Raw genomic sequence first — 57,671 nt, 5'->3', positions numbered from 1 at the left:
CTGCAAAGGGGTCACCCATGAGGTGCGCTGCAAGCGCGAAGTCCTGGTTTCGGCGGGGCCGATCGGTTCGCCACACCTGCTGCAGCGCTCGGGTATCGGTCCGGCCGCGGTGCTGGACCAGGCCGGGGTCGAGGTTCGCCACGAACTGCCGGGGGTCGGCGAGAACCTGCAGGATCATGCGGAGATCTACATCCAGTTCGGCTGCAAGGAACCGGTGACGCTGAACAACAAGATGGACCCGCTGAGCAAACTGTTGATCGGCTTGCGCTGGTTGCTGTTCAAGGACGGGCTGGGCGCGACCAACCATTTCGAGGCCGGCGGTTTCATCCGCTCCGAGCAGGGGCTGCGCTGGCCCGACATCCAGTTCCACTTCCTGCCCGCGGCGATGCGCTATGACGGCAACAAGCCGATCAAGGGGCACGGTTTCATGGTCCTCACCGGGCCCAACAAGCCCAAGAGCCGTGGTCATGTACGGATTCGTTCGGCCGACCCCTATACCCACCCGCAGATTCAGTTCAACTACCTGCAGCGCGAAGAGGACCGCGAGGGCTTTCGCCGTTGCGTACGGCTGACCCGGGAGATCATCGGGCAGCCGGCGATGGACCGTTTCCGCGATGGCGAGATTGCCCCAGGGCCGAAGGTCAACAGCGATGCCGAGATTGACGCCTTCGTCCGCGCCAACCTGGAGAGCACCTACCACCCTTGCGGCACCTGCCGCATGGGCGAGGACGAGATGGCGGTGGTCGATTCGCAACTGCGGGTAAGGGGCCTCGAAGGCTTGCGCGTCATTGACTCCTCGGTATTTCCAACCGAGCCCAATGGCAACCTCAACGCACCGACGATCATGCTTGCCGAGCGTGCCAGCGACCTGGTGCGTGGACGCAAGATGCTGCCCCCGTCCGAGGCCGAGGTGGGCCTGGCCAAGGACTGGGAAACCCGTCAGCGGAGCAAACCGCCCGTGCGTAATGTCGCGGTGTGAGGCACTGGCTGCTGTCGCTCCAGGCTTCCTGGACAGCCCGGAGGTGGTCCAGGAAGCATGAGCATCCGGATGCGCGAACGCGCTCGGCGCTCGCCGAGTCGTTGCCCTGGGACCTGCGCTGTCAAAAAACTGTGGTGCAGGGTCAAGCAGGGAAGAGGCCTTGTCCCCAGCATAAGGGGCAGGCCTGCGCCGACCGCTACACTGCGGTGCGGCCTTCGGACCTCTAACAAGAACAGGACAACGCGCAATGAATGCCTACCTGACCGCCTCCGCCCATGCCCAGGACGACCCCACAGACTTCTGGCGCCAGCAGGCCCGGTTGCTCGACTGGATGCGCTTTCCCCAGCAGATCTTCGAGCAGCAAAGCCGCGAACACTACCAATGGTTTGCCGATGGGCAATTGAATACCTGCCACCTGGCGCTGGACCGGCATGTCGAGGCCGGGAACGGCGAGCGGCTGGCGCTGATCTACGATTCCCCGGTCACCGGGCAGCAACGGCGCTTCACCTATCGGCAATTGCTCGAGCAGGTGGCTCGCTGCGCCGGCATGCTCCGGGCCCTGGGCGTGGAGCAGGGCGACCGGGTGATTCTCTATATGCCGATGATCCCGGAGGCGGTGATCGGCATGCTCGCCTGCGCCCGGCTGGGGGCGGTGCATTCGGTGGTCTTCGGCGGCTTTTCCGCGGCTGAACTGGCCTTGCGCATCGACGATGCCCAACCCAAGGTGCTGCTGACCGCCAGTTGCGGCATCGAGTACGAACGCGTGGTGGCCTACAAACCGCTGGTGGACAAGGCCCTGGAGTCGGTGGCACAGCCGCCGGCCCATGTGGTGGTCGTGGCCAGGCCGCAAGCCGCCGCCGAGTTGCGTGCCGGGCGCGATGCCGACTGGCAGACGCTGATGGCCTGCGCCGAAGCCGTGCCGGCTGTGGCCTTGGCGTCCGGCGATCCGCTGTATGTGCTGCACACCTCGGGCACCACCGGTAAACCCAAAGGTGTGGTCCGCGACAACGGCGGGCATGCCGTGGCCCTCAACTACAGCATGCAGGCGGTCTACGATGCCCAGCCCGGGGAAGTGTTCTGGGCGGCGTCGGACATCGGTTGGGTGGTGGGGCATTCCTATATCGTCTACGGGCCACTGATTCGCGGCTGCACCACCTTGCTCTATGAGGGCAAGCCGGTGCGCACCCCCGATGCCGGGGCGTTCTGGCGGGTGATCGCCGAGCACCGGGTCAACGTGTTCTTCACCGCGCCGACCGCCTTTCGCGCGATCAAGCGCGAGGACCCCCACGGCGCATTGCGCGAGGGCCACGACCTGTCCTGCCTGAAGGCGGTGTATGTGGCGGGGGAGCGGCTGGACCCTGCCACCTACGATTGGCTGGATCAGTCCCTGGCGTGCCCGGTGATCGATCACTGGTGGCAGACCGAGACCGGCTGGCCGATCGTCAGCACCCCGCACGATGCTTGTCACTGTCCAATCAAGCCGGGGTCCGCCGGTTTACCGGTGCCTGGCTACAACCTGGCGATTGTCGACGACCAGGGTGATCCGCTGCCCTGCGGCGAGCCGGGCAATATCGTCCTGCGCCTGCCATTGCCGCCTGGCGTCCTCACTACCTTGTGGCGCGACCGCCAGCGCTTTGTCGACAGCTACCTGAGCACGTTTCCCGGCTATTACCTGAGCGGTGATGGCGGTTACGTCGACGCCGAGGGGTATGTGTTCGTCATGGGGCGTATCGACGATGTGATCAACGTGGCCGGCCATCGCCTGTCCAGCGGCAGCCTGGAAGAGGCCCTGGGCGAGCACTCGGCGGTGGCCGAATGCGCGGTGGTGGCCCTGGACGATGTGCTCAAGGGTGAAGTGCCGGTGGGTTTTGTGGTCCTCAAGCAGGATGCGCAAATTGACCCTGGGCAGTTGGAGCGGGAGCTGATCGAGCGGGTGCGCGAGCGCGTCGGGGCGTTGGCATCGTTGCGCCAGGTGTTGGTGCTCAAGCGTTTGCCCAAGACCCGTTCCGGGAAGATCCTGCGCAAGACCATTCGAGGCCTGGCCCGCGGTCCGTCGGTGCCGGTGCCGGCAACCATCGAGGATCCGCAGGTGCTGGATGAGCTGCGCGAGCTGTTTGCCCAGCGAGGTTTTTATCCGGACTCGCAGGAATAGGTCGTTACCCCGGAATAAAAACCCGCCTGGCGGCGGGTTTTTTATCGGCCGAACCTTCAGAGCAGAAGCAGTACCCGTGCCATTGCGGCGAGAAACAGTTCGACCTGATCTTCGCTGAAACACAGCGGTGGACGGATCTTCAGGGTGCTATTGGCAGCGCCGGCAACCCCGATCAGCATGCCTTCGTCGCGCAGCAGATTGACCATGTGCCGTGCAGTTTGCGGGTCCATCTCCGCGCTCATGGGCGCCAGCACATCGACGCCGAGGAACAGCCCCGCACCGCGCACCGCGCCGAGCCGTTGATGGTCGGCGGCCAGGCTTTCCAGCCCTTGCTTGAGTAGCAGGCCGACCTTCAGCGCGTTGGCCTGCAACTGTTCTTCTTCGATCACCTGCAACACCGCCAGGCCCACGGCGGCCGACACCGGGTTGCCGCCAAAGGTATTGAAGTAGCTGGCATTGCGGCCAAAACGCTGGAGGATTGACGGGCGCACGGCCAGGCCCGCCAAGGGGTGGCCATTGCCCATTGGCTTGCCCATGGTCACCAGGTCCGGCACCAGGCCGTGGCGCTCGAAGCCCCACATGTGCGTACCGGTGCGGGCAAACCCCGGTTGCACCTCGTCGGCGATGAACAGGCCTCCGGCGTCGCGGATGGCGTTGACCGCTTCGGCGAGAAAACCCGGCGGGTCGGCGAATACGCCGTCGCTGGTGAACAGGGTGTCCACCAGCAACGCTGCCGGCCGTATGCCATGGCGCAGCATGTCGGCGATCGCGGCGCGCACTTCGGCGGCGAATACCTGGCCGACGCGTTCCGGGTGCTGCGGGTCATGCAACGGGGCGTTGACCACCCGGCAGTCCTTGGACAGGGGCACGTAGTCACCTACGGACGGCGACAGCTCGGCGATGGCTAGGGTCATGCCGTGGTAGGCGTAGCGCGTGACGATCACCCCGGTGCCGCCGCTGTAGTCCCGGGCAATGCGCAACGCCAGGTCGTTGGCCTCGCTGCCGGTGCAGGTGAACATCATCTGGCTCAGTTCGCCGGGCAAGGTGGCCAAGAGTTTCTCGGCGTAATCGAGCACCCCCTCATGCAGGTAGCGGGTGTGGGTGTTGAGCTCTGCGGCCTGGCTGGACAGGGCCTGCACCACCCGTGGATGGCAGTGGCCGATCGACGCGACGTTGTTGTACAGGTCCAGGTAGCGGCGTCCGTTGCTGTCGTACAGCCAGGCGCCACTGCCCTTCACCAGATGCAGGGGTTGCTCGTAGAACAATTGATAGGCCGGCCCCAGCAGGCGCTGGCGACGTTCGATCAGCTGCCGCTCGGCCTCGTTGAGGGCAGCAGCGTGCTCGGCTTGGAAGGCGTTGACTTTCAACATGGCGAAGCTCCTCAGCTGTCTTGGCGTTCGTCGTCCATGACGATGCTGCCGATGATGTTGTATTTGCGTCGATCGAACTGCCGGAAGTACAAGGCAATGGCTGCACCCAGCGCGAAGCTGGCAGCGACGATCCACGGGATCAGCTTGAACAGCAGCGATTGCGCGGCGGTGCCGGCGGCGAAGTTCAGGTTGGCGAACAGCAGGTAGACCACATAGAGCATGCCGAGGCCGCCCAGCATCGGCGCCAGGAAGGTCTTGAACCAGTGGCGCTGCTTGATATGGCGGGTGCCGATGTGGAAATAGCAGACCACGGCAAAGGCGCACAGCGCTTGGACGATCAGGATGCCCATGGTGCCGAGGATCGCCAGCAGTGCGTACAAGTCGGCGTAGGGGTCCTTGCCGGCGAACAGGAAGGCCAGGACGATGGCGCTGGCAATCAGCGTCTGTACGCTGGAGGCCACGTGCGGTGAGCCGTGACGTTCGTGGGTGCGGCCCACGGTACGGCCGAGGAACTCGAACAGGTTCTCCCGGCCCAGGGCGTAGATATAGCGCGACGCACAGTTGTGGAACGCCATGCCGCAGGCGAACGAGCCGGTCACCACCAACAGTTTGAACAGGCTCACCGCCCATTCACCGATGTACAGGCGCGTGGGGCCGTAGAACACTTCGGCGGCCTGGGCCGGATCCTGGGCCAGGCGGATCGCTTCGATCGGGCCGGAGCCGGCGATGGCCATCCACGACACGAACACATAGAACACGCCGATGCCGATCACCGCCAGCAAGGTGGCCAGGGGAATGATTTTCTTCGGGTTGCGCGACTCTTCGCCGTACATCGCCGAGGACTCGAACCCGACCCAGGACCAGAAGGCGAAGAACAGGCCGATGCCGGCATTGGCGCCGATCACGCCCTGCGCCGGGCTGAAGGCCTTGAGCGGATTGATCGACTCGGGCACCAGCCCCTGCGGGCCGCCACCGTGCCAGAGCACGGCGAATGCCATCATCGCCAGCATCAGGATTTCGAGGACCAGGCAGACACCGAGAACCTTGGCGGTCAGGGAAATATCGAAGTAGCTGAGGATGCCATTGGCCGCCAACATGGCCAGGGCGAAGACGATCCAGTGCACCTGGATCCCCGTGGTGCTGGTCAGCAGGTCGACGCAGAAGAAGGCGAAGATGCCCACCAGCGCCGCCTCGAAGACGATGTAGGTGAGGGTCACGGCAATGCCCGCCGCCATGCCCACCACGCGCCCGAGGCCATGGGAGATAAAACCGTAGAACGCGCCAGTGGAGGTGATGTACTTGGCCATTTGCGCGTAGCCGATGGCGAACAGCGCGAGAATGATGGTCGCCACCAGATAGCCGGCGGGGGCGTACTGGCCGTTGCCACTGCCGATGGCGATCGGCACGTTGCCGAGCATGGCGGTGATCGGCGCTGCCGTCGCGACCGTCATGAACAACACGCCCATCAGGCCCACGGCGTTCTTGCGCAACCGCTGGACTTCATGGGGCCGGGCCGGGGCAGTGCCCTGCAAGGGCAGCTTGTCGGTGTAGATTTCGCTCATGGGGCGCGCTCCAATAACTGAGATGAGAGCTTCAGGCCAGAGCCTGGAGAGATTCGGGGAGGATCTGCCCGCCGTCGACAATCAGGCTTTGTCCGGTGACGTAGCCAGCTTCGCGGGAGGCGAAGAACAGCGCGGCGTTGGCGATATCATCGACACTGCCCAGGCGCCGCAGCGGGACCGATGCGGCCATGCTGTTCAGGTAGTCCTCGCCCATGTCATGCAGGCCTTCGGTGAGGATGTTGCCCGGCAGCACGGCATTGATGGTGATGCCGTCGCGCGCCAGTTCGATCGCCGCGGTGCGCATGAAGCCCAGTTGCGCGGCCTTGCTCGCGCCGTAATGGGCCCAGCCGGGGAAACCGGTCACCGGCCCGGTGATCGATGAGGTCAGGATCACCCGTCCGTATTCGGCCTGGCGCAGGTAGGGCAGGGCCGCCTGGACGCAGAGGAAGCTGCCTTTGGCGTTGGTGGCGAGCACGCCATCCCAGTCGGCTTCGCTCATCTGTTCCAGGCTCACCGAAGGGAACACGCCGGCGTTGCAGCACAGCACATCCAGGCCGCCCTGGGTGCCGGCGACGTCTGCCAGCAATTGCCGCACCGAAGCGCCCCGGGCCACATCGGCGACGAAGCCATTGACCTGCAAACCCTCATCGCGCATGCGCTGCGCCACTTCTTCGACTTTGTGCCGATGGCGGGCGCTGATCGCCACCTGCGCGCCCTGACGGGCAAATCCGTAGGCGATCCCCAGGCCGATGCCGCTGGTGGCCCCGGTGACCAGAACGCTTTTGCCTTGCAGTGAAGTCAGCATCTTCGAGCCCCTTTCCAGTGATGTTGCCTGGATGTTGCGACCCCAAGGGGCCGGGGCACTTGACCGTGCAGCACAAGTTCTACCCTGAACTATCAAATCGACCAGGGCGCAGGGGCGCCTTGTGCTCTGGGGTCAAGATTTCGCCGTGCCGGGTCAAGCGACGGTCTACGCCAGCCTCGCATTCTGTGCGGGCCTACCGACCCTGGAGCGTGCTGATGATGACTGCCTCGAACCAAGCCTCCTGCCTGGATGCCATTGCCCCCCTGGCCAGTTTGGCCACCTTGTCCTATGCGCCGTCGTTGCGCGGTGAACTGAGTTTGCTGAGCCATTCGGAGAACGCCACCTATCTGCTGCACAACGCTCAGCGACGCTCGGTGATGCGCGTGCATCGCGAGGCGTATCACTCGTATCAGGAGATCGCCAGCGAGCTGCTTTGGCTGGCGGCGCTGCGCGAGGAAGGGCTACAGGTGCCGTGTGCGATTGCCGGCCTGGATGGCGAGTTGATCCAGCAGGTGCACCTGTCCGGGCTGGGCAGTCGCTATGTGGTGCTGTTCGATTGGATAGACGGCCGCGAGCCGGATCAGCACAGCCTCAATACCTCGTTTTGCCGCTTGGGTGCGATCAATGCCCAATTGCATCGACAGGCCCGCCACTGGCGCAAACCCCAGGGCTTTGCGCGCATGACCTGGAATCATTCGAGCATGCTCGGGCCCGAGGGGCATTGGGGACGATGGCAGGCGGCGCCTTACCTGGACAGTGCCGGGCAAAAGCTGATTGGCGAAGTGCTGGTTGTGCTCGCCCGGCAGCTGGCCGGTTATGGCCAGGATGAGCGGCGTTTCGGCCTGATCCATGCCGACCTGCGCCTGGCCAACCTGCTGGTGCAGGGCGAGCAGACCCGAATCATCGACTTCGATGATTGCGGGTTGGGCTGGTACCTGCATGACCTGGCTGCCGGCTTGAGCTTTTTCGAGCATCACCCCGACCTGCCACAGTGGATCGATAATTGGCTGGAGGGTTATAGCCAGCAGTTGAGCCTGGATGCCGAGGATCTGGCCATGGTGCCGACCCTGATCATGCAGCGGCGCCTGCAACTGCTGGCCTGGACCGGCACTCACCGAGGGACGCCGCAGGTCGAGTGCCTGGGCCATGAATGGGTGGAGCAGACCCTGGGGTTGTGTCGTCGCTACTTGGGGGATGGTTTGCAGGGTGCGATGCTGCACCGCGGGCATTGAGGCGGATGTTACAAACCGCTACGCACTGCTCCGGTGCGGCGCTGGCCAGCCTGGACTCGGCCGGTTCTCCGGCAAAGGCGGGCTTGAGCCCGCGAGGGGCGGCGGCGGGGGGCAAACCGGAGATCTGGAATGGAACTTGCGTGAGTCAGTCACCTGTGCAGAGTGACTGCGTAAGGAGGTTCCAGGTGCCCGCCATCACAACGTCCCCGATTCGTCAGGTCGCTCCCCATGAGGGCCAGTTTGGCATCCTGGCTTCGGCGGCCACCGGCCTGACCGATTTCATCCAGCAGCAAGGCGGCAACCCCGAACGGATCCTGGGCATGGCGGGTATCGACCCGGAGCAGTTGTTGCACCCGACCCTGAGCCTGGATCTGAACCAGTATTGCTCGGTGTTCGAGGAGGCCGCGCGGCAGACCGGCAACCACAATTTCGGTTTGCGCTACGGGCAGCAGTTTCGCCCCGATTCACTGGGGCTCCTGGGGTATGTCGGGATGTGTTCGGCGACCCTCGGCGAGGGCCTGCGCAATGTGGTCAGGACGTTTCCGGTGCATCAGCAAGGCAGCCTGCTGCGCCTGGTGGAGGATGGCGAGTGGTGCCAGCTCGACTATCAGGTGCAGTACGGTGCGATCCTGCGCAAGCGTCAGGACGCCGAACTGTCGATGGGCATGTTTACCAACCTGATGCGCCACGCCCTGGGCCAGAACTGGGCACCGGAGCGGGTGCATTTCGAGCATCCGCAGCCGGAAGCCTGGCATGAGCACTGCAAAGTATTCGATGCCCCGGTGTTGTTCGGCCAGCCGTGCAACGCACTGGTATTTCGCCGCAGCGTACTGAACCGGCCGATGCCGGGACACGACCCCAAGTTACTGGCGGTGCTCCTGGAAAGCATGCAGAAACTGTCAGTGGCCGGTGGCGGCCAGGCGCGCCCCGGCATCGTTGCCGAAGTGCGGGCCCAGGTCAGGGACCTGCTCAGCGACGGCTACCCGAGCCTGGAGCAAGTGGCGGAACACTTGCGCATCCCCAGCTGGACCATCCAGCGGCGGTTGAGTGAAAGCGGCCTGACGTTTTCCACGTTGGTGGATACGGTGCGCCAGGAACTGGCGATCTATTACCTGCAACAATCGACCTTGCCCATCTCCGAGCTGGCCCTGTCACTGGGCTACTCGGAAATCAGCGCGTTCTCGCGGGCGTTCCGCCGTTGGTATGACGTCAGCCCGATCCAGTGGCGCCAGGCCCATCGTGGTACGGAGGGCGGTGGTGCATGATCGTCATTTGTCAGTCAGGCATGAGGGGCCGATTGGCGGCGAGTGGCGGTGATGCTCAGAGACTGTCCGGATCGCCGAAGAACATTTTGACTGGGCTCTAGGACAATGTTTTTAGGTCGATAACGCTTTTGTTTGCCCCCACTTTTGCCCCCATTCGCACCGAGTGTGCGAGTGATCGCGAATGGCGATCTCCGACGGACTTCGCTATTCCTGGCCAGTTAAGCCGTTGGGCCAGGTCGCTGATCAGTCGTTAGGCAAGTGCAACTGCGCTTCCATGGCGTCATGAAGGAGTCTGACGACCTCGATCACGTCGTCGTTTGCCACACGATAGAACACGATATGACGTGGGCTTTTGACCGTTCCATGGGTTTGTTTGGCCTGCTGGCGTGAATGGATGAGGTGATAGCTGCGAAGGCCCGGTGCAAGCTCATCGCGGTCGTGGCTGCCAATGCGATAAGGCGTGCCGGCAAGAGCTTGCAGCGCCGCGAGGATCAGCGCCTGGTAGCGCTGGCGTGCTTGATCGCCGAACTGCGTCTGGGAGAGCCTGAGTATGTCAACAATGTCGGCGCGCGCCGCGTTGGTAATCCGATACCGCGGCATACTCAGTGTTTCTCTCTCGCGGGGAGGGTGGCCTCCAGGCTCAAGCCCTCGAGGAAGTGCTCCAGATCACCTTCGTTCAACTGACTAAAGCGCCCGTGCTCAAGATCCATGATGCCGATCGAGGTCGCCTTACGCAGGGCCTCAATTTTGGCGGTGTCTTCGGCGACACGCTGTTCCAATAGCCGCAAACCTTCCCGCATCACTTCGCTGGCATTCTGATAGCGGCCAGACTGAACAAGGTCATGGATAACTTGTTCTTGGTGAGGGGTGAGCACAACGTTCCGCGTCGCCATAATGAGCTCCAGCTTTCGGCAAACAGTTTGTTTCTATCATTGGCATATTATGCCATTTTGCCTACGAGCACATAGTTTGGGATTTGAATCTGACGAACTGTGTCTTACGGGGCTACTAGAAGTGAATGGAGCTCCATGGTTGGTGGAAAGGCAAAAATGATCAGCTAAACAGCCTGCCCGACGAAACCTAAAGACTCTCAGGGTCGCCAAAAAACATCTGGATCCGCGAACGCAGCCAGCGCTCGCCAGGGTCGTTGTCCTGGGAGCCGCGCCAGGCCATGTGCAATTCAAAACTGCGCACTGGCAATGGCGGGTCTTCTGCACGTACACCGCCGGCCGCGGTCAGTGCTTCGGCGGTGTAGTCGGGCACGGTGGCCAGGATGTCGGTTCCGGCCAGCAGGGTACTCAAGCCGTTGAACTGCGGTACCGCCAGTACTACGTGACGTTTGCGTCCGAGTTTTTCCAACTCTTCATCGATAAAACCACTGAGGTCCCCGGCAAAGGACACCAGGGCATGGGGGCGGGCGCAGAAGTCGTCCAGGCTCAGGGCGCCGGGCATGCTGTCGGCGCGCAGCAGCTTGGGCAGGCTGCGGCGCAGGACCTTGCGCTTGGCGTTGGCCGGCAGGTCGGCGGTGTAGCTGACGCCGATGGAGATCTCGCCGGAGGCCAGCAGTGCCGGCATCAACAGGTAGTTGGCCCGGCGCACCACCAGCACGATGCCCGGGGCTTCGGCCCGCAGGCGCTTGAGCAGCATCGGCAGCAGGGCGAATTCCACGTCGTCGGAGAGACCGATGCGGAATACCGCGGTGCTGGTGGCAGGGTCGAATTCCGCCGCACGGCTGACCGCCGTGGAAATCGAATCCAGGGCCGGGGACAGCAGGGCGAAGATTTCCGTCGCCCGCGCCGTAGGCTCCATGCTGCGGCCGGTGCGCACGAACAACGGGTCGTCGAACAGGCTGCGCAGGCGCGACAGGGCGGCACTGATGGCCGGCTGGCCGAGAAACAGCTTCTCGGCGGCGCGGGTCACACTGCGTTCGTGCATCAGTGTTTCGAACACGATCAACAGATTCAGGTCGACACGACGCAGGTCATTACGATTCATCTGGAGTCCTGGCAGAGTCAGCGAACTTGACGGGAGCGACCATATCGGAACAATGGCCGGCGTGAATCTTACGGGTAAAGGCTGCTACTCTGCACCGGCTAAATGTTGTTTGTTTGTAGCCAGATACCGCACCGGCACGTTGCTGGCACTGATTTCAAGGGGCACGAAATCAATGACAGACATGTCGACTATTAATAGGCACTGATAGTCTTGCTTTCAAAGCCCGGATAAAGTTCGTGGCATTAGAGGTTAATTTGACGAGGTTTGCGATGTCCCGCACGATTCGTTTTCACAAGTTTGGACCGGCCGAGGTGCTCAAATGCGAAGAGCATGCGGCCTCGTCGCCTGCGCCAGGCGAAGTGCAGGTACGAGTCGAAGCTATCGGTATCAGTTGGTATGACGTGCTCTGGCGGCAGAACCTGGCATCGTCCCATGCTCGCCTGCCGTCTGGCCTCGGCCATGAAATGGCCGGTGTGGTCACCGCGGTGGGCGAGGGTGTCGAGGACCTTGCGGTCGGTGACAAGGTCGCCAGCTTTCCTGCTGAAAGCCCCAACGATTATCCGGTATACGGCGAGCTGATCGTTCTGCCGCGTTCGGCCCTGACCCGTTACCCGGATGTGCTCAGCCCGATCGAAGCCGCGGTGCATTACACGCCGCTGTTGATTGCCTATTTCGCCTACGCCGACCTGGCACGGGTCAAGCCTGGGCAGTTCGCCCTGGTCACCGATGCCAGTCACTGTGCCGGTCCGTCCTTCGTGCAGTTGGGCAAAGCCTTGGGCGTGCGGGTGATTGCCGCCACCAAGAGCGCTGAAGAACGTGAGAACCTGCTGTCCCTCGGCGCTGAGAAAGTCATCGTCACCGAAGAGCAGGACCTGCTGATGCAGATCAACAAGCTCACCGACAATCGCGGCGTCGACGTGGTCTTCGATGGCTTGGGCGGCCCGCAGATGTCGATGCTCGGCGATGTCCTGGCGCCCCGTGGCAGCCTGGTGTTGTACGGCCTGCAAGGCGGCAACCAGACACCATTCCCTGCCTGCGCGGCGTTCCAGAAGAACATCCAGTTCTTCGTGCACTGCATCGGCAACTTTACCGGCAAGCCGGAACTGGGGATTCTCCAGGATCAGGTGGCTCTGCAGCGTGCGCTGCGGGACATCAACCAGTTGACCGCGGATCGGGTGCTGCTGCCCTTGAAGACCCGGGTCTTCCCGTTCAGTGAATTTGTCGAGGCGCACCGCTACATGGACGAGTGTCCATGCCGCGAACGGGTCGCGCTGCAGGTCGAACCGGCCTGATTGCAACGCCAGGCTTGGTCACTCGAAGCCTGGCGTCTTCCTCTCCCTCCCTCTGGCTTGAGCGCGGCTTGCCGGCAATCGGGCTGCCGTATCACCCCTCGCTTCATGATCCATTCGCCGACCAACCGAAAGTAAAAATTGCCTCATGGATACCGGGATAGATTCCGTCGCGTTGCGGTCAAACTGCCAGTAAACTGCGGCCCATTCCCGAACCATCCTTTTCCAGAGGTTTTGCATGACTCTCAGTCCGTTTGCGGGCAAACCGGCACCAACGCAATTGTTGGTCGACATCCCGCGATTGGTTACGGCGTACTACACCGGTCAACCCGATGCATCGGTTCCCACCCAGCGAGTGGCCTTTGGCACCTCCGGGCACCGTGGCAGCTCGTTCGATCTGAGTTTCAATGAATGGCACGTCCTGGCCATCAGCCAGGCCATTTGCCTGTACCGCGAATCCCAGGGCATCAACGGCCCGCTGTTTGTCGGCATCGATACCCACGCGCTATCGACCCCGGCTGGCGCCAGCGCCCTCGAGGTCCTGGCGGCCAACGGCGTGACGGTGATGATCGCCACGGGTGACGAGTACACCCCGACGCCTGCGGTGTCCCATGCGATCCTCTGCTACAACCGCGGACGCACCTCGGGCCTGGCGGACGGGATTGTCATCACCCCGTCGCACAACCCGCCACAAAGCGGCGGCTACAAATACAACCCTACCAACGGCGGCCCGGCCGACACCCACATCACCAAGTGGATCGAAACCAAGGCCAACGAACTGCTGGCGGCGCGGCTGGCCGGGGTCAAGCGCATCAGCTATGAGCAGGCGTTGAAGGCCGAAACCACTCATCGCCACGACTACCTCAACACCTATGTCGCCGACCTGATCAACGTCATCGACCTGGATGCCATCCGCAACGCCAAGCTGCGCCTGGGCGTGGACCCGCTGGGTGGAGCAGGGGTGCGCTACTGGTCGGCCATCGCCGAGCACTACCGGCTGGACTTGGAGGTGGTGAACCAGCAAGTGGATGCCACCTTCCGCTTCATGTCGGTGGACTGGGACGGGCAGATTCGCATGGACCCGTCTTCCAGCTACGCCATGCAAGGGCTGATCGGCCTGAAGGATCGCTTTGACGTGGCCTTCGGTTGTGACCCTGATCATGACCGCCACGGCATTGTCACCCCGAGCGGTGGCTTGCTGGCGCCGAACAACTACCTGGCGGTGTCCATCGACTACCTGTTCCAGAACCGTCCGCAATGGCGCGCCGACGCCGGCGTGGGCAAGACCGTGGTCAGCAGCGGGCTGATTGATCGGGTGGCGGCACGTCTGGGCCGGCGCTTGTATGAAGTACCGGTGGGCTTCAAATGGTTTGCCGATGGCCTGTTCGATGGCTCCCTGGGCTTTGGTGGTGAAGAAAGCGCGGGTGCGTCCTTCCTGCGCAAGGACGGCGGCGTCTGGTGCACCGACAAGGACGGCCTGATCCCGGCCTTGCTGGCAGCGGAAATGACCGCCCGCACCGGACGTGATCCAAGCCAGGCCTATCGCGCCTTGTGCGATGAGTTGGGCGAGCCGTTTTCGGTCCGGGTCGACGCCAAGGCCAATCCGCAGCAAAAGGCCTTGCTCAGCAAGCTTTCGCCACAGCAGGTGACCTCCACCCAATTGGCCGGTGAGCCGATCCAGCAGATCCTCAGCCAGGCGCCGGGCAATGATCAGGCGATTGGCGGCCTGAAAGTCATGACCGCGAACGGCTGGTTCGCCGCACGGCCGTCCGGCACCGAGGACATCTACAAGATCTACGCCGAAAGCTTCATCGGCGACGACCACCTCAAGCAACTGGTGCAGGAAGCCCAGACCCTGGTGGACGCAGCGATCAGCGGCAACTGACTGGCAGCCCGCAAGCGCCGGCTGGTCGGCGAACCGGGACATGCCAGACAAAAAAAGGGGCGACCAACACGGTCGCCCCTTTTTTTCATTGCGCGGATCGTTTCAAGCCAGGTCGACCAGGACGATTTCACTGTCTTGCAGCGCCGTCACTCGCAGCACCTGCTCATCCTCCACCGCGACACCGTCTCGAGCTTCGGCTCGCAAGCCATTGATCTCGATCACCCCGGTAGCCGGCACCAGATACGCCCGGCGTCCGCTGTCCAAGTGATACTCCGCAGTCTCGCCGGCCTTCAGGTTGGCCGCTACCAGGCGTGCGTCGGCACGAATCCGCAAACTCTCTTCATCGCCTGCCTTGCCGCTGGCCAGGGTCACGAAACCCTCGCGCTGGCCCTTGGGAAACGGCTTGGCACCCCAGGACGGCGCGGAGCCCGCCTGATTGGGAATGATCCAGATCTGGAAGATCTTGGTCGGTGTGGCCTCCAGGTTGTATTCGCTGTGGGCGATCCCGGTGCCGGCACTCATCACTTGCACGTCGCCGGCCTCGGTACGGCCCTTGTTACCCAGGTTGTCCTGATGGCTGATAGCACCTTCACGAACGTAGGTGATGATTTCCATGTCCCGGTGCGGATGCTGTGGGAAGCCGGTGCCGGGGGCGATCACGTCGTCGTTCCAGACCCGCAGGTTGCCCCAGTGCATGCGCTTGGGGTCGTGGTACTCGGCAAAGGAAAAGTGGTGATGGGCATCCAGCCAGCCGTGGTGAGCGCCACCCAGGGAGTTGAAAGGTCTGAGTTCAAGCATGATCGTCTCCTCATTAGGGCTCGTCATGGCACGTTACACTCGGGCCAAGAAACGATAACCGTTGGTTGATGAGGTGCATCTTCTATCAGCTATAGATCGAAAAAAAGCGCAAAAAATGCCGTAATCCAATCGTAAAATTAGATAGTTATTTTATTCGATAGCTGGTGTCAAACCTGCGATTCATCGCTTAAGTTAATGACCTGCAAGCAATTTGCTGGATACCATGAAAAAATCCGCTGACCATAACCGCTCAGCCTCATCCCCTGGAGTCCGCGTGTCGCAACACACCCCCGATCTGCCTCCCGAACTGTTACCGCTGGCCCAGATGCCCCTGTTGAAACGCCTGGCGGCGCGTTTTTTTGGCCATGGCCTGAATCGCCTGCGAGCACAGCATCGAGCGTCCTGGTTGCACGGCCAGGCCGACGGTTTTCGCAGCGGTCACACTGCGGGGGTCGATTATGGCTACCAGGAAGGTCGGCTCGAAGGGCTTGAGGAAGGGCGCCAGGTGCTGCTGATCCGCGACAGCCGCAACACCGAGCACCGGCCACCCGGGGTGGATGAGCGCTTGTTCGATGACTGGCGCCTGCCGTTGACCGCCGAGCTGAAGAAGCGCTTCAAGGCCGATGTCGCCCGCTTGCTGCCGGCCCACTCCCAGCCCAGTAGCGCACAGTGGAAGATGATCTTCAGCGAGACTCCGGCCACCGCGGTGATTGCCGGAGCCGGGGCCGGCAAGTCGACCTCGCTGGTATTGCGCCTGTTGCTGCTCGCCCACTACCTGGGGTTCGAACTGGACTCGATGACCGTGGTGACCTTCACCCGGGAGTCGCGCAAGGATTTCATCAATAAGCTAGTGGAACTCTTCGCCTTGTGGGGCCGGATGCTCAACCCCAGGGAGGCGCGGGAGCTGGTGCGCACCTTCCATTCGCGGCTCTTGCCCATGGTCCGCAGCCTGCCGGGCTTCGAGCGCCTGCAGGCTTTCGAGAACCTCAGCGAACGACTGCAAGGTGCCGAGGACGAGGTCGACAGCAATCCTTTCGATCTGCGCATCAACGACGTCCAGCGCAACCACCTGAATGCCTGCTATCAGGCGCTCTACCGCAGTGATGAGCGCTTTCGCCTGGCCTTGAAGCCTTTGCTGCGCCATGCGTTGCAACTCAAGGAGTTGGAACGCGATCATCCCGATGTACAAAAGCGCATGGCGGTCACCGAGCTGGCGGCCAAGCGCGATGAAGAACTCTGTGATGCGGTGGAGGACCTGTGGTTTCGTGCGGGCGCCTGGCCGATCAAGGGCATCGAGCCGCAGCGCCAGAGTTTTGAGATCAACGGCTCGCTGTTCCATTGCCACGGCTATGCGCCGGAGCTGGATGCCTGGGTGGTACTGGGTTTTGATCCTCGGGAAAGTCCGCAGATCACCCGGCCAGGAGCCAAGTTGACGGTGCGCGCGGAGTGGGCGGTCAAGCGCACCCTATTTCAAGCTTTCTGCCGTAAGCCATTGATTTGGCTTGATAGTTATGAGCATTCAAAGCGTTCTCTTGGCGCTTTTTCGGCAAGTGTCAGTGCTGGTCCGGGCTTCGATTACCGGGTCAAGGGTGAGCTGAGTTCGGCGCCGTTGCTGGATTGTTTTGTCGCGGCAGCCGCTTTCATCGAGAACCTGGGCCTGGATGTTGGCGCTGCCGTCGGCAACATGAGCTTTGCCCAAGATGACCCGGACCGTTTCTTCTTTGAGGCCCTGAGCCTGTTCTGGCGGGCCCTGGAAGACCACCTGCTGGACCAGTCGCCGCCGATCATGACCTACAACCGGATGTTCGCCCTGTTCAGCGAGCGCTCGCCGGAGAACCTCAAGTTGTTGAGCGACGCCTGCCTGAGGCCGCTGGCGCACCTGATGATCGATGAGTTCCAGGATGTTTCGCCGCAGATCGTCTCCTGGGTCAAGGCCTGCCTCGGGGAGATTCGCAGCCGTGGCGCGGCCTTGCACGTGGGGCGCGGCGCCCAGCATTCCTCCTTGCTGTGCGTCGGCGATGACTGGCAGTCGATCTACGGCTGGCGGGGCAGTTCGCCCAAGTATTTCATCGAGTTCAACCAGCAGTTCCCGTCCCCGGGGACCACGCGGGTGATGCTCAGCGAGAACTACCGCAGCCACCAGCATGTGATCGACGCGGCCGAGCACATTGTCCGGGTGGTCCCGGCGATTGCCGGCAAGAAGTCCAAGGCCAGCGGCGAAGCCAGGGAGCTATGGCCGGTGCAGGTGCTGGATCGTGACGATCAGGGGCTGGCCCAGCGCTTGGCGGAGCACTATCGGCAAGGCGATAGCATCTTGATGTTGTTTCGAAAAACTAGCGATAAGTTATTGATTCAAGAACATATTTCACAAATAGTTGATGTTGATTCTAGCTTGCCTCCAGCCGCTCGCCGCTTGAAGCAACTGACCTATCACAGTGCCAAGGGATTGCAGGCGGATGCGGTGTTCCTGCTGGGTGACTGTCAGCACCTGAGCAGTTCGCCTTACAAGAATCAGCTGTATCGCATGGCCGGGCTTGGCCAGGACGGCGACGCCGAACCCTACGACACTGCGCAGAAGGACGAGATCCTGCGCCTGGCCTATGTCGGCATCACTCGGGCGGTCAAGCATTGCTACTGGTACGTCGATCGCCAGGAGTCGGCGGCGGGCAATGCGCCCAAGGCTTCGGATCGGGTGCCCCGCGACAAGCCGTACTTCCAGGACCTGCGGCAAGCAACCTGAAAAAGCCCGCTGGCGAGGCGGGCTTGAGGTTATAGGTCAGGGTGTTGTTTAGCGCAGTGTGTTCAGGCCTTGAATGCCAGGGATGGAGAAAAGGCCTCCAGTTCGTCTTCCACTGCCTCGATTATTCGTTCGACATCCGCGGCGCTCATCAGCGTGGCACAGGGGATACCGGCGATGGCGAGCATGGTTTCGCCGCTGGCACGGTCGAAGAGCCTGGCGATCATGCTGCCGGGCGCATCCATGTTGGCCTCGAAACCCATGGGATGAAAATGCCAGCGCATCAGCTGACAGGCGTTTGGAAAGGTGACTTTACTGGCCCAGACTCTGTTCATCGGCGGCCCACCTTGATTCATTGAGCGCTTCCTTGTGCTCGCGGTAGGAACGACCGGATCGTCAATGACCCGATCGGTTGAGGGTTTAAAAATAGCATCGGCAGGTGACCGCTCGCAGTTTTTTTAACCACCGTCTGGCGGTTGGTTGAGGGTTTCTGCTGCAACTCATGCCATCCGCCGGGCTCCGTCGCCTGCCGCCAGCAGTTGCTCATTGAAGCGCTTGCCGAAGTTCGGCAAGCTGGGTTTTTTGTCTGTTCGAGAAGCTTATGTCTGCCCCTGATGACGGGCCGCTGCAAACCCAGGCCACCGGCGACATCGTGATGCGTTATCACTTGTGCTGGAAGCACCGTGACCTGGATGGCGTGATGGCGCTGTACCACCCGCAAGTGCAGTATCACGACTTCTTCCAGAACCGCACCCTGGGCCTCGATGAGCTGCGTGAATACGTGCGCGTGAGCATGCCGCGCGCGCCCGACGAGGCCCTGGAGCACAGCGATCGCATCCGCCTGGATGGCGACACCGCCTTTATCCAGTATCAGGTGACGTTGCGGGGCGGCCAGGGGCTGGTGTCGTTTCGCTCCAGTGAAGCCATTACCGTGCGTGACGGGCTGATCTGGCGGGTCAATGAATACGCTTCCCTGGTGCGCGAGCCGGTGCCGAGCAAAGTCTCGGATAGCCTGCGTCCGGCGGCCAGTCGCCTGGGGCTGTCGCCGCGCCAGCTGAGTTTCATGGCCGAGGACCTGCAGCAGTACTTCCAACGCCAGCAGCCTTATCTCGACCCGGAACTGGACCTGCAACGGGTGGCCCGTGAATGCGGCTACAGCCGTAACCAGATTTCCTACCTGCTCAATCAGGTGCTCGGGCAAAGCTTCTATCGCTACGTCAACCAGGCGCGCCTGCAGCATCTGCTGGCGGCCCTGGACCAGGCCACGCCACCGCTGCGGATCGACGAGCTGGCCTTTGCCGCCGGCTTCAATTCGCTGTCGGCGTTCTATAGCTGCTTTCGCCAGCACACCGGGCAGTCGCCCAAGGCCTATGCCAAGCAAATTTCTTTGCGTACACGCGCGCAAGACAGCGCCTGAGGGCAGGCACTAGGATCGCCGCATTCGAAGTTCGGGTTGCGGAGTGCTTGCATGCCAGCGTGGCGCAGTATCAGTTTGTGGATGGACCAGCTCGACGAGCCGCTGTTGTCGCGGCCGTCGCTGGCGCAGGACCTGGATCTGGACGTGGCGATCATCGGTGCCGGTTATACCGGGCTGTGGACTGCCTATTACCTCAAGCGCCATGCGCCCCAGCTCAAGGTCGCGATCATCGAGGCGCAGACCGCCGGTTTTGGCGCCTCGGGTCGCAATGGCGGTTGGCTGATGGGCAATCTGCTAGGGGAAGACCGCCTGTTGGCCGGCTTGTCACCGGAGCAGCGCCGGGCCTCCTTCGACCTGTTGCATGGCATTCCCGATGAAGTGGCCAGGGTGCTCCAGCGCGAGGGCATCGACTGCGACTACCGCAAGGGCGGGGTGCTGTACTGCGCCGCCCGCTACCCCGAGCAGGAAACCAGCCTGCGCCAGTACCTGGATTCACTCTACGCCCAGGGCCTGAACCAGGACGACTACCACTGGCTCAACCCCGAGCAGTTGGCCCAGCAGATCCGCGTGGCCAAACCGTATGGCGGCATCTATGCGCCGCATTGCGCAACCATCCAGCCGGCGAAGCTGGTGCGCGGCCTGGCCCGGGCGGTGGAGCGCATGGGGGTGAGCATCTACGAGAACAGCCCAGTGACCCACTGGCAGTCCGGCAGCCTGCAGACCGCCCACGCGGCGGTGCGCAGCCACTGGATAGTGCCCGCGGTGGAAGGCTACTCGGTGACCTTGCCGCCCCTGGGCCGTTATCAGTTGCCGGTGCAAAGCCTGCTGGTGGCCACCGAGCCGTTGGCGGAGTCGATCTGGGATGAGATCGGCCTGAGCCAGGGCCAAGCCTTCAGCGAAAGCAGCCGCCAGGTCACCTACGGCCAGCGCTCGATGGACAACCGCTTGGTGTTTGGTGCCCGCGGTGGTTATCGGTTCGCCGGCAAGCTGCGCCACAACTTCGACCTGAGCGAGGATGAGGTGGCGCTGCGCCGTTACCTGTTCGGCGAGCTGTTCCCGCAACTGAAGAATGTGCGCATCACCCACTCCTGGGGCGGCAACCTGGGCATGTCCCGGCACTTCAGGCCGCACATGCTCTGCGACCGGCGCAAGGGCATCGCCTTGTCCGGTGGTTATGGCGGAGAAGGGGTGGGTGCCAGCCACCTTGGCGGGCGGACCCTGGCTGAGCTGATCCTCGAACGGGACAGCCCGCTGGTGCGCCAGCCCTGGGTGTTGCCCGAGAGCGGCCTGGACGCCCTGCGGGCCTGGGAGCCGGAGCCGTGTCGCTGGCTGGGTTACAACGCGATCATTCGCAGCTTTGTCCATGAAGACCAGACCCTGGCCAACCCGGCCTCGGCCCCCTGGCGGCGGCGCTTGGCCAGCCGGGTCGCCGGGTTCATGGAAGGTTTCATGCACTGAACCAGGTTTCTTGCACCGAACGACGTCCGTTCGGGTTTTCCCGCCAAAGGTACAACCATGAGCATTACGCAATTCAAGAACACCGCCACGGTCACCCTGGATGAATCGGCACCGGTGGCCGTGCCCCTGGGTACTCCGATCGCAGTGACTTCGGTGACGGCTGTCGAGCGCAACGACGGGGTCGAGACCGGCATCTGGGAATGCACCCCGGGCCGCTGGCGGCGGCAGATCGTCGCCCAGGAGTTCTGTCACTTCATCCAGGGGCGCTGCACCTTCACCCCCGACCACGGCGAGCCCCTGAACATAGAAGCCGGCGATGCACTGATGTTGCCGGCCAACAGCAGCGGAATCTGGGATATCCAGGAAACCGTGCGCAAGACCTACGTATTGATTTTCTGATCCTTTGATTGCCTGCCAATAACAAAACCAGCCACAGGTATCGACTCATGATCCGCAAGACTTGCTCTTTGCTGTTGTTCAGCCCCTTGTTCCTGGCCGCGTCCCTGGCCCAGGCCGCCGATACGGTGAAGATCTACAACTGGTCGGACTACATCGCCCCGGACACCATCAAGGCGTTCCAGAAGGAAACCGGGACAGGTTCCACCTACGACGTCTATGACAGCAACGAGACTCTGGATGGCAAGCTGATGACCGGCAAATCCGGTTATGACGTGGTGTTTCCGTCCAACCACTTCATGGCCCGGCAGATCCAGGGCGGGGCGCTGAAAAAACTCGACAAGAGCCAGTTGCCCAACTGGAAGAACCTCAATCCGGTGCTGCTCAAGGCGCTGGAGGTCAACGACCCGGGCAACCAGCACGGTTTCCCTTACCTGTGGGGCAGTACCGGGATCGGCTACAACGTGGCCAAGATCAAGGAAGTGCTGGGGGACGATGCGCCGCTGGATTCCTGGGACCTGATCTTCAAGCCCGAGTACATGCAGAAATTGCAGAAGTGCGGGGTGGCGATCCTCGACAACGGCCCCGAGCTGATACCCACGGCCTTGAACTACCTGGGGTTGCCGCACCACAGCAAGAACCCTGCGGACTACAAGAAGGCCGAGGCACTGTTGATGAAGGTCCGGCCGTATGTCAGCTACTTCCACTCGTCGAAGTACACCAGCGACCTGGCCAACGGCAATATCTGCGTAGCGGTGGGCTTCTCCGGGGACATCCTGCAAGCGGAAAGCCGGGCCAAGGAAGCCAAGAACGGCGTGGAGATCGGCTATTCGATTCCCAAGGAAGGTTCGCCGATCTGGTTCGACATGGTGGCCATGCCGGTGGACGCACCGGATGAAAAAGCCGGTTATGCCTTCATGAACTACCTGCTGCGCCCTGAGGTGATGGCCGGCATCAGCAACTACGTGCACTACGCCAACGGCAACCAGCAGGCTGACAGCCTGATCGAGCCGGCGCTCAAGGACGATACCAAGGTCTACCCGACACCGGCGATGATGGACAAGCTGTTTGCCCTGGAAGCCATGCCCCTGGACATCGACCGCATCCGTACCCGCTTGTGGAACAAGGTGCGCAGCGGCAGTTGACAGCCAGGTCGCACCCAGACGCACTGCGGGCAGGCCTCGAAACAGGCCTGCCCGCAGTTTTTCGCGGGTCACTGGAGAGGGGGCGATGCTGTGGCGAATGCCTGGCTGGTCTCGATTTCAGCTGCGGCACTGCTCGCCAACTTCAATGCCAGCCCAGCCAGGACACCCTGCCGCAAACAACACCGTCGATTGAGTGCGCAGGTTTCAGGCTGGAGTTGGGTAATAACGTGACAGCGCTTGAACACGCGGGTGTTTCCTCCGCCGGTTGCTGGCCAACCCTGGCTACCAATATGAGCCCGATCAGGGCTGCACGAAGTTCGTGCGCCCGGCGTGGTTGAGCGCTTCATACCAGGGCGTATTTTGGCCTCGGCCCCGAGCAACCCCGCTGTTTTGGATATGGCACGCTTCTTTCATACATAAGATTGCTAAACACCAAGCCTGGCATCGCGCCATTAAGTCTTGCTGACATCACGCGCCTTGCGCGCCAGGTAACGAAGCCTGATCCACCAGAACCCTGGTGGATCGGGCTTTTTTTTGGAGTGGGGAAAATGCCGCGCACCCTTGAAGTCGGTTTGTTGCTGTCCACCGACGGCACCTACAAGTCCTTTGGCCGCAATGCGCTGGCGGGCGCGCTGCATGCCATCGCCGAGATCAATGCAAGTCCCGGCTATGATTTTTCGTTGCGCGCGACCCACGTCAACCCGCGAGGACAGCTGCATCGCTATGGCGAAGGCGCGGTGCAGATGATGCAGGCGGGGATTCGCCATCTGTTCGGTGCACCGACCTCGGCCAGCCGCAAGGAAATCATCCCGGACCTGGAGCAGAACAGTGGGCTGCTCTGGTATGCCTGCCCGTACGAAGGTTTCGAGAGCAGCGAGAATGTGCTGTACCTCGGGCCATGTCCGAACCAGACCCTGATCCCGCTGCTGCGCTACGCCCTGAGGGCCTTTGGCTGTCGCGCCATGCTGGTGGGTTCGAATTATATCTGGGGCTGGGAAAGCAACCGCCTGGCCCGCGAGGTACTGGCTGCCGCGGGCGGTGAAGTGCTGGGGGAGCGCTACTTTCACTTCGGCACCTGCGTGTTCGGCGAGCTGATCCAGAACCTGCTGGCCCAGCATCCGTCGTTCGTCATGAACAATCTGGTGGGTGAATCCTCCTACGCCTTCCTGCGCCAGCTGGATGCCGCCTGCCAGCAGGCCGGGCTGCGGCTGCCGGTGCTCAGTTGCAACCTGACCGAAGCCGAGCTGGCGGCAGTCGGCCCGGTGGACAGCCTGCGCTTGCTCTCCTGCGGGACCTTTTTTGAAGCGGTCAACCCTACGTTCACCCAGCAGCAGCGCCGCCTGCATGGCCTGCACCCGTATTCGCACTTCTACACCGGCGCCTACCTGTCCATGCACCTGTTGGCCCAGGCATTTGCGCACTGTGGCGACGACGCTCCCCAAGCCATCTGCCAGACCCTTTACCAGCAGCCGCAGCCCAGCGTGCTTGGCCCGCTGGAGGTGTGCGAGCGCAATAACCACTGCAGCCTGCCGTGCCATATCGCCGAACTGCAGCAGGGGCGCTTTGTGCTGCTGCACAGCGAGGCCCGGGCGCTGCCTGCCGACCCTTACCTGACCGCCACCGACCTGAGTGAATTCCACGGCCTGGGCGTCGTGGCGCCAACGCAGCACCTGAGGATCATCAAATGAGCCAGTTCAATCGCCGGAATCCGGGCGCCGGGCCGTTGCTGCTGATTGACTGTGAGCCGCGGGTCCTGGCCAGCCTGGAGAAGAGCCTGCAACGGCTGGGCATTGCCTGCCTGGCGGTGCAGCAAGACGCCAGCGATGAACTGCCGGGCAGCTTGGCCGCGATTGTCGACCTGGAAAACTGCAGCAGCTTCACCCTGTTGCAGCGCCTGAACCGCGAGGGCGTACCGATCGTTGCGCTGACGCCCCACGAGACCCTGTCGCAGATCCAGCGTGCCATCGGCCTCGGTGCCACGGCCTTGCTGAACAAACCCATCACCCAAGGTTCGGTGTACACCACGCTGATGATGGCGATTGCCTTGCGCCAGCGCCTGGACACTGATGCCCGGAGCATCGAGGGCCTGCAGCAGCGCCTGGCGCTGCGACCCTTGCTGGCGACGGTGCTGGCGCGCTTGATGGTCGAGCGCGGTATTGATGAGCAGGAGGCGTATGAGCATTTGCGCGGCCTGTCGATGCAGCTCAACCGCAGCCTCGATGAGCTGTGTGTCGAACTGGCCGCCGCGCCCCGGCAAGAGCGGGGAGGGCGACCATGAGTCTGTTGCGTGCGCTGATCCGCCGGCCGAGTGTGGCGCTGTCGCTGTTCTACATCCTTCTGGTGATGACCCTGGCGCTGTTGGCGCCGTGGCTGACGCCCTACGATCCGGCGGAGCAATTTGTCGAAGGCTTGTCGTTGGAAGGTGCGCCGCTGGGGCCACACACACCGTACTGGCTGGGCACCGACCTGTTGGGGCGCGATCTGCTGTCGCGGCTGATCTACGGTGCCCGGACGTCATTGTTCATCGGCCTGCTGGCCAATGGCATGGCCGTGCTGATCGGCACCCTGGTCGGCTTGACTGCCGGGTTCATGCGCGGCTGGCTGGGCAGTGTGTTGATGCGCTTTACCGACTTGATGATGGCATTCCCGGCGCTGCTGCTGGCCATTGCCTTGTCGGCGATCTTCCAGCCCAGCGTGTGGATCGTGGCCTTGGTGATCGCCATGGTGAACTGGGTGCAGATCGCCCGGGTGATCTATGCCGAAACCGTGGCCCTGGAGGCCCGGGATTTTGTCGCCGTGGAGCGCACCCTGGGCGCCGGCTCGTTGCGCATCCTGTTCTCGCACCTGTTGCCCCACCTGCTGCCGACCATCCTGGTCTGGGCCACGTTGGGTATTTCCACCACGGTGCTGCTGGAGGCCACGCTGTCCTACCTTGGGGTCGGGGTGCAACCACCCACGCCAAGCTGGGGCAACATCATTTTCGAGAGCCAGACCTATTTCACCTCGGCGCCGTGGCTGGTGTTCTTTCCCGGTATCGCCATCATCCTGCTCTCGCTGGCCTTCAACCTGGTGGGCGATGCCTTGCGCGACGAGCTTGATCCCACCTTGCAAGGGAGAAGCTGAATGTTCGCCTTTATCAGTCGTCGCATCGGTTATTCGCTACTGATCCTGCTGGGGGTGACCTTCATCACCTACCTGTTGCTGTTCATGCTGCCGGCCGATCCGGCCCGGCAGATCGCCGGGCGCAGTGCCACACCAGAGGTGGTCGCCGGGATTCGTGCGCAACTGGGGCTGGACCTGCCGTTCTATCAGCAGTACGCCAGCTACCTGGGCAATTTGCTGCAGGGTGACCTCGGGCGCTCGTACATCCAGCGCAGCGCGGTCACCGAGCTGATCGGTTCACGTTTGCGTCCTTCGCTGGAGCTGATGGCCGCCGGCATTGGTTTCGAACTGCTGATCGGGATCACCCTGGGGGTGATTGCCGCATTGCGCCGTGACAGCTGGGCGGACAAGGCGCTGATGGCGCTGTCGTTCATTGGCGTCTCGGCCCCGCAGTTCATCGCCGCCATGCTGTTTCTGTACTTCTTCGCAGTGCAACTGGACTGGTTTCCACTGGGCGGCTACGGCGGGCTCGAGCACTTGCTGCTGCCGGCGCTGACCCTGGGCCTGCTGGGCAGTGGCTGGTATTCGCGGATGGTGCGCTCATCGATGATCGAGGTGTTGCACCAGGACTTCATTCGCACCGCCCGGGCCAAGGGGCTGAGCCGGGCCAGGGTGGTCCTGCGCCATGTGTTGCCCAACGCGATCATCCCGGTGATCCCGATGATCGGCATCGATATCGGCGTGTTCATGGGCGGCCTGGTGGTGGTCGAGTCGGTGTTCGGCTGGCCGGGCATCGGCCAGTTGACCTGGCAGGCGATCCAGCAGGTGGACATCCCGGTGATCGTCGGCGTGACCACGGTCTCGGCGGTGGCCATTGTCCTGGGCAACCTGCTGGCCGACCTGGTGATTCCCTGGGTCGACCCACGTATCGACGTAAAAAAATCCTAATCCAAGGTCAACCGACCCTAGCAAGAGGCTGGAGCATGAAGCGCACCGCACTATTATCTGCAGGCCTTGTGGCCTCGCTGTTTGCTGGCAACCTGTTGGCGGATGCCATCGATCCCCACGCCAAATCCGGCGGCACAGTGGTGGTGACCTACCAGAACGACGTTGCCACCCTGGACCCGGCCATTGGCTACGACTGGCAGAACTGGTCGATGATCAAAAGCCTGTTCGACACCTTGATGGACTACAAACCCGGCACCACCGAGCTGGAAAAGGACCTGGCCGAGGACTACAGCATCTCCGCCGACGGCAAGGTCTATACCTTCATCCTGAAAAAAGGCGTGAAGTTCCAGAACGGGCGTGAGCTCAAGGCCAGCGACGTCAAGTACTCGCTGGAGCGCACCGTCAATCCGAAAACCCAGAGCCCAGGTGCCGGCTTCTTCAGCGCCATTGTCGGTTATGAGGCGATGATCGCCGGCAAGGCCGAGCACCTGAGCGGTATCGAGGTGGTGGACGACTACCAGGTGCAGATCACCTTGAGCCAGCCCAACGCCACCTTCCTGCACGTGATGGCGATCAACTTTGCCTCGATCGTGCCCCGAGAGGCCGTCGAGCAATGGGGTGCCGACTTTGGCAAGCACCCGGTAGGCAGCGGTGCCTTCAGCCTGGCTGAATGGAAACTGGGCCAGCAGTTGGTGTTCAAGAAAAACCCGGACTACTTCAAGGCCGGCTTGCCGCATGTCGACAGCATCACGTTCGAGGTCGGCCAGGACCCGATGGTCGCCTTGCTGCGCCTGGAGAAGGGCGAGGTGGACATTGCCGGCGACGGCGTGCCACCGGCCAAGTTCCTGCAGTTCAAGAACGACCCGGCGTTCAAGCCTTTGGTGGTCACCGGCAACCAGTTGCAGACCGGCTACGTGACGCTGAAAACCACCTTGGCGCCATTCGACAACCTCAAGGTGCGCCAGGCAGTGAACATGGCCATCAGCAAGGATCGCATCGTGCGCATCATCAACGGCCGTGCGACCCCGGCCAACCAGCCGCTACCGCCGTCGATGCCGGGTTACGACGGCGACTACAAAGGCTATGCCTATGACGTCGAGGCCGCGAAAAAACTCCTGGCCGAGGCCGGCCTGGCCAAGGGTTTCGACACCGAGTTGTACGTGATGAACACCGATCCGCAGCCGCGCATTGCCCAAGCCATCCAGCAGGACCTGGCCAAGGTCAACATCCGGGTGAAGATCAAGTCACTGGCCCAGGCCAACGTGATCGCCGCCGGCAGTGCCCGGGACCAGGCGCCGATGGTCTGGTCCGGGGGCATGGCGTGGATTGCCGATTTCCCTGATCCATCGAACTTTTACGGGCCGATCCTCGGTTGCAGCGGCGCGGTGGAGGGTGGCTGGAACTGGGCCTTGTACTGCAACCAGGCACTGGACGCTGAAGCTGCGCGTGCCGACAGCATGGCCAGGCCCGAGCAGCAGGCCGAACGCACTGCACTGTGGAAGAAGATCTTTACCGAGGTCATGGCCGATGCGCCCTGGGTGCCGATCTTCAACGAACAGCGCTTCACCGTGCGCTCGGCGCGCATGGGCGGTGATGACAGCCTGTATGTGGACCCGGTGCATATCCCGGTCAACTACGACCATATCTGGGTCAAGTAAGCCTTGCCTGTTGCCGCGCCTGCAGGCGCGGACTTTCATCTGCCGGAGATCGCACTCATGTGCCAGAACTGCCTGGTCAAGACCATTCACAGCGTCCACAGCCACTTTGGCTGGGATAACAGCCTGACGCCTGCGGCCCACGTGGCGCCCGGCGCGACCCTGGAATTCAAGTGCCTGGATTCGGCCAACGGGTTTTTTACCCCGCGTTCCACCGTGGCCGATGTACTCAAGGTGCCGTTCGAGCAGATCAACCCGGTGACCGGGCCGATTTACATCGAAGGGGCCGAGCCCGGTGATGTGGTCAAGGTCACCCTCGACAGCTTCAAGCCCAGCGGCTTTGGCTGGACCGCCAACATCCCGGGTTTTGGCCTGCTGGCCGATCAGTTCAAGGCGCCGGCGCTAGCGCTCTGGCACTACGACAAGGACACCCTGGCTCCCGCGGCGTTCAGCGATTTTGCCAAGGTCCCGCTCAAGCCGTTTGCCGGCACCATTGGCCTGGCGCCGGCCATGGCCGGCCGGCACTCGGTGGTGCCGCCACGGCGGGTCGGCGGCAACCTGGACATTCGCGATCTGGCGGCGGGCACCACCTTGTACCTGCCGGTGGAAGTTGCTGGCGGCTTGCTGTCGATTGGCGACACCCATGCCGCCCAGGGCGATGGCGAAGTCGGCGGCACGGCCATCGAAAGTGCCATGGACGTGGTGGTCAAGCTCGACCTGATCAAGGCGATGCCCTTGGCGACGCCGCGCTTCAGCACCCCGGGCCCGGTCACCCGGCATCTGGACAGCGCCGGTTACGAAGCCTTCACCGGTATTGGCCCAGACCTGATGCAGGCGGCTCGCCAGGCGCTGAGCCAAACCATCGACTGGCTGTGCCGCGAACACCAGATGCCGGCCGAACAGGCGTACATGCTGTGTTCGGTGTGCGGCGACCTGCGCATCAGTGAAATCGTCGACGCGCCCAACTGGGTGGTGTCGTTCTATTTCCCCAACGTGGTGTTTGCCTGATGAGCGCCAGCCAGGATGCTACGCCACCGCTGCTGTCGGTCCAGCAACTGTGCATCGACATCGGACTGGGTACGGTGGCCCGGCGGGTGGTGCAACAGCTCAGTTTCGACCTGCACGCCGGGCAGACCCTGTGCATTGCCGGCGAGTCGGGCAGCGGCAAGTCGCTGACCTCGCTGGCGATCATGGGCCTGTTGCCCAAGGCGGCGCGGGTCAGCGCGGGGCGCATCGATCTGGCCGGGCGCAATCTGCTGACGCTGGACGAGCCGGCCTTGCAGGGACTGCGGGGCAAGCAGGTCGGGATGATCTTTCAGGAGCCGATGACCTCCCTCAACCCCTTGATGACCGTGGGCCAGCAACTGCAGGAAACCCTGCGTCGCCACGAGCCGCTGCCCCGTCGGGCGTTGCGCCAGCGGGTGCGCGAGATGCTGGAGTCGGTGCGCATGCCTCAGGTGGACAAGCGCCTGGAGCAGTATCCCCATGAGCTGTCCGGCGGCATGCGCCAGCGGGTGATGATTGCCATGGCCATGTTGTGCCGCCCGCAGGTGCTGATTGCCGACGAGCCGACCACGGCGCTGGATGTGACCATCCAGGCGCAGATCCTGGAGTTGATGCGCGAACTGCAACAACAGTACGGCACCAGCCTGCTGCTGATCACCCATGACATGGGCGTCGTGGCGGAAATGGCTGACCGTGTGGTGGTGATGAATCACGGGCGCACTGAAGAGCAGGCGCCCGTGCGGCAACTGTTCACCCGGCCGCAAGCCGAATACACCCGGCGCCTTTTGGCGGCAGTGCCAGTCCTGGGCACCGTGGCCGAACCGCAGGACCTCAGTGGCGAACCGCCGGTGTTGCAGGTGCGCGACCTGTGCGTACGTTTTCCGTTGCAGGCTGGCTGGTTCGAAGAGCGCAAACAGGTGCACGCGGTGGAGCAACTGAACTTCGAACTGCGCCGGGGCGAAACCCTGGGGCTGGTCGGGGAGAGCGGTTGCGGCAAGTCCACCACCGGCAAGGCACTGATGAACATGCTCGCCTATCAGGGCAGCGTGAAGTTGCTGGGCAAGGAACTCAACGGTTTGCAGGGGGCGGAGCTGCAGGCGGTGCGCCGGGATATCCAGATGGTGTTCCAGGATCCGTATGCCGCGCTCAATCCGCGCAAGAGTATCTTCGACCTGGTGGGCGAGCCCTTGCTGATCCACGATCGCCTGCCACTACCGGAGCGGCAGGTGCGGGTGGCGCAATTGCTTGAGCAGGTGGGCATGCCGGCGGATGCCATGCAACGCTATCCGCACCAGTTTTCCGGTGGCCAGCGTCAGCGGATCTGCATCGCCCGGGCCTTGTCGCTCAACCCCAAGGTGATCATCGCCGACGAGTCGGTGTCGGCGCTGGACGTCTCGGTGCAGGCGCAAGTGCTGGAGCTGCTGGAGCGTTTGCGCCAGGAACATCAGCTCAGTTACCTGTTTATTTCCCATGACATGGCGGTGGTCGAGCGCATCTGTCATCGGGTGGCGGTGATGTACGGCGGGCAGATCGTTGAAATCGGCCCCCGCGATCAGGTGCTGCACAACCCGCAGCATGCCTACACCCAGCGCTTGTTGAGCGCCGTGCCATTGCCGGATGTCGACAGGCGCCGCGACTTCAAGAGCCTGCTGCAGGAATACCAGCAGCCCAGTCCGATCAAGCCCCAGGGTTTCGAAATGCCGGTGCAGGCCTTTGCGCAACGGGGCCGGGAGCATTGGGTGGCGGTGTAGCCGGGGAGCTTTGCGAGTCAGCTGGCCCCAGCACGGCCTGCGCTACAGCGGGTTGGCGATGACGCTGCCTGGCAGAACCACCGCCCTCGGATGGCGGTGGTGTTCAGGCTCACATGAACTGCGCGTTCTCCGGCAGCATGGCACCGCCATCGACCACCAGGGTCTGGCCGGTGATGTAGCCGGCCTGTGGCGAGGCGAGGAACAGCATGGCGTGGGCGATATCCTCCGGGGTGCCCAGGCGCTTGAGCGGGATGTTGCGGGCCAGGGCCGGGGAGTCGCCCAGGCTGGCCAGGGCCTGGGTGGCGATCAGCCCGGGCTCGACGCCATTGACGGTGATGCCGTACTCGGCCAGCTCCAGCGCGGCCGAGCGGATAAAACCGTTGACTCCGGCTTTCGACGCGGCGTAGTGGGACAGTCCGGGAATCGCCGTGCGTGGCCCGGTCACCGAAGACGTGATGACAATGCGCGGATGTTCGGCCTGGCGCAGGGCGGCGAGGGCGGCCTGGGTCAGCCAGAAGCAGCTCTTGAGGTTCACCGCCAGGGTGCCTTCCAGGGTCTCATCGCTCAGGTCGATGAGGTTTTGCATGGGAAACATCCCGGCGTTGTGGATCAGCAGGTCCAGGCCACCGAAGGCTTCAAGGGTTGCGGCCACCGCCTGGTTGGCTGCAGCCCGGGTGCTCAGGTCGACGGTGAACAGTTCGGCGCTGCCGCCGGCTTCGCGGATCAGGCGCACGGTTTCGGCACCGGAAGCCTGGGTGCGCGTGGCAACCATGACCTTGGCCCCGTGGGCGGCGAAGACTTGCGCCAGGGCGCGACCGATGCCCTGGCCGGAGCCGGTGACCAGCGCGACGCGGCCGGTTGAATCGTGGGTCATGACGGCTCTCCTTGAGTGACCGTGCTCAGGCACTGGTCCAGTAGGTGGTTATGCAGGTCAACGTCCTGGCGGGTGGCCGCCGGACACATCAGGGCCATGTTGTGGAACGGCGTCAGCAGCACGCCACGGTTGAGAAGGTACAGATGCAGGTACGCTTCGATCAAGCCGTGCCGGGCGTGATGGGCTTCGCCGCCGTTGCGCGGTGCGTGATCCATGAACAGGTATTCGACCCGGGCGCCGATGCGCGTGACATGCCAGGGCAGCCGATGCTTTTCAATCAGCGCCTGCACTCCGACGCGCAGGTACTCCGCCAGCTCGATCATGTGGGCATAGTTGGCCTCGGTCATCACCTCGCTGAAAGTGGCCCGCATGGCGGCCATCTGCAGGGCGTTGCCGGCCAGAGTGCCGCCGAAGCCGAAATGGTTGATGGCCTGCCCCGGCTGGAAATGCGGCAGCACCTGCCAGATGCGCTCGGCCATGGCTTGGCTGGCACCCCAGACGGCGGTGGGGATACCACCGGCAATGGACTTGCCGAGGACGAAGAAGTCCGGCTGCAATTGGTGTTCGCCGCAATAACCGCCTGGGCCGCAGGACAGGGTGTGGGTTTCATCGATGATCAGCGGCACGTCAAAGCGCCGGGTCAATGCTCGCAGGCCGTCATGAAAACCCGGGGCCGGCGGCACCATGCCAACGTTGGTCATGAAGGGTTCGGTCAGCACCGCGGCCACGTCGCCATGGGCCAGGGCCGCTTCCAGGGCCGCCAGGTCGTTGAACTCCACCAGCCGGGTGGTGGCCTCGTGCTGCAGGCCGTTGGCGTGCACGCCGTCGCGGGCAATCATCTGGCCCTGGGGGTCGAACTCGACCTGGGACTCATCGACACTGCCGTGGTAGTTGCAGTTGAACACCAGGACCTTTTGCCGTCCGGTGATCATCCGGCACAGGCGCAGGACGAAGCGGTTGGCATCGGTGGCCGAGGTGGTGACCTGCCAGTAGGGCAGGCCGAAGCGCCGGCTCAGTTCCCTGCCGACCCACAGGCTGTCGGCGGTGGGCAGCATCAACGTCGAGCCGTGCAGCGCCTGCTCGGCAATGGCCGCCGCCACCGCGGGCTGGGCGTGGCCGAACATGGCGCCGGTGTCGCCCAGGGCAAAGTCCACATACTCATGGCCGTCGCAGTCCGTCAGGGTTGCGCCCCGGGCGTCGGCCACCATGATCGGGTACGTCCCGGGCCATTGCTGCATCCAGTGCAGTGGCGCGCCGTACAGCCAATGCTTGAGATTCTCCTGGTAGAAGGCACCGGAGCGCGGATGGTGCTCGGTGAACAGTTGCAGTTCGGATTGATAGCAGTTGGCGACGCGGTGCAGATCGAGGCCCAGAGTCATGGAAGTGTCCTGTGCAAATGCTTGAGGCTGCCGCGGGCGCTGGCCTGGGGCAGAGGGAGAAGTCAGGAGTAGAGGGTGCGGTTCAGCACCTGGGCCAGGGAGCCCACCGGGAAGTTGGCAACGCTGCTGAAGTCAGCACTCTGGTAGCCGAAGATCTTGCCGTCACTGCGCCCGGCCTTGAGATCGATAAGGACCAGGCCCAGGGTCGGGACAATCTTCTCGCGCCAGACAAACAGGTAGCACTGATCGGCGATCTTGTAGTAGTGACAGCGATCAGTGTCCGCCAGGCCCTGCTCGACGCCCTTGAGGCACTGCCAGCTGTAGAAGTTGGCATTCAGGTAGACGTGCTCGTACGCCTCGCTGGTGCTGTAGACATACTGGTTGCGCAGGCCGATCAGCTCATCGGTGGGGGCATGTCGCGGGGTGTTCGAGGTGTGCGGTGTGTCGATGCTGCCGTGCAGGAATTGCGCTTTCACCGAAGTCAGTTCACCGCCGGCCAGCGCTCGGCTGAACAGGTCGACAGCGCATTCGGCCTGGCTCGGCATTTGGCCGATGACGGCGGTGAAGCACTGCTGTTCAAGGTCAAGGACCAGGCTCACGGAATGCGTTCGGCCTTCTTCCTGCTTGAGGAAATCCACCAGGTAGAGGCCGGGACGCACGCTGGTGGCGCGATAGGCCAGATCGGCGCTGGCAGGCTCGCCGACGGCGTTCCAGCAAAGGGTCTTGGCGGCGAAGCGGTGTTCGATCTGCCAGCCGTTATCGAAGTGCAGGGTCAAGGTACGACCGGCCAAGTCATCCACTGCCGCAAGGATGTGGTTGTCATTGGCAAAACCGTGCGCCAGGGCGCCGACGGTGATCCATTCTGGTTGCTGGTTCATGGCAAGGCTCTTGTCTACCGAAGGAGAGCCTCATGTTCAGCCCGTGAGCCGGGGTTGCCCATCAACCGAATGGTTGAGTACCTGGCGGCAGGTAGGCCCTGGCTGCTGATAAAAAATTGGCCATTTATAGAAACAATGCACTGACCAGCTCGGTGCGGTTGCCGACCCCGACTTTGCGAAACAGGTTGATCAGGTGCGTTTTTACCGTTGGCAAGCCCAGGTCCAGATGCCTGGCTATGGTCTTGTTGTCCGCGCCGTCGCGCAGTAGCCAGGCGATCTCGCGTTCCCTGGGGGTCAGGCCGGCCAGGCGCTCATCGACTCGGGAATAGGGGGCCAGTGCGGCGATTTCCAGCAGGCCCTGCAAGGCGTGCAGGGTGCCCAGTTCTTCGACACTGAAGTGTCCCAGCCGACTGTCCCGCAGCAATGACAGGCCGGCGATGGGGCGCTGCTGGTCACAGGCGAGGATCTCCACCACATCCAGTATTCCGTGGCGCTCCAGGAAGCCCTGGTAGACCGCGGTTTCATGGCGTCCCTGCTGGGCCATGCCCATGTGCAGCGACAGCACCGGGCGTCCGGCGGCGGCGCAGTGGCGCGGTTGCAGCGGGTCGTAGTGTCGATAGCGTTGCAGGTAGGCCTGGTGCATCTGCTCAGGCATGCGGTACAGCGAGAAGTCCTGGGCCTGCAGGTGCGGGTCGATGCGGTAGAAGGCACAGAGCGTGGCGGGCACCACCCGGGTAAAGGCGGCAATGCAGCGTTGTCCCAGTTCATGAGCCCCGGGCAAGGAGGCGGGCGCGATCATGGGATGGCTCCTTGACTGCCGATGGGCAGTGGCGCGGATGAATGAGGCCGTCGAGTGGCGCTACTGGACGTTGTTGTCCCGGGCCGGGATACGCCGAGTGAAAACCAGCGTGGGGGTGTCTGGCAAGTGTCTGTGGCAAGAGTAAAGGCTGCGCTCGCTATCCGCTCGAACGCAGCCTGGGGCGATGATTACCTACGGGCCTTGCTCAGGCCCTCGGCCAGCGCATTGACGATGACATCCACCTGGGCCTGCTGGATCACCAGCGGCGGCGAGAGAATGATCTTGGTGCCCACAGGGCGCACCATGACCCCGTTATCCCGGGCGATCTGCGCCACCTGGTTGGCGTAGCCGCTCATCGGGTCGATGGGCTCGCGGGTGGTCTTGTCCGCCACCAGGTCCAGGGCCAGCATCAGGCCCTGGCCCCGCACCTCGCCGACGGTTTCAAAACGTTCGACGAAGGGCTGCAGCTTGCCCAGCATGTAGTCGCCCATTTTCGCGGCGTTGGCCGGCAGATCTTCCTTGACCACGATATCCAGGCAGGCCAGGGCCGCAGCGCAGGCCACCGGGTGCCCGGAGTAGGTGTAGCCGTGCATGATGGCGCCGGTAAAGTTGGCGTTCTTTTCGAAGGCTTCCTCAATCCGTCGGTTGACCACGGTGGCACCCAGAGGGATGTAGCCCGAGGTGATGCCCTTGGCCAGGCACATGATGTCGGGTTTGACGCCCCACAGGCGGCTGCCGAACATCGAGCCGCTTCGGCCGAAACCGGTGACCACTTCGTCGGCGATCAGCAACACACCGTACTTGTCGCAGACTTCGCGGATCAGCGGCCAGTAGTTGGCCGGAGGCACGATGACCCCACCGGCGCCCTGGATCGGCTCGGCGATGAACGCGGCGACGGTGTCCGGGCTCTGGAACTGGATTTCCCGCTCCAGCAGGTCGGCGCAGATCTTGCCCAGCTCCTCGGGGTCCTGGCTGTAGGGGTTGCGATACAGCCAGGGGGTATCGATGTGGTAGCAGCCGGGCAGCAATGGTTCGTAGTTGCGGCGGAATACTGTATTGCCGTTGACCGAGGCGCCGCCGAAGTGGGTGCCGTGGTAGCCCTGGCGCAGGGAAATGAACTTGGTGCGGTCAGCCTGGCCTTCGAGCTTCCAGTACTGGCGGGCCAGCTTCAGTGCGCTCTCGATCGCGTCCGAGCCGCCGGAGCTGAAAGCCACCCGGCGCATGTCCTCGGGCTCCAGCAAATTCATCACCACCCGCGACAGCTCTTCGGCGCGAGGGTGGCTGACCCCGTCAAACAGCTGGAAATACTCCAGCTCATCGAGCTGCGCGGTGATCGCGGCCTTCACTTCCTTGCGGTTGTGGCCGACGTTGACGTTCCACAGGCCGGCAACGCCATCCACCAGCTGATGGCCCTTGTCGTCATATACATAGCAGCCATCGCCACGGACGATGCGAATCGGCTCGCGTTGCTTCATTTCGTTGGGGTGCAGCATGGGGTGCCAGAAACGGCTTGCTTCGCTCACGTTGAGTCTCCTGAAAACGCACGGACAGCGTGGAGCTATTAGTGCGTCATTTATAGCCGCCTGGCTTGCCTCTGTGTGCCAGGGCACTTGATCCAGGCTGCCAGCCCCTTGTAGTCGGGCCGGTAGCGCGGGCTCATGCACCCCCTCGTCGGCCCGACCCGGCAATGCAGCCCCGGCAGGAGCGGGCTTGCCAGCGAAGGTGCTGGCGTGATTGGCAGCCAGGGCCAAGTTTTGCGGCAGCCAGGGTCAAGACGGCATTCGGCTTTGAGCTCAGAGTCTCTCTCGAACAAGGTCTACCTGCGAGGATTCAAGATGAGCGTTGCCATCGACCCACGTGTCGCTGCATTCATAGACAGTCAGCATGGCCTGCTGATTGACGGTCACAGCCAGCCGGCGCTCTCCGGGGCGCGGATGGCGGTGTACAACCCCGCCAGCGGCGAGCAATTGACCCAGGTCGCGGCCGCCGCCCAGGCCGATATCGATCTGGCGGTGGGTGCTGCACGCCGGGCCTTCGAGGGCAGCTGGAAGCGGCCTGCGGATCGGGAGCGCCTGCTGTTGAAGCTGGCGGACCTGCTGGAGGCCAATGGCGAGGAGCTGGCCCAGCTGGAAACCCTCAACAACGGCCAGTCGATCCACCTGGCCCGGGCCCTGGAAGTTGGTGCGGCAGCGGAATTCACTCGCTACATGGCCGGCTGGGCCACGAAGATCGAAGGCAAGAGCCTGGACGTATCCATCGCGGCGGTGCCGGGGGCGCAGTACCGGGCCTACACGGTGCCGGAGCCGGTGGGAGTGGTGGGCGCGATCGTGCCGTGGAATTTCCCGCTGTTGATGGCCATCTGGAAAATCGTCCCGGCGCTGGCCTGTGGTTGCACCGTGGTGCTCAAGCCCGCGGACGAGACGCCACTGACGGCCCTGCGCCTGGGGCAGTTGTGCCTGGAGGCAGGCATTGCTCCCGGGGTGGTCAACGTGGTCACCGGCAGCGGGGCCGAGGCCGGTGCCGCACTGGCCGCCCATCCGGGCATCGACAAGCTGGCGTTCACCGGTTCGACCCAGGTCGGCAAGCTGATCGGCCATGCCGCAGTGAACAACATGACCCGTTTCTCCCTGGAGCTGGGAGGCAAGTCGCCAGTGATTGTCCTCGGCGACTGCGATCCGCAAACCGCCGCCGCCGGGGCTGCTGGCGCGATCTTCTTCAACCAGGGACAGGTCTGCACCGCAGGTTCACGGTTGTACATCCAGCGTGGGGTCTATGCCGAAGTGCTGGAACGATTGGTGGGCATCGCCGAATCTCTGAGCATTGGTCCGGGGCTGGACGAGCAGGCACAGATCAACCCGCTGATCTCCGCCAAGCAGCAGAAGCGCGTGCTGCAGATGATCGCTCGCGGGGTCGAGGAGGGCGCCAAGGTGCTCTGTGGCGGGGTCGCCCATGGCAATCAGGGGTTCTATGTGCGCCCCACTGTAGTGACTGACGTGCATGCCGACCTGCAGTTGGTGCGGGAGGAAGTCTTCGGCCCGGTGGTGGTCGCCACGCCGTTCGATACCCTGGAGGAAGTGGTGGCCCTGGCCAATGACAACCAGTACGGGCTGGGGGCAAGCATCTGGTCCAACGATTTGGGCCGGGTCATGCAATTGATCCCGCAAATCAAGGCTGGCACGGTCTGGGTCAACACCCACAACATGCTGGATCCATCGATGCCTTTCGGTGGCTACAAGCAATCCGGGATCGGGCGCGAGATGGGCCACGCGGCCATCGAGGCCTACACCGAGAACAAGTCGGTGTGCATTGCCTATTGATGCGTCCCACGGTTTGCAGTGTTGATGAGTAGGAGCCGGCTTGCCGGTGAGCAGGCACCTGAGTCGGGAGCGACCCTTGAGGGCGCTTTCCCTGGCAAGCGGAACGCCGTCCGGCCGCTCCTACGGGTTTGCTGGTCAGTGGCTCTTGCAAGAGCTGGTTCATTCGATTTGGAGCTGCAGCGGACAGCCAAGCATTGAGCCCGTTATCAGGCGTGCCCTTGAAATGCCTAGAACAATAATTACCCACCCATGCTTTCGAGGTTTACCACCATGTCGCTCAACGACAGACTCAACCGGCACCTGGATCAGGGTGTAGTCGGTTTTCCCACGGCGCTGGCCAGTGCCGTCGGCCTGATCATGGCCAGCCCGGTGATCCTCACGGCCACCACCGGATTTGGCATCGGTGGCGGTGCCTTTGCCGCGGCGATGGTGATCGCCCTGGTAATGATGCTGGCGCAGTCCACCACGTTCGCCGAGGCCGCCTGCCTGTTGCCCACCAACGGCTCGGTCTACGACTACCTGGCTTGCGGGCTGGGACGTTTCTTCGCGATCACCGGGACCTTGTCCGCCTACCTGATCGTGCACGTGTTTGCCGGTACTGCGGAAACCATTCTCAGCGGCGTCATGGCCCTGGTGAACTTTGAATCCCTCAACACCCTGCTGGAGCAAAGTGGCAGCGCCTGGCTGGTGGGGGTCGGGCTGGTGCTGTTCTTCGGCCTGTTGAACGCCGTGGGGATCACCGCCTTCAGTCGTGCCGAGGTGATCCTGACCTTCGGCATGTGGAGCACGCTGATCATCTTCGGAGTACTTGGGGTGATCAAGGCGCCGGCGGTGGAGCTCGATGGCTGGTTCGGTGCCTCCATGGTAGGCACCGATTGGTCGACCATCCTGTCCCTGGTGGGCATGGCCATGTTCATGTTTGTCGGCTGCGAGTTCGTCACCCCCCTGACCCCGGATGTGCGCAAGGCCGCCAAGACCATTCCCCGGGCCATGGCGCTGGGGCTGGTGGGCGTCGCAGTGTGCATGTTCATCTACGGTGCGGCGATGAAGCGGCAAGTGGCGAACATCGCTCTGAGCGAGGATGGCAGCGTGCACTTGCTGGACACGCCGATGGCCATTCCGCATTTCGCCGAGCAGGTCATGGGCCCGTTCGGCCGTATATGGCTGGGTATCGGCCTGCTGTTCGCCGGTGCCGCGACCATCAATACGCTGATGGCCGGATTGCCGCGGATTCTCTACGGCATGGCCCTGGATGGCGCATTGCCCAAGGTCTTCACCTACCTGCATCCACGGTTCAAGACGCCGTTGTTGTGCATTGCCGTGGCCGTGCTGATTCCCTGCCTGCATGCCTGGTGGCTGGGGGGCAGTACCGACAGCATCATGCACCTGGTGCTGGCGGCGGTCTGTGCCTGGAGCACCGCCTACCTGCTGGTCACCCTGTCGGTGGTGATGCTGCGGATTCGCCGCCCCGATCTGCCCCGGGCCTACAAGTCGCCCTGGTTCCCGCTACCGCAGATCCTGTCTTCGGTAGGCATTCTCCTGGGCATGTGGTTCATCACCCCGCCGGGGATGAATCCGCGGGATATCTACGTGCCCTTTGGCAGCATGCTCGGGCTGACAGCCATCTATGCCCTGGCCTGGACCCTGCTGGTGCAGAAGGTCAATCCGTTTCGCCCGGTACCGGTGGAGGAGGTGCTGCAGCAGGCGCTGAACCTTATGCCGGATGAAGCCCCTAGCCCTCGGGAGAACGTGCCTGATGAATCTTTCAAGCTGGCGACAAAGCCTCTTTGAACTGTGGCACCGGCCCCCTTCCGGCTACCGTCCGGGGTGGACCCTGGGGCAAGTACGTCGCGATCTGCAGGGGCTCGACTTTAGCCCCCACAGCACCGTCATGGGGACTTTCCGCTGCCCGCAGAGCGGCCTGGAATTTACTCTGGTAGAGCGTCCCCAGGCGCAGTTCCTGATGCACATCGTGGTGTGTGAATGGTGTTTGCGGGTCCCCAGCGACAGGCCCGGCCAGGCCCGGATTGTCCTGCGTCACACCGGTGCCATTCGCCGTCAGGGTGTTGCGGCAAGGCTGGTGGCTGGGGAGCCCGCAGAGTGGCAACCGCTGTTGCATAGCTTGTGCAATGACCCGCGCCTACTCGGCGAGTTGCTGCCATTGGACTTCAAGCGCCTCGAACTGCGGCGCGACGAGCAGGGTTGGCAGGTGCGACTGGAACACTTCGGCGCCAGTGAGGTGGTCAACCGCCTGCCGGGGTTCAGGCGCTATATCCGCTTGAGCGTTGAACAGCGGGCGGCACTGCTGGGCAGCTTCACTCAGTTGTACGCGCTTCTACGAGAATTCTGACCGACATAACCGTAAGTGCTGGCATACACCCTGCTTAAGCCGTAACAGACTATCCATGCTGTCAGGCACCTTGCCTGGCAAATGGATAACATGTTAATGATATCGCCATAACAACAAAGGCGGTCCAAACCGGCTTCTGGAGGTGCACAGTGCTTGCTTCGCATAGTTTCAGTTCCTGGGTAGGTGCCTTGCAGGGTGTCTGCGGTCGATTTGATGCCCGTCCGGCGCGAAACCCTGCCTTGTTCATCGGTGAAGTGGGGTTGCAGGACTACGCCGGGCTGGAGGTGGCGCAGATCCGCACCAATGCCGGGCTGATTTCCCGGCAGGGCACCAAGGTCGACCAGGAGGACGACCGCCATTGTTTCCTGATCATCCAACGCAGTGGCCATGCACGACTGAGCCAGGGTGGCGAGAGTGTCGAGCTGGCCCCGGGTGACATGGCCCTGCTGGACTCCGCCGGCGCTTGTGAGATCGTGCCTCACGGCCTGATCGAACATGCTTCGTTCCATTTGTGCCGGGAAGAGGTTTATCGCCACCTGCCGGCCCAGCAGCCCAAGTTCGGCAAGCTGTCGCAGAATTGCGCCAGTGGGCGCTTGATGCGTCTGTTGGTAGAGCAGATTTGCGCTGGTGACCTGCAGGGCTGTGCCGCGCAACAGGAAGGGCAAGCGCTGCAGGAAGCGTTGATTGCCCTGCTTGGGCCAACCCTGCGCCAGACCGCCAGCACCCTTGGCGGTTTTGACCAGAGCCTGCACGGCCATTGCCTGCGTGATCAGGCCCGACAGTTGATCAACCAATCCCTCAACGAGCCGGGTCTGACCCCGGTGTCCCTGGCGGGGCAGCTGAATATCTCGGTGCGCCAGCTGTACCGACTGTTTGAAGAGCAGGGGGACAGCGTGTGCCGGTTCATCCAGCGCTCACGGCTCAAACGCAGTGCCGCGGACCTGAGTAATCCGCAGCTGCGCAACGAGTCGATTACCGACATTGCCTTTAAATGGGGCTTCACCGATTCGGCGCACTTCAGCCGGACCTTCAAGAAACATTTCGAGCAATCACCCCGGGACTTTCGCGCCCGCTCCCTGAGCGCTTAGCAGGCGCCGGCGCTTGTCGGCGAACGGGGAAACAGCGCATTGGCCTTGCTGTCGCCTTCGCTGGCAAGCCAGGGCCTTCAAAAAAACGCCTGGCGCGACACTGTTTGCTGTCTGCGGCAGGGGCGATTTCAGGGGTTTTCCAGGTCATGTCCCAGGGACTGGATGAACAACGAAAACAGCTCTGGCTGGCTGGAGATATCCAGCTTGGCGTAAAGGTGTCGACGGTGCACTTTGATGGTGTCGGGCGAGATCTTCAGGCGTTCGGCCATGGCCTTGGAGGAGAAGCCCCGGAGGATCAATCGGGCAATCTCCAGCTCCCGCTCGGAAAGCACAGCACTGCCAAAATGGCTCAGGGCGTCACGGATCTGGCTGGCCATTTCCTCTGTCGCCGGTCCTTGGGGACGTGTCTGGCTGTGCTGCCAATGTTGCTGCATCAGCGGCAGGACCCAGGCGGCAAAGGTGGTGAGCTGGCCGATTTCCTCGCTGTTGAAGACCCGCTGGCTGCCCAATGACAGGGACAGGGTGCCGGCATCGGGCAGTTGCAGGATGAATTGCACTTCATCTTCCAGGACGTTGTCGTGAAAGTAGCTGAGAAAGTACTCGCTCTGGCGGAAGTGGTCCGGGGCCACTTCTTCCAGGCGGTACAGGCCACTGGGGTAACCCTCGCGACAGGCCTGGAAAAACGGGTCCAGCAGGTACAGGCCGTTCAGGTAGGTGAGCATCGACGCCGGCTTGCTGCTGGGTTCGGCGTCATATTCCTCCAGGGCCTGGGGCGGGGCGCCCTTTGGGTAGTAGATCGCCAGGGCGTTGTCGAACGGCGTGGCCTGGTGCAGTAACAGGATCAGCTGCTTCCAGAATCGCGGGTTGCCAATCAGTGTAAGGGTGCGCCCCAGGCCGGCGTGCATGCCGACTTCCCTGAACAGACTACTCAAAGGCCTTGCTCCACTGGTTCACTGAAAGTGTGAAGGCACGGTTTCGTTGATTTGCTCGCCGTCGTCAAGGGGAGTACTCCAATAGGGGAATTGGTCGACCTGTCGTGACTGCCTAGAGTAGCTCCTATCAAGTGCGCCACAGAGTGCACTCGCCCGATGGATTTCGTTTCTGCCTCAGACCAACAATAAACACGAGGATAACGATATGAGCTCTCCTTCCACGCCAGACGGCGTGCTGAAACCAACCTTGAGTGTGTTCGACGTGGTGGCTATCACCGTGTCCGGTGTGACCCCCGCCAGTTCAGTGTTCGTGATTGCACCCTTTGCCATCCATCAGGCCGGCAGCGGGGTGTTCCTGGCGTTCGTCATTGCCGGTTTGCTGGCGCTGATGTTTGCCTTCTGTTACGCCGAGCTTGGCCGTGCCCACAATAGCGCCGGTGGCGAGTATGTGTATGCCAAGCGGGTGTTTGGCGGCATGGCCGGTTATGCCACTTTCCTTACGGTGCTGGTGATGCTGCTGTTCATTCCGCCGGTGCTGGCCACCGGGGCCGCCACTTACCTGAACAACGCCCTGGGCTCGAATTTCGATTCGCAGACCGTGGCCCTGGTGATCGTGGTCTGCAGTTATCTGCTGGGCATTCTCAATATCAAGCTCAATGCCTGGATCACCGGCACCTGCCTGCTACTGGAAGTGGCGGCATTGCTGGTGATCGTCTGGCTGGGTTTTGGCAACGCCGCACAGCCGCTGAGCATCCTGGTACACCCGCAGATCGTCGAGCATGGCGTGTTGCAGATGGCGCCCTGGGCTTTGGTGATCGGTGCTGTGGGCATTGGCCTGTTTTCCTACAATGGCTACGGGCCGGCGGTGCTGTTGGCTGAAGACATGAAGTGCAAGGGCCGTGGCGTACACAAGGCGGTGCTCTGGTCCCTGGTGCTGGTGGTGATCATCGAGCTGGTGCCGATTACCGCGCTGTTGATCGGCGCGCCGTCCCTGGATGCGATGCTCGCCAGCCCCGATCCCATCGGTTACCTGCTGACCAGCCATGGCAATGAAACCCTGGCCCGGGTGGTCAGCGGCGGGATCTTCCTGTCGGTGTTCAATGCGATTGTCGCCATCGTCATCCAGATTGGCCGAGTGGTGTTCAGCAGCGGTCGCGATGCTCTGTGGACGCCCACCATCAATCGCCTGTTCACCCGGATTCACCCACGCTGGGATTCGCCATGGCTGGCCACACTGTTCCTGGCGGTGCCCTCGGCGATTCTCAGCTTCAGCTCGAACCTGGCGGACCTGACATCCTTCAGCGTGCTGCTGATCATGCTGGTGTACCTGATCGTGGCCCTCAGCGCGCTGATGAGCCGAGTACTGCTGCGCGATCGTGAGCACCCTTATCGCATGCCCCTGTGGCCATTGCCGGCGCTGTTGGCGGTAATCGGCGCGGGGTATTTGCTGATCAATCTGTTCCTCGAGGCTTCCCTGCGGGACATCATGGTGATTATCGGGCTGCTGGCGCTGTCGGTGATCCTCTATGGCACCAACGGCCGGTACAGCCCGGCGTTTCAGAAACTGTAAGGAGTGGTTATGCGAGCACGTCAAATGGGCATCAGCCTGGGTCTGGGGACGCCAGGCCCGTTCAATGCGATTACCGATGTTCCCGGGGTGCGGGTGGGGCACAGCACCCTGAAAACCACCGTGGAGGGCAAACAGGTGCGTACCGGGGTCACGCTGATCCAGCCTCGCGCCGGGCACGCACGGCAGCAGCCCTGCTTCGCGGGCTGCCATGTACTCAACGGCAATGGCGACGCCACGGGCCTGGAGTGGATTCGCGAGGCCGGGACCCTGAGTACGCCGTTGGCCATCACCAATACCCACAGTGTCGGGGTGGTGCGCGACAGCTTGATCGCTCTGGAGCGCGAGGCCCTGGCAGACCCGGCGGTGTACTGGTGCATGCCGGTGGTGATGGAAACCTACGACGGCCTGTTGAATGACATCTGGGGCCAGCATGTCGGTCCGCAACAGGTCCGCGAGGCCATGGCCTGCGCCGAATCCGGGCCGGTGGCCGAGGGCGCGGTCGGTGGCGGCACCGGGATGATCTGCCACGAGTTCAAGGGCGGTATCGGTACCGCTTCACGGCGGCTGACGCAAGAGCAGGGCGGTTACACCGTTGGCGCCCTGGTCCAGGCCAATCACGGCAAGCGTGAAGAACTGCGGGTCGATGGTTACCCGGTAGGGCGTCGCCTGCGGGATATTCCCTCGCCGTTTGCCGAGCGTGGTACCCCGGGCATGGGCTCGATCGTGGTGATCCTGGCCACCGATGCGCCATTGCTGCCGCATCAGTGCCAGCGCCTGGCACAGCGCGCGTCTATCGGTATTGCCCGGACCGGCGGCGGCACCGAGGATTCCAGTGGCGATATCTTCCTGGCCTTTGCCACGGGAAACCGGGACTTGCCTGCTGCAGACTACGGTCGCAAGGATCTGGCGTTCACTGCGCCCCTGGCCATGCTCAACAACGATCACATTTCACCCTTGTTCAGCGCCGCCGCCGAGGCGGTGGAGGAAGCCATCATCAACGCCATGCTGGCGGCCGAGCCAATGACTTGCGCCGACGGGGTGCAAGTTCCGGCCCTGAGCCCGCAAACACTGGTCGAGGCATTGGAACTAACTGGTTGGGCCAGAAGTTGACGGACTAAAAACTGCGATGCAGTTGGCATAACTGGGGTTATGGATATTTAATAATTAAATTGTAGATTGTCGGACAATTACAGCCGTTAATCATGGTTGAAAATAATCTTTTGACTGAGTGGTCATTGTTTGCTGGAGTTTTTTGGAACAGTGGAATTTGACGTCAAAATAGTAGTGGACGTTCGATTTCGAATTGTGTCAGCTTTCTTTCGCCTACTTAGGGCGAGTGATAGGACGATCTCGCCAGGGATTGTCGCTATCTGACAAAAACTGTTCCATTGATTACAAGGAAGTTTGTTTATGTCAAAAGTAACAGAGAACGCTATTGCACTTGCTGAACAACAACTGGGGCCAGTGGCAGCAGCAAGTTCGGCGTATGACCAGATCAATAGCTTCAGCCACCTATACGACCGTGGCGGCAATCTCACGGTTAACGGCAAACCCTCGTTCTCGGTCGACCAGGCCGCCACGCAGCTGTTGCGTGACGGTGCTGCCTACAAAGACCTGAACGCTAACGGCAAGATCGACCTGACCTACACCTTCCTGACTTCGGCTTCCTCGAGCACCCTGTACAAGCATGGTATCTCCGGGTTCAGCCAGTTCAGTGCCCAGCAAAAAGCCCAGGCCGTGCTGGCCATGCAATCCTGGGCTGATGTGGCCAACGTCGTGTTCACCGAGAAAGCCACGGGCGGTGACGGCCACATGACTTTCGGCAACTACAGTGGTGGCCAGGACGGCGCTGCGGCATTTGCCTACCTGCCGGGCACCGGTGCCGGTTATGACGGCACGTCGTGGTACTTGACCAACAGCAGCTACACCAAGAACAAGACTCCCGAGCTGAACAACTATGGCCGTCAGACCCTGACCCATGAGATCGGCCACACCCTGGGCCTGGCTCACCCCGGCGACTACAACGCCGGTGAAGGCAACCCGACCTACAAGGATGCTACCTACGGCCAGGACACCCGTGGCTACAGCGTCATGAGCTACTGGAGTGAAAGCAATACCAACCAGAACTTCAGCAAGGGCGGGGTCGAAGCCTATTCGTCCGGCCCGCTGATGGATGATATTGCCGCCATCCAGAAGCTCTACGGCGCCAACTACGCTACCCGTGCCGATGACACCACCTACGGCTTCAACTCCAATACCGGGCGCGATTTCTACAGCGCCAGTTCGGCCTCGGACAAGCTGGTGTTCTCGGTGTGGGACGGTGGTGGCAACGACACCCTGGACTTCTCCGGCTTTACCCAAAACCAGAAGATCAACCTCAATGCCGGTTCGTTCTCCGACGTTGGCGGCATGGTGGGTAACGTCTCCATTGCCCAGGGCGTCAGCGTGGAGAACGCCATCGGCGGTTCGGGTAACGACCTGTTGATCGGCAACGATCTGGCCAACGTGCTCAAAGGTGGTGCCGGTAACGACATCATCTACGGCGGCGGTGGTGCGGATCAGCTGTGGGGCGGTTCGGGTGCCGATACCTTCGTGTTCGGTGCCAGTACCGACTCCAAGCCGGGCGCAGCCGACCAGATCATGGATTTTGTCAGCGGCCTGGACAAGATCGATCTGACCGGGATCACCAAGGGCGCAGGCCTGCACTTCGTCAACGCCTTCACCGGCGCGGCAGGTGATGCAATCCTCAGCACTTCCGGGGGCATCAGCACCTTGTCGGTGGACTTCTCCGGGCACGGCGTGGCGGACTTCCTGGTCACCACCGTTGGCCAGGCAGCAGTCGGCGACATCGTCGCCTAAGTGAGGTAGACGCGGGGCGGCGCCGATGCGCGGCCCTGCGTTCTTGCATTGGCCAAGGGGCTGAGCGAGTCTACCGGCCGGACGGAGCATTCTATGACCCCACAAACCTTGAGTTGCAGGGCGGCCGCTTGGCTGCTGGCGACGCTGATGATGTTTTATGGAGCAATAACCATGGCAAGCAGCCTGCTATTGGCGGACCCCTCGGAACTGGTTGGACACTGGCAGTTGCAACAGGCAGCACAGCCTGGCAACAGCTGTGCTCTGGACTTGCTGCAGAACGCGGCCTTGGGCGACGGTGCCGAATGCCTGTCGAAGTGGATCGGTGAAGCCGCGGTAGGCTGGTTTCCAGAGCCCGACGGCATCGCCATCACCGGGCGTGAAGGTTCAAGAGTCATCTTTTTCAGCCGACAAAAAGAAGGCCTGTATGAGGCACGGCTGAAGACTGACGAATTGATTGTTTTACAACGCGCTCGCTAATTAAGTGCAGAGGCTGTTCGTTTAATATTGAATGGCCATTGTTTCGTGACTCTTGTACGGGCGGGTTTATAACCGGGCTGCTGTTATTGACAGCTGTCCGGTTTGGACGTGTCCGCACGTCTTTTAGACTAAGGGAGCGCGTTGTTAGTTGTGTCGTATATGGGTTCCTCGCGTTAGGCGTGGATGGTCAGCTCAGGGAAAATGTTGAAGATGGTGAAGATTACTCATCCTGCACCACTGTTTAAGGCACTGGGCGAATATAAAAGCATCCTTATCAGTGTCGGTTGTTTCACTGCGTTGATTAACGTGCTGATGCTGGTGCCGTCCATTTACATGTTGCAAGTCTACGACCGGGTACTGTCGTCGCAGAATGAAACCACCCTGGTGATGCTGTCGCTGATGGTGGTGGGATTCTTCCTGTTTATCGGTCTCTTGGAAGTGGTGCGCAGCTTTATCGTCATTCGCATCGGCAGTCAGTTGGAGCGGCGTTTCAACCTGCGGGTCTATCAGGCGGCGTTCGAGCGTAATCTGTCCCGGGGCGAAGGCCATGCCGGGCAATCCCTGGGCGACCTGACCCATATCCGCCAGTTCCTCACCGGGCCGGCGCTGTTCGCCTTCTTCGATGCACCGTGGTTTCCCATCTATCTGTTGGTGATCTATGCCTTCAACGTCTGGCTTGGGGTGTTTGCCACGGTCGGCGCGCTGCTGCTGATTGCCCTGGCATTCCTCAATGAGGCAATGACCAAGAAGCCCCTGGGGGAGGCCAGCGGTTATTCGCAAAAGTCCACGCAACTGGCCACCAGCCACCTGCACAACGCCGAAACCATCCAGGCGATGGGCATGCTCGGGGCGTTGCGCAAACGCTGGTTCGCGGTGCATTCGCGCTTCCTGAGTTTGCAGAACCAGGCCAGTGACACCGGGTCGGTGATCAGCTCCTTGAGCAAGACCCTGCGCCTGTGCCTGCAATCGTTGGTGCTGGGCCTCGGCGCATTGTTGGTGATCAAGGGTGACATGACCGCAGGGATGATGATTGCCGGGTCGATCCTCATGGGCCGGGTGTTGAGCCCCATCGACCAGTTGATCGCGGTATGGAAGCAGTGGAGCTCGGCCAAGCTGGCCTATGGGCGCCTGGACGCGCTGTTGCGCGAATTCCCGCCCAGCGACACCGCCATGTCGTTGCCGCCGCCCAAGGGCCAAGTGAGTTTCGAGCAGGTCAGCGCCGGGCCACCCGGGCGTCGCCAGGCGACCTTGCAGCAGGTGAGCTTCAGCTTCAATGCCGGTGAAGTGCTCGGGGTGCTCGGCGCTTCCGGTTCCGGCAAGTCGACCCTGGCCCGGGTGCTGGTGGGCGTCTGGCCGACCCTGGCGGGCACCGTGCGCCTGGACGGCGCCGACATTCATCGTTGGAACCGTGACGAACTGGGTCCCTACATCGGCTATTTGCCCCAGGACATCGAGCTCTTCACCGGCAGCATCGCCGAGAACATCGCGCGCTTTCGCCAGGCCGACCCGGAACAGGTGGTCCAGGCCGCACAATTGGCCGGGGTGCATGAACTGATCCTGCGCCTGCCCCAGGGTTACGACACGGTGCTGGGGGATGACGGCAGCGGCTTGTCCGGTGGCCAGAAACAGCGAGTGGCCCTGGCCCGGGCGCTGTATGGCAATCCGAGCCTGGTGGTGCTCGACGAACCCAACTCCAACCTCGACACCGTGGGCGAAAGCGCCCTGGCAGCGGCCATTGCCCAGCTCAAGGCCAAGGGCACCAGCGTGGTCCTGGTGACCCATCGCTCGTCGGTGCTGGCCCTGGCCGACAAGCTGCTGGTGCTCAATGAAGGCCGCTTGCAAGCGTTCGGTCCCAGCCAGGAGGTGCTCAAGGCCTTGTCCGGTGCACAGCAGTCACAGGCCCAGGAGGCGGCCAAGCCCGCGGCAGCGGCAGCAGCACCCGGCGGCTTGAGCATGAGCCGCCAGTATCAGGCCCCGACACGGAATTCAGGCGCATGAGCAAGGACCGCAACATGATCATCGAAGAAGATTACGCGCCGGAGCGGGTTGAGCGAGACGCGGGTTTTTTCGCCCGCATGGGCTGGGTCCTGGCCCTGGTGGGGGCCGGCAGTTTCTTCATCTGGGCGGCGCTGGCGCCCCTGGACCAGGGGATTCCCGTGCAAGGCACGGTGGTGGTGTCGGGCAAGCGCAAGGCGGTGCAAGCCATGAGCAGCGGAGTGGTCAGCCGGATCCTGGTGCGTGAAGGCGAAAGCGTGAAGCAGGGCCAGCCGCTGTTCCGCCTGGACCAGACCCAGGTCGCGGCGGACGTGCAGTCCTTGCAGGCCCAGTACCGCATGGCCTGGGCCAGCCTGGCGCGCTGGCGCAGTGAGCGCGACAACCTCAAGCAGGTGGATTTTCCAGCACAACTGAGCAGCAGCGATGACCCGCGCCTGGCCCTGGTGCTGGAGGGCCAGCGCCAGCTGTTCAGCAGCCGTCGCGAGGCTTTCTCACGTGAGCAGGCGGGCATTCGCGCGAACATTGAAGGCGCCACCTCGCAACTGGCAGGCATGCGCCGGGCGCGCACCGACCTTGGCAACCAGGCCGAATCCCTGCGCCAGCAACTGAGCAATCTGCAACCCCTGGCGGACAACGGCTACATCCCGCGCAATCGTTTGCTGGAATACCAGCGGCAGCTGTCCCAGGTGCAGCAGGAACTGGCGCAGAACACCGGTGAAAGCGGGCGGGTCGAGCAGGGCATCCTCGAATCCCGGCTCAAGCTGCAACAACACAGTGAGGAATATCAGAAAGAGGTGCGCAGCCAGTTGGCCGAGGCCCAGCTCAAGACCCAGACCCTGGAGCAGCAACTGACCTCCGCCGGTTTCGATTTGCAAAACAGCGAAATCATCGCCACCGCCGATGGCATCGCGGTCAATCTTGGGGTGCACACCGAAGGCGCCGTGGTGCGCCAGGGCGAGACTCTGTTGGAGATCGTGCCGCAGGGCACCCATCTGGAAGTGGAAGGGCGGCTGCCGGTGAACCTGGTGGACAAGGTCGGCCCCCATCTGCCGGTGGATATTCTCTTCACCGCCTTCAACCAGAGCCGTACCCCGCGGGTGCCCGGAGAAGTCAGCCTGATTTCCGCGGACCAGATGATCGACGAGAAAACCGGGATGCCGTACTACGTGCTACGCAGCAGCGTCAGCGACCAGGCCATGGAAAAACTCAACGGGCTGGTGATCAAGCCCGGGATGCCGGCGGAGATGTTCGTGCGTACCGGCGAACGCTCGCTGCTCAATTACCTGTTCAAGCCACTGCTCGACCGGGCCGGCTCAGCACTGACCGAAGAATAAGGATGTTGCGTCGTATGAGTAAGCTTTCCATTCTCGCGGCAGCCTTGTCCCTGCTGGTGTGCCAGGGGGCCCAGGCAATGGGCCCGTTCCAGATCTACGAGCAGGCCCTGCGCAACGACCCGGTGTTCCTCGGTGCGCTCAAGGAGCGCGATGCCGGACTTGAAAACCGCGCCATCGGCCGCGCCGGGTTGTTGCCCAAGCTGGGCTACAGCTACAACAAGGGGCATAACAACTCCAAGGTCACCTACCTGGACACGGTGCGCGGCACCGTGACTGACAAGCGCAACTACGACAGTTATGGCTCGTCGCTGAACCTGCAGCAGCCGCTGATCGACTACGAGGCCTACGCCAACTACCGCAAGGGCGTGGCCCAGGCGCTGTTCGCCGACGAGAACTTTCGCAGCAAGAGCCAAGAGCTGCTGGTACGGGTCTTGAGCTACTACACCAGGGCGCTGTTCGCCCAGGACCAGATCGACATCGCCCAAGCCAAGAAGAAGGCCTTCGAGCAGCAGTTCCAACAGAACCAGCACATGTTCCAGCAGGGGGAGGGCACTCGCACCGACATTCTCGAAGCCGAGTCGCGCTACGAGCTGGCCACCGCCGAAGAGATCGAGGCCCGGGACGAGCAGGACGCCGCGTTGCGCGAGCTGGGGGCCTTGATCGGGGTGCCGACGGTCGATGTACGTGACCTTGATCCGTTGCAGGAGCATTTCCAGTCGTTCTCCCTGAGCCCGGCCAACTACGACACCTGGCATGAACTGGCCCTGAGCAACAACCCGGTTCTGGCGTCCCAGCGCCAGCGCGTGGAGGTGGCGCGCTTCGATGTGGAGCGCAACCGCGCCGGGCACCTGCCCAAGCTCAGTGCCTACGCCACGGTGCGCCAGAACGAGTCGGAAAGCGGCAACACTTACAACCAGCGTTACGACACCAACACCATTGGCATCGAAGTCAGCATGCCGCTGTACGCCGGGGGTGGGGTTTCGGCCTCGACGCGCCAGGCCAGCCGCAACATGGAACAGGCCGAATACGAACTCGATGGCAAGACCCGGGAGACGCTGATTGAACTGCGCCGTCAATTCAGTGCCTGTCTATCAGGGGTGAACAAGTTGCGCGCCTACCAGAAGGCCCTGACCTCGGCCGAGGCCCTGGTGATTTCGACCAAGCAGAGCATCCTCGGCGGCGAGCGGGTCAACCTGGATGCCTTGAATGCCGAACAACAGCTTTACACTACCCGACGTGACCTGGCCCAGGCCCGCTATGACTATCTGATGGCCTGGACCAAGTTGCACTATTACGCAGGAACCTTGCGGGAAGAAGATCTGGCCAGGGTCGATGAGGCCTTCGGCCAACGCACAGCGCCCTAGGTTCGGCTCACGCGAACCTCGGGCCACAGGGATAAAGGAGTTACAAACATGAGCATCTTTGACTACAAGAATGCCCTTGGCAGTGCCGGCAAAGCCCAGTACAGCGAGGCCATCACCTTGGCCTTGTATGCCTCGACGCCTACGGGCGAAGCGTTGCCGGGCACCTCGTGGCGGCCGATCAGCGCAACACAGCTGGGTTACCAGGGCAACGTCAGCGCCCAGGGCACTATTTCCGGCGAGCAGGCGAGCGTCAGAGATGCCCAGGTCGAAGTGCTGGGCAAATACGATGCGAGCGGGCAGTTGTTGTCCATCGGCATCAGCTTTCGCGGCACCGACAGCCTGGCGGACGGGGTGAATGACTTGCAGGCGGCTTTTGTCCCGGGGTTTGCCGACAACTACAGCCGGCTGGCCTTCGACAACCTGCTGGGCAAGGTGGCGGCCTTCGCCGCTGCCCAGGGCTTGGCGGGTAACGATGTGCTGGTCACCGGGCACAGCCTCGGCGGGCTGGCGGTCAACAGCCTGGCGGCGATGAGCCAGGATCACTGGGGCGGTTTCTTCAAGGACGCGAGCTATGTGGCCTTCGCCTCGCCGACCCAGAGCGCCGACAGCCAGCAGGTGCTGAACATCGGCTATGAAAACGACCCAGTGTTCCGCGTGCTGGACGGCACCCATTTCAACGGCTCCTCCCTGGGTACCCATGACCAGCCCCAGGCCTCGGCGACCAACAACATCGTCAGCTTCACCGATCACTATTCGTCGTTGCTCGGCAAGCTGGTGCCCCAGAGCATCCTCAACCCCTGGTCCTGGTCGGCGCACAGTGCGGTGGACTACGCCGCGGGCCTCAACCGCCTGATCGGCTCGGATTTCTACGACCTGACCAGCCGCGATTCGACGGTGGTAATCTCCAACCTGTCGGAGGGCAAGCGCGATCAGGTCTGGGTCAAGGACCTCAACCTCTACAGCGAACAGCACCAGGGCAGCACCTTCATCATCGGCACCCAGGGCAACGACCTGCTGCACGGCGGCAAGGGCAACGACTACCTGGACGGCGGTGCCGGCGATGACCGCTTTCGCGATGACGGCGGCTACAACATCATCCTCGGCGGCAAGGGCCATAACGTCCTGGAGTTGCAGCAGCCGCTGAAGAACTTCTCCATCGCCAATGATGGCGACGGCACCCTGTACATCCGCGATGCCTACGGCGGCATCAGCATGACCCGGGACATCGGCGCCCTGGTCAGTCACGAGGCCGGGAGCTTCTGGCAGCTGTTCGGCAAGGACGTGAGCTACAGCGTCACCGACAACGGCCTGCTCAACGGCAACCAGTGGACGGCCTACAACCACTCGCTCAACGGCGATGCCTACGGTAACGCGCTGGTGGCCAGCGTCGACGGCGACTGGCTGTTCGGCCATGGCGGCGACGACCTGTTGAGCAGCGACAAGGCCAACGTGACCTTCGTTGGCGGTACCGGCAACGACGTCATGCACTCCAGCGGCGGCGGGGCCAATACCTTCCTGTTCAGTGGCAACTTCGGCTTCGACCTGATCCACGGTTATCAGAACACCGACAAGCTGGTGTTCATGGGCGTGCCTGGGATCGATGCCCACTACGACTACAGCCAGCACCTGTCGCAGAACGGCAACGATACCTTGCTCAGTGTCGGCGAGTTTTCGGTGACTCTGGTGGGGGTCGGCATGGATGGTCTGAACGGTTCGGGCATCGTCTTCGCCTGATCAATGCACTACCGCAGCGCGGTGTCTTCAGAGGCCGCCGCATAGCCGCGCAGTCCAGGGAGTGAGGCTTCACTCCCTGTCGGTTGGCGAGGCTGGGAACGAGGAGGATTTGGGGGCTGGTCCCCTGCAGTAACAGGCAACAAGCTGGTCTGTCCCGGATGGACGATCCAACAAAAACAAAAACAGAGAAGTCATCGACATGGATGTTAAGCGTGATCAGCTCAAGGCGCTGACGGGCACCCTGTGCCTGGCGTTTGCCAGTGGTCTGCCGTTGCCGGCATTGGCCACCTATCAGGAAAGTGCGCGCCTGGGCGACCCGGGCAGTTGGCGCACGGCCGAATACCTTCAAGACTGGGGCCTGCAGCGCATGCAGGCGGACCAGGCCTATGCTGCGGGTATCACCGGCGCCGGGATCAGGATCGGCGCCCTGGATTCGGGTTTCGATGCCCGTCATCCCGAGGCCAGCCCGGAGCGCTTTCACCCGGTCACCGCGACTGGCGAGTTTGTCGATGGCACGCCCTTCAGCGTCTCCGGTGTGCTCAATGCGGCCAACGACAACCACGGCACCCACGTTACCGGGACCATGGGCGCGGCCCGCGATGGCATGGGCATGCACGGGGTGGCCTTCAATGCCCAGGTGTATGTGGGCAACACCAATCACAACGACAGTTTCCTGTTCGGCCCAAGCCCCGACCCCAAGTATTTCCAGGCGGTGTACGGCGTGTTGGCCGATGCGGGCGTGCGGGTCATCAACAACAGTTGGGGCAGCCAGCCCAAGGACGTCCGCTACCAGACCCTGGGCGACCTGCGGGCCGCCTATGCCCAGCATTTCCAGCAGGGCACCTGGCTCGATGCCGCCGCCGAGGTCTCGCGCCGCGGGGTGATCAATGTGTTCAGCGCCGGCAACAGCGGTTATGCCAACGCCAGCGTGCGCTCGGCCTTGCCGTACTTTCAGCCGGAGCTGGAAGGCCACTGGTTGGCGGTGTCGGGGCTGGACAAGAACAACCAGCAGAAATACAACCAGTGCGGGATCGCCAAATACTGGTGCCTGGCCACTCCGGGCGCGGCCATCACCAGCACCATCGCCGGTGGCGGTTATGCCACCTACAACGGCACCTCGATGGCCGCGCCCCATGCCACCGGCGCCCTGGCCCTGGTGATGGAGCGCTATCCCTACCTGAACAACCAGCAGGCCCTGCAAGTGTTGTTGACCACTGCCCGGCAGCTTGATGGCGCGCAGACCCAGGGGCCTACTTCCCTGGTTGGCTGGGGCGTGCCGGACCTGGGGCGGGCGCTGCACGGGCCGGGGCAATTGCTCGGTGAGTTCAAGGTCAACCTGGGTGCCGGGCAAGGGGATATCTGGAGCAATGGCATCTCGGACCAGGCCCTGGTGCAGCGCCAGGCCGAGGATGCTGCCGAGCACCAGGCCTGGCAACAGACCTTGAGGGACCGGGGCTGGACGCAGGGATTGGGCCCCGGGGCCAGCCAGCAGGAACAAACCGATTACGCCCTGGGCATGGCCCGCGACGCGGCTGCCGCGCAGCGTGATTACCAGGGCAGCCTGATCAAGTCCGGCCCCGGCTGGTTGGTGCTCAGCGGCGACAGCAACTACCGCGGGCCGACCACGGTCAACGGCGGCTTGCTGGCGGTCAATGGCCAGTTGGCGTCTGCGGTGACGGTGAATGGCGGTGGCACCCTGGGCGGCTCCGGACAAATTGCCGGGCTCACTGCCACGGCCGGCGCCCGGGTGGCACCGGGCAATTCCATCGGCACTTTGAATGTGGCGGGGAATGTTGATTTCCAGCCGGGCTCGACCTATGTGGTGGAGCTTTCCCCCAGTGCCAGCGACCGTATCGTTGCCACCGGCCAGGCCAGTCTCAATGGCGCCAATGTCAGTTTGCTGCCGCAAGAGCGTCCGCAGCTGCTGAGTACGCAGCCGGTGCCGAGCCTGATCGGTCGCCAGTACGACATCCTGCAAGCTGCCGGCGGGGTTGTCGGGCATTTTTCCAGCGTCCAGCCCGGCTCGCTGTTTCTCGGCCCCGTCCTCGACTATTCAGGCACCGGTGTGCAACTGAATGTGCTGCGTAGCGCCACGACCTTTGCCAGTGTCGGTGGCACTGCCAACCAGCGCTCGGCCGGTGCGGCGGTCGAGCAGTTGGCGGCGGGCAACTCGGTGTATGAAAGCCTGCTGCTGTTGCCTTCGACGGAGCAGGCCCAAGGCGCGCTGGAGCAATTGTCCGGGGAGATCTACCCGGCCCTGAGTGCGATGCTGGTCAGCCAGGGGGCGGTCGTGCGCGATGCCCTGGGCGAGCGCCTGCAACGTTCCGGCTTGAAGGCCTCGGGCCCTGAGCGCGAGGCGGTGAATGTCTGGCTCAAGGGCTTGGGGGCCTGGGGTCGGGTCGAAGGCGTGCGTGGGACAACGGCCCATGACACCTCCCTTGGCGGGATGCTGGCGGGCATCGACCGGGACCTTGACGAGCAGACCCGCGTCGGCCTGGCGGGTGGCTACAGCGACAGTTCCTTGAACATGGGCGGCGGTACCCGGGCCAAGGCGCGGGTCGACAGCTATCACTTGGGTGTCTATGCCCGGCACGACCTCGACGACCTGCGCCTAAGCCTGGGGAGCAGCTACAGCTGGCATCACGCCGAGGTCCGGCGTGACCTGGCCTACGGCGGTGTATCCGGCCGCGAGAAAGCCCGGATCGATGCCCGCAGCACCCAGCTGTTTGCCGAGGCGGCGCATGCCGTGCCGCTGCCAGCGCTGGTGCTGGAGCCTTTTGCCAACCTGGCCTACCAGTACTTGGAGCGCGACGCCTTTCACGAGCAGGGCGACGCCGCAGCGCTGCAAGGGGGCAACGACTCGCGCGATGCCTGGCTCGGCACCCTTGGCCTGCGCGGTCGCCAGCACTTGCGGCTGGCCTCGGGGCAAGCCCTGGAGCTGTCGGCGAGCCTGGGCTGGCAGCACCGCCTGAGCGGTACCCAGGCCAGCGAGGCATTGTCCTTTGCCGGTACTGACTCGGGTTTTGTGGTGAGCAGCACGCCGCCCTTGCGTGATGCCGCGCTGGTGTCCGGGCAGGCGCGTCTGGGGCTGGCCCGGGATGTGGAGCTGAGCCTGAGTTACCAGGGGCAACTGGCCAGTCGCCAACAACAGCACGGAGCAGGGCTCAACCTCGAGTGGCGCTTCTGAGGCGGGATTCGAATCAACGGCGGCGTAAGGAACTCGCCCCAGGGAATTTCGCCAACGCAACTTTTGTCAACGCAGCTAAGGAAGGTCGTAGTGAAGCAAGTCAAACGCAAGGATCGCGGTGTGGCTGGGCAGGGCTGGGTGCTGACCCCGCTTGGCCAGGCATTGCTGGGCTGGGTGGCGCTGATGGGCTCGGCCCAGGCACAACCCTATGTGGAAACCGGCCGCTCGGGTGATGCTGGCAGTTGGCGCAGCGCCGAGTTCAAGGCCGATTGGGGGCTGGGGGCGATTCATGCCGACAGCGCCTATGCCGCCGGGTACAGCGGCAAGGGCATCAAGCTGGGGATCTTCGACCAGCCGGTGTATGCGCGGCATCCAGAGTTCTCCGGCGCGGACAAGGTGGTGACTCTGATCACCAGCGGCATCCGCCAGTACACCGATCCCTATATCCGGGTGAATGCCGGCGATGCCTTTCGCTATGACGGCAGCCCTTCGCTGGGCTCGGACCGCAAGCTCGGCTCTCATGGCACCCATGTGGGCGGGATCGCCGCCGGCAGCCGCGATGGCGGGGCAATGCACGGCGTGGCCTAC

46 protein-coding genes (2 of these 46 cut by a window edge) are annotated in these 57,671 nt (G+C 62.8%); 32 read left to right on the top strand and 14 right to left on the bottom strand.

The genetic code is table 11. From position 1 onward, the window contains the following. Both betA and GV818_RS21810 read left to right on the top strand, forming a co-directional pair. A protein-coding gene (gene betA / locus GV818_RS21815) for a choline dehydrogenase (protein ID WP_161756342.1) crosses the window boundary here: on the top strand, positions 1-979 show its 3' portion. It extends 710 nt beyond the left edge of the window; only the last 979 of its 1,689 coding nucleotides appear in the window; its start codon lies beyond the left edge, outside the window; it ends in the stop codon at positions 977-979. A gap of 247 nt (positions 980-1,226) precedes the next feature. Further along, positions 1,227-3,131: an acetate--CoA ligase gene (locus GV818_RS21810; protein WP_161777493.1), complete on the top strand. Its 1,905-nt coding sequence runs from the start codon at positions 1,227-1,229 to the stop codon at positions 3,129-3,131. Positions 3,132-3,187: 56 nt separating this feature from the next. On the opposite strand, the gene GV818_RS21805 is transcribed toward GV818_RS21810, so the two are convergent. From GV818_RS21805 to fabG, 3 genes are read right to left on the bottom strand one after another with little or no spacing between them, the layout of a single operon-like run. Next, on the bottom strand, positions 3,188-4,501 hold the full coding sequence (locus GV818_RS21805; RefSeq protein WP_178125049.1) for an aspartate aminotransferase family protein: 1,314 nt from the start codon (positions 4,499-4,501) through the stop codon (positions 3,188-3,190). Positions 4,502-4,512: 11 nt separating this feature from the next. Next, on the bottom strand, positions 4,513-6,063 hold the full coding sequence (locus GV818_RS21800; protein WP_161756344.1) for an APC family permease: 1,551 nt from the start codon (positions 6,061-6,063) through the stop codon (positions 4,513-4,515). Between the two features lie 31 nt (positions 6,064-6,094). Further along, positions 6,095-6,868, bottom strand: a complete 774-nt coding sequence (gene fabG / locus GV818_RS21795; protein WP_161756345.1) for a 3-oxoacyl-ACP reductase FabG — start codon at positions 6,866-6,868, stop codon at positions 6,095-6,097. Positions 6,869-7,083: 215 nt separating this feature from the next. Here fabG and GV818_RS21790 point away from each other — a divergent pair, with 215 nt between their 5' ends. Beyond that, a complete protein-coding gene (locus tag GV818_RS21790; RefSeq protein ID WP_161756346.1) occupies positions 7,084-8,100 on the top strand; it encodes a phosphotransferase enzyme family protein in 1,017 nt (338 codons plus the stop codon). A gap of 185 nt (positions 8,101-8,285) precedes the next feature. Beyond that, positions 8,286-9,365, top strand: a complete 1,080-nt coding sequence (gene qhpR / locus GV818_RS21785; protein ID WP_368668892.1) for an AraC-like transcriptional regulator QhpR — start codon at positions 8,286-8,288, stop codon at positions 9,363-9,365. A 243-nt stretch (positions 9,366-9,608) separates the two neighbouring features. On the opposite strand, the gene GV818_RS21780 is transcribed toward qhpR, so the two are convergent. From GV818_RS21780 to GV818_RS21770, 3 genes are all read right to left on the bottom strand, one after another. Further along, positions 9,609-9,965: a type II toxin-antitoxin system RelE/ParE family toxin gene (locus GV818_RS21780; protein WP_161777492.1), complete on the bottom strand. Its 357-nt coding sequence runs from the start codon at positions 9,963-9,965 to the stop codon at positions 9,609-9,611. Between the two features lie 2 nt (positions 9,966-9,967). Continuing rightward, the gene (locus tag GV818_RS21775) at positions 9,968-10,258 is read right to left on the bottom strand and encodes a type II toxin-antitoxin system ParD family antitoxin (protein WP_161777491.1); all 291 of its coding nucleotides are present in this window, start codon (positions 10,256-10,258) and stop codon (positions 9,968-9,970) included. 187 nt (positions 10,259-10,445) lie between these two features. Next, the gene (locus tag GV818_RS21770) at positions 10,446-11,360 is read right to left on the bottom strand and encodes a LysR substrate-binding domain-containing protein (protein ID WP_161777490.1); all 915 of its coding nucleotides are present in this window, start codon (positions 11,358-11,360) and stop codon (positions 10,446-10,448) included. Positions 11,361-11,629: 269 nt separating this feature from the next. On the opposite strand from GV818_RS21770, the gene GV818_RS21765 reads away from it, so the two are divergent. Both GV818_RS21765 and pgm read left to right on the top strand, forming a co-directional pair. Further along, the gene (locus GV818_RS21765; RefSeq protein ID WP_161756348.1) at positions 11,630-12,652 is read left to right on the top strand and encodes a zinc-dependent alcohol dehydrogenase family protein; all 1,023 of its coding nucleotides are present in this window, start codon (positions 11,630-11,632) and stop codon (positions 12,650-12,652) included. Positions 12,653-12,887: 235 nt separating this feature from the next. Beyond that, positions 12,888-14,534 carry a phosphoglucomutase (alpha-D-glucose-1,6-bisphosphate-dependent) gene (pgm, locus tag GV818_RS21760; RefSeq protein WP_161777489.1) on the top strand — a complete coding sequence of 549 codons (1,647 nt, stop codon included), beginning with the start codon at positions 12,888-12,890 and terminating at the stop codon, positions 14,532-14,534. A gap of 102 nt (positions 14,535-14,636) precedes the next feature. Here pgm and GV818_RS21755 read toward each other — a convergent pair whose 3' ends face one another. After that, on the bottom strand, positions 14,637-15,332 hold the full coding sequence (locus tag GV818_RS21755; RefSeq protein ID WP_161777488.1) for a pirin family protein: 696 nt from the start codon (positions 15,330-15,332) through the stop codon (positions 14,637-14,639). Positions 15,333-15,606: 274 nt separating this feature from the next. Here GV818_RS21755 and GV818_RS21750 point away from each other — a divergent pair, with 274 nt between their 5' ends. Further along, entirely contained in the window at positions 15,607-18,072 is a 2,466-nt protein-coding gene (locus GV818_RS21750) for a UvrD-helicase domain-containing protein (protein ID WP_161777487.1), read from the top strand. Between the two features lie 62 nt (positions 18,073-18,134). Here the strand turns inward: GV818_RS21750 and GV818_RS21745 are convergent, their stop codons facing one another. Next, positions 18,135-18,404, bottom strand: a complete 270-nt coding sequence (locus tag GV818_RS21745; RefSeq protein WP_161756352.1) for a DUF1652 domain-containing protein — start codon at positions 18,402-18,404, stop codon at positions 18,135-18,137. 266 nt (positions 18,405-18,670) lie between these two features. On the opposite strand from GV818_RS21745, the gene GV818_RS21740 reads away from it, so the two are divergent. The 11 genes from GV818_RS21740 to GV818_RS21690 all read left to right on the top strand — a co-directional run bounded on the left by GV818_RS21740 (position 18,671) and on the right by GV818_RS21690 (position 30,946). Next, complete coding sequence (locus tag GV818_RS21740; RefSeq protein ID WP_161777486.1) at positions 18,671-19,486, top strand: helix-turn-helix domain-containing protein; 816 nt, start codon at positions 18,671-18,673, stop codon at positions 19,484-19,486. A gap of 51 nt (positions 19,487-19,537) precedes the next feature. Next, positions 19,538-20,944, top strand: coding sequence for an NAD(P)/FAD-dependent oxidoreductase (locus GV818_RS21735; protein WP_161777485.1), 1,407 nt, complete (start codon positions 19,538-19,540; stop codon positions 20,942-20,944). 57 nt (positions 20,945-21,001) lie between these two features. Further along, a complete protein-coding gene (locus tag GV818_RS21730; protein ID WP_161777484.1) occupies positions 21,002-21,343 on the top strand; it encodes a cupin domain-containing protein in 342 nt (113 codons plus the stop codon). A 47-nt stretch (positions 21,344-21,390) separates the two neighbouring features. After that, positions 21,391-22,485 (top strand): polyamine ABC transporter substrate-binding protein, encoded by a 1,095-nt coding sequence (locus tag GV818_RS21725; RefSeq protein ID WP_161777483.1) that lies wholly within the window; start codon positions 21,391-21,393, stop codon positions 22,483-22,485. 548 nt (positions 22,486-23,033) lie between these two features. Then, on the top strand, positions 23,034-24,173 hold the full coding sequence (locus tag GV818_RS21720; RefSeq protein WP_161777482.1) for a transporter substrate-binding protein: 1,140 nt from the start codon (positions 23,034-23,036) through the stop codon (positions 24,171-24,173). Then, positions 24,170-24,763 (top strand): ANTAR domain-containing response regulator, encoded by a 594-nt coding sequence (locus GV818_RS21715; RefSeq protein WP_161777481.1) that lies wholly within the window; start codon positions 24,170-24,172, stop codon positions 24,761-24,763. The genes GV818_RS21720 and GV818_RS21715 overlap by 4 nt, the downstream gene beginning before the upstream one ends. Then, on the top strand, positions 24,760-25,608 hold the full coding sequence (locus tag GV818_RS21710) for an ABC transporter permease (protein WP_161756359.1): 849 nt from the start codon (positions 24,760-24,762) through the stop codon (positions 25,606-25,608). The genes GV818_RS21715 and GV818_RS21710 overlap by 4 nt, the downstream gene beginning before the upstream one ends. Next, on the top strand, positions 25,609-26,535 hold the full coding sequence (locus GV818_RS21705; protein ID WP_161777480.1) for an ABC transporter permease: 927 nt from the start codon (positions 25,609-25,611) through the stop codon (positions 26,533-26,535). 35 nt (positions 26,536-26,570) lie between these two features. Beyond that, entirely contained in the window at positions 26,571-28,193 is a 1,623-nt protein-coding gene (locus GV818_RS21700) for an ABC transporter substrate-binding protein (protein ID WP_161756361.1), read from the top strand. A gap of 57 nt (positions 28,194-28,250) precedes the next feature. After that, complete coding sequence (locus GV818_RS21695; protein WP_161756362.1) at positions 28,251-29,198, top strand: acetamidase/formamidase family protein; 948 nt, start codon at positions 28,251-28,253, stop codon at positions 29,196-29,198. Further along, positions 29,198-30,946 carry an ABC transporter ATP-binding protein gene (locus GV818_RS21690; protein WP_161777479.1) on the top strand — a complete coding sequence of 583 codons (1,749 nt, stop codon included), beginning with the start codon at positions 29,198-29,200 and terminating at the stop codon, positions 30,944-30,946. The genes GV818_RS21695 and GV818_RS21690 overlap by 1 nt, the downstream gene beginning before the upstream one ends. A gap of 109 nt (positions 30,947-31,055) precedes the next feature. On the opposite strand, the gene GV818_RS21685 is transcribed toward GV818_RS21690, so the two are convergent. The 5 genes from GV818_RS21685 to GV818_RS21665 all read right to left on the bottom strand — a co-directional run bounded on the left by GV818_RS21685 (position 31,056) and on the right by GV818_RS21665 (position 36,399). Beyond that, a complete protein-coding gene (locus tag GV818_RS21685; protein ID WP_161777478.1) occupies positions 31,056-31,820 on the bottom strand; it encodes an SDR family oxidoreductase in 765 nt (254 codons plus the stop codon). Then, the gene (locus GV818_RS21680; protein WP_161777477.1) at positions 31,817-33,199 is read right to left on the bottom strand and encodes an aspartate aminotransferase family protein; all 1,383 of its coding nucleotides are present in this window, start codon (positions 33,197-33,199) and stop codon (positions 31,817-31,819) included. Before GV818_RS21680 ends, GV818_RS21685 begins: the two co-directional genes overlap by 4 nt. A gap of 62 nt (positions 33,200-33,261) precedes the next feature. Continuing rightward, the gene (locus GV818_RS21675; protein ID WP_161777476.1) at positions 33,262-34,077 is read right to left on the bottom strand and encodes a molybdenum cofactor biosynthesis F family protein; all 816 of its coding nucleotides are present in this window, start codon (positions 34,075-34,077) and stop codon (positions 33,262-33,264) included. A 124-nt stretch (positions 34,078-34,201) separates the two neighbouring features. After that, positions 34,202-34,876 carry a helix-turn-helix transcriptional regulator gene (locus GV818_RS21670; protein WP_161777475.1) on the bottom strand — a complete coding sequence of 225 codons (675 nt, stop codon included), beginning with the start codon at positions 34,874-34,876 and terminating at the stop codon, positions 34,202-34,204. A 188-nt stretch (positions 34,877-35,064) separates the two neighbouring features. Further along, entirely contained in the window at positions 35,065-36,399 is a 1,335-nt protein-coding gene (locus tag GV818_RS21665) for an aspartate aminotransferase family protein (RefSeq protein ID WP_161756368.1), read from the bottom strand. Between the two features lie 312 nt (positions 36,400-36,711). On the opposite strand from GV818_RS21665, the gene GV818_RS21660 reads away from it, so the two are divergent. From GV818_RS21660 to feaR, 4 genes are all read left to right on the top strand, one after another. Then, positions 36,712-38,193 carry an aldehyde dehydrogenase family protein gene (locus GV818_RS21660; protein ID WP_161777474.1) on the top strand — a complete coding sequence of 494 codons (1,482 nt, stop codon included), beginning with the start codon at positions 36,712-36,714 and terminating at the stop codon, positions 38,191-38,193. A 270-nt stretch (positions 38,194-38,463) separates the two neighbouring features. Continuing rightward, on the top strand, positions 38,464-39,984 hold the full coding sequence (locus GV818_RS21655; RefSeq protein WP_161756370.1) for an APC family permease: 1,521 nt from the start codon (positions 38,464-38,466) through the stop codon (positions 39,982-39,984). Further along, on the top strand, positions 39,950-40,543 hold the full coding sequence (locus GV818_RS21650; protein ID WP_161777473.1) for a DUF3156 family protein: 594 nt from the start codon (positions 39,950-39,952) through the stop codon (positions 40,541-40,543). The genes GV818_RS21655 and GV818_RS21650 overlap by 35 nt, the downstream gene beginning before the upstream one ends. A 149-nt stretch (positions 40,544-40,692) precedes the next feature. After that, positions 40,693-41,631: a transcriptional regulator FeaR gene (gene feaR / locus GV818_RS21645; protein ID WP_161756372.1), complete on the top strand. Its 939-nt coding sequence runs from the start codon at positions 40,693-40,695 to the stop codon at positions 41,629-41,631. Between the two features lie 128 nt (positions 41,632-41,759). Here the strand turns inward: feaR and GV818_RS21640 are convergent, their stop codons facing one another. Then, the gene (locus GV818_RS21640) at positions 41,760-42,563 is read right to left on the bottom strand and encodes a helix-turn-helix transcriptional regulator (RefSeq protein WP_161756373.1); all 804 of its coding nucleotides are present in this window, start codon (positions 42,561-42,563) and stop codon (positions 41,760-41,762) included. Between the two features lie 205 nt (positions 42,564-42,768). Between GV818_RS21640 and GV818_RS21635 the strand changes: the two genes are divergently transcribed. From GV818_RS21635 to GV818_RS21590, 10 genes are all read left to right on the top strand, one after another. Continuing rightward, a complete protein-coding gene (locus GV818_RS21635; protein WP_161756374.1) occupies positions 42,769-44,133 on the top strand; it encodes an APC family permease in 1,365 nt (454 codons plus the stop codon). Positions 44,134-44,142: 9 nt separating this feature from the next. Next, on the top strand, positions 44,143-45,243 hold the full coding sequence (locus GV818_RS21630) for a P1 family peptidase (protein WP_161777472.1): 1,101 nt from the start codon (positions 44,143-44,145) through the stop codon (positions 45,241-45,243). 300 nt (positions 45,244-45,543) lie between these two features. Next, positions 45,544-46,992, top strand: coding sequence for a serralysin family metalloprotease (locus GV818_RS21625; RefSeq protein WP_161756376.1), 1,449 nt, complete (start codon positions 45,544-45,546; stop codon positions 46,990-46,992). Positions 46,993-47,085: 93 nt separating this feature from the next. After that, positions 47,086-47,469 (top strand): AprI/Inh family metalloprotease inhibitor, encoded by a 384-nt coding sequence (locus GV818_RS21620; RefSeq protein ID WP_161777471.1) that lies wholly within the window; start codon positions 47,086-47,088, stop codon positions 47,467-47,469. Between the two features lie 210 nt (positions 47,470-47,679). Next, positions 47,680-49,467, top strand: coding sequence for a type I secretion system permease/ATPase (locus GV818_RS21615; protein WP_161777470.1), 1,788 nt, complete (start codon positions 47,680-47,682; stop codon positions 49,465-49,467). Between the two features lie 14 nt (positions 49,468-49,481). Beyond that, on the top strand, positions 49,482-50,798 hold the full coding sequence (locus GV818_RS21610; protein WP_372242112.1) for an HlyD family type I secretion periplasmic adaptor subunit: 1,317 nt from the start codon (positions 49,482-49,484) through the stop codon (positions 50,796-50,798). Between the two features lie 14 nt (positions 50,799-50,812). Further along, positions 50,813-52,162: a TolC family outer membrane protein gene (locus GV818_RS21605; RefSeq protein ID WP_372242111.1), complete on the top strand. Its 1,350-nt coding sequence runs from the start codon at positions 50,813-50,815 to the stop codon at positions 52,160-52,162. A 48-nt stretch (positions 52,163-52,210) separates the two neighbouring features. Continuing rightward, the gene (locus tag GV818_RS21600; RefSeq protein ID WP_161756381.1) at positions 52,211-53,896 is read left to right on the top strand and encodes a polyurethane esterase; all 1,686 of its coding nucleotides are present in this window, start codon (positions 52,211-52,213) and stop codon (positions 53,894-53,896) included. A 199-nt stretch (positions 53,897-54,095) separates the two neighbouring features. Continuing rightward, positions 54,096-57,083, top strand: a complete 2,988-nt coding sequence (locus tag GV818_RS21595; protein WP_161777469.1) for an autotransporter serine protease — start codon at positions 54,096-54,098, stop codon at positions 57,081-57,083. Between the two features lie 183 nt (positions 57,084-57,266). Further along, positions 57,267-57,671: the start of an autotransporter domain-containing protein gene (locus GV818_RS21590; protein ID WP_161777496.1), read on the top strand. It continues 2,595 nt past the right edge of the window; 405 of the gene's 3,000 nt are visible here — the first part of the coding sequence; the start codon lies at positions 57,267-57,269; the stop codon falls past the right edge of the window.

The sequence above is a fragment of the Pseudomonas sp. Fl4BN1 genome, from assembly GCF_009908285.1.
Taxonomy (GTDB): Bacteria; Pseudomonadota; Gammaproteobacteria; order Pseudomonadales; family Pseudomonadaceae; genus Aquipseudomonas.
Note: the sequence above shows the minus strand (reverse complement) of the source record. Positions and strands in the feature narration are given on the sequence as shown.

Excerpts from the sequence above, each read along its gene's own strand:
- GV818_RS21735 (WP_161777485.1), top strand. The coding sequence starts at position 19,538 with ATGCCAGCGTGGCGCAGTATCAGTTTGTGGATGGACCAGCTCGACGAG.
- GV818_RS21710 (WP_161756359.1), top strand. The coding sequence starts at position 24,760 with ATGAGTCTGTTGCGTGCGCTGATCCGCCGGCCGAGTGTGGCGCTGTCG.
- GV818_RS21595 (WP_161777469.1), top strand. The coding sequence starts at position 54,096 with ATGGATGTTAAGCGTGATCAGCTCAAGGCGCTGACGGGCACCCTGTGC.
- GV818_RS21655 (WP_161756370.1), top strand. The coding sequence starts at position 38,464 with ATGTCGCTCAACGACAGACTCAACCGGCACCTGGATCAGGGTGTAGTC.
- GV818_RS21765 (WP_161756348.1), top strand. The coding sequence starts at position 11,630 with ATGTCCCGCACGATTCGTTTTCACAAGTTTGGACCGGCCGAGGTGCTC.
- GV818_RS21600 (WP_161756381.1), top strand. The coding sequence starts at position 52,211 with ATGAGCATCTTTGACTACAAGAATGCCCTTGGCAGTGCCGGCAAAGCC.
- GV818_RS21605 (WP_372242111.1), top strand. The coding sequence starts at position 50,813 with ATGAGTAAGCTTTCCATTCTCGCGGCAGCCTTGTCCCTGCTGGTGTGC.
- GV818_RS21690 (WP_161777479.1), top strand. The coding sequence starts at position 29,198 with ATGAGCGCCAGCCAGGATGCTACGCCACCGCTGCTGTCGGTCCAGCAA.
- GV818_RS21630 (WP_161777472.1), top strand. The coding sequence starts at position 44,143 with ATGCGAGCACGTCAAATGGGCATCAGCCTGGGTCTGGGGACGCCAGGC.
- GV818_RS21745 (WP_161756352.1), bottom strand. The coding sequence starts at position 18,404 with ATGAACAGAGTCTGGGCCAGTAAAGTCACCTTTCCAAACGCCTGTCAG.
- GV818_RS21800 (WP_161756344.1), bottom strand. The coding sequence starts at position 6,063 with ATGAGCGAAATCTACACCGACAAGCTGCCCTTGCAGGGCACTGCCCCG.
- GV818_RS21770 (WP_161777490.1), bottom strand. The coding sequence starts at position 11,360 with ATGAATCGTAATGACCTGCGTCGTGTCGACCTGAATCTGTTGATCGTG.
- GV818_RS21755 (WP_161777488.1), bottom strand. The coding sequence starts at position 15,332 with ATGCTTGAACTCAGACCTTTCAACTCCCTGGGTGGCGCTCACCACGGC.
- GV818_RS21780 (WP_161777492.1), bottom strand. The coding sequence starts at position 9,965 with ATGCCGCGGTATCGGATTACCAACGCGGCGCGCGCCGACATTGTTGAC.
- GV818_RS21740 (WP_161777486.1), top strand. The coding sequence starts at position 18,671 with ATGTCTGCCCCTGATGACGGGCCGCTGCAAACCCAGGCCACCGGCGAC.
- GV818_RS21670 (WP_161777475.1), bottom strand. The coding sequence starts at position 34,876 with ATGATCGCGCCCGCCTCCTTGCCCGGGGCTCATGAACTGGGACAACGC.
- GV818_RS21775 (WP_161777491.1), bottom strand. The coding sequence starts at position 10,258 with ATGGCGACGCGGAACGTTGTGCTCACCCCTCACCAAGAACAAGTTATC.
- GV818_RS21620 (WP_161777471.1), top strand. The coding sequence starts at position 47,086 with ATGACCCCACAAACCTTGAGTTGCAGGGCGGCCGCTTGGCTGCTGGCG.
- GV818_RS21650 (WP_161777473.1), top strand. The coding sequence starts at position 39,950 with ATGAATCTTTCAAGCTGGCGACAAAGCCTCTTTGAACTGTGGCACCGG.
- GV818_RS21720 (WP_161777482.1), top strand. The coding sequence starts at position 23,034 with ATGCCGCGCACCCTTGAAGTCGGTTTGTTGCTGTCCACCGACGGCACC.
- GV818_RS21705 (WP_161777480.1), top strand. The coding sequence starts at position 25,609 with ATGTTCGCCTTTATCAGTCGTCGCATCGGTTATTCGCTACTGATCCTG.
- fabG (WP_161756345.1), bottom strand. The coding sequence starts at position 6,868 with ATGCTGACTTCACTGCAAGGCAAAAGCGTTCTGGTCACCGGGGCCACC.
- GV818_RS21805 (WP_178125049.1), bottom strand. The coding sequence starts at position 4,501 with ATGTTGAAAGTCAACGCCTTCCAAGCCGAGCACGCTGCTGCCCTCAAC.
- GV818_RS21660 (WP_161777474.1), top strand. The coding sequence starts at position 36,712 with ATGAGCGTTGCCATCGACCCACGTGTCGCTGCATTCATAGACAGTCAG.
- GV818_RS21685 (WP_161777478.1), bottom strand. The coding sequence starts at position 31,820 with ATGACCCACGATTCAACCGGCCGCGTCGCGCTGGTCACCGGCTCCGGC.
- GV818_RS21610 (WP_372242112.1), top strand. The coding sequence starts at position 49,482 with ATGATCATCGAAGAAGATTACGCGCCGGAGCGGGTTGAGCGAGACGCG.
- GV818_RS21680 (WP_161777477.1), bottom strand. The coding sequence starts at position 33,199 with ATGACTCTGGGCCTCGATCTGCACCGCGTCGCCAACTGCTATCAATCC.
- GV818_RS21725 (WP_161777483.1), top strand. The coding sequence starts at position 21,391 with ATGATCCGCAAGACTTGCTCTTTGCTGTTGTTCAGCCCCTTGTTCCTG.
- GV818_RS21615 (WP_161777470.1), top strand. The coding sequence starts at position 47,680 with ATGGTGAAGATTACTCATCCTGCACCACTGTTTAAGGCACTGGGCGAA.
- pgm (WP_161777489.1), top strand. The coding sequence starts at position 12,888 with ATGACTCTCAGTCCGTTTGCGGGCAAACCGGCACCAACGCAATTGTTG.
- GV818_RS21715 (WP_161777481.1), top strand. The coding sequence starts at position 24,170 with ATGAGCCAGTTCAATCGCCGGAATCCGGGCGCCGGGCCGTTGCTGCTG.
- GV818_RS21700 (WP_161756361.1), top strand. The coding sequence starts at position 26,571 with ATGAAGCGCACCGCACTATTATCTGCAGGCCTTGTGGCCTCGCTGTTT.
- GV818_RS21810 (WP_161777493.1), top strand. The coding sequence starts at position 1,227 with ATGAATGCCTACCTGACCGCCTCCGCCCATGCCCAGGACGACCCCACA.
- GV818_RS21790 (WP_161756346.1), top strand. The coding sequence starts at position 7,084 with ATGATGACTGCCTCGAACCAAGCCTCCTGCCTGGATGCCATTGCCCCC.
- GV818_RS21695 (WP_161756362.1), top strand. The coding sequence starts at position 28,251 with ATGTGCCAGAACTGCCTGGTCAAGACCATTCACAGCGTCCACAGCCAC.
- GV818_RS21625 (WP_161756376.1), top strand. The coding sequence starts at position 45,544 with ATGTCAAAAGTAACAGAGAACGCTATTGCACTTGCTGAACAACAACTG.
- GV818_RS21635 (WP_161756374.1), top strand. The coding sequence starts at position 42,769 with ATGAGCTCTCCTTCCACGCCAGACGGCGTGCTGAAACCAACCTTGAGT.
- GV818_RS21675 (WP_161777476.1), bottom strand. The coding sequence starts at position 34,077 with ATGAACCAGCAACCAGAATGGATCACCGTCGGCGCCCTGGCGCACGGT.
- GV818_RS21730 (WP_161777484.1), top strand. The coding sequence starts at position 21,002 with ATGAGCATTACGCAATTCAAGAACACCGCCACGGTCACCCTGGATGAA.